At 35.0% G+C, this 57,671-nt stretch carries 54 protein-coding genes, 2 pseudogenes and 1 riboswitch (2 of these 57 running past the window's edge); of the genes and pseudogenes, 22 read left to right on the top strand and 34 right to left on the bottom strand.

Annotated elements, in window-relative coordinates; all coding sequences use genetic code 11:
• Window positions 1–1,651, bottom strand: the beginning of a protein-coding gene (locus QF028_RS29755) for an Ig-like domain-containing protein (protein WP_429471130.1). The gene continues 6,161 nt to the left of window position 1, outside the view; the window shows 1,651 of its 7,812 coding nt (coding positions 1–1,651); it begins with the start codon at window positions 1,649–1,651; the stop codon falls past the left edge of the window.
• Between the two features lie 817 nt (window positions 1,652–2,468).
• Here QF028_RS29755 and QF028_RS29750 point away from each other — a divergent pair.
• The 4 genes from QF028_RS29750 (at window position 2,469) to QF028_RS29735 (ending at window position 5,246) form a co-directional block, all read left to right on the top strand.
• A complete protein-coding gene (locus tag QF028_RS29750; protein ID WP_429471128.1) occupies window positions 2,469–3,296 on the top strand; it encodes a hypothetical protein in 828 nt (275 codons plus the stop codon).
• 228 nt (window positions 3,297–3,524) lie between these two features.
• Window positions 3,525–3,761, top strand: a complete 237-nt coding sequence (locus QF028_RS29745; RefSeq protein WP_429471126.1) for a helix-turn-helix domain-containing protein — start codon at window positions 3,525–3,527, stop codon at window positions 3,759–3,761.
• 533 nt (window positions 3,762–4,294) lie between these two features.
• Window positions 4,295–4,798: a competence protein ComK gene (locus QF028_RS29740; protein ID WP_429471124.1), complete on the top strand. Its 504-nt coding sequence runs from the start codon at window positions 4,295–4,297 to the stop codon at window positions 4,796–4,798.
• 208 nt (window positions 4,799–5,006) lie between these two features.
• Window positions 5,007–5,246, top strand: a complete 240-nt coding sequence (locus QF028_RS29735) for a hypothetical protein (RefSeq protein ID WP_429471123.1) — start codon at window positions 5,007–5,009, stop codon at window positions 5,244–5,246.
• Between the two features lie 78 nt (window positions 5,247–5,324).
• Here QF028_RS29735 and QF028_RS29730 read toward each other — a convergent pair whose 3' ends face one another.
• The 3 genes and pseudogenes from QF028_RS29730 to QF028_RS29720 form a co-directional block, all read right to left on the bottom strand.
• The gene (locus QF028_RS29730; RefSeq protein WP_429471121.1) at window positions 5,325–5,867 is read right to left on the bottom strand and encodes a transposase; all 543 of its coding nucleotides are present in this window, start codon (window positions 5,865–5,867) and stop codon (window positions 5,325–5,327) included.
• Window positions 5,868–5,978, bottom strand: a complete 111-nt coding sequence (locus QF028_RS29725) for a hypothetical protein (protein WP_429472605.1) — start codon at window positions 5,976–5,978, stop codon at window positions 5,868–5,870.
• A 214-nt stretch (window positions 5,979–6,192) separates the two neighbouring features.
• Window positions 6,193–6,348 (bottom strand): annotated as a pseudogene (locus QF028_RS29720) (magnesium chelatase domain-containing protein); the annotation flags it as partial.
• A 66-nt stretch (window positions 6,349–6,414) separates the two neighbouring features.
• Here QF028_RS29720 and QF028_RS29715 point away from each other — a divergent pair.
• Window positions 6,415–7,110 (top strand): right-handed parallel beta-helix repeat-containing protein, encoded by a 696-nt coding sequence (locus tag QF028_RS29715; RefSeq protein WP_429471119.1) that lies wholly within the window; start codon window positions 6,415–6,417, stop codon window positions 7,108–7,110.
• Window positions 7,111–7,144: 34 nt separating this feature from the next.
• Window positions 7,145–7,447, top strand: coding sequence for a hypothetical protein (locus tag QF028_RS29710; protein ID WP_429471117.1), 303 nt, complete (start codon window positions 7,145–7,147; stop codon window positions 7,445–7,447).
• A 35-nt stretch (window positions 7,448–7,482) separates the two neighbouring features.
• On the opposite strand, the gene QF028_RS29705 is transcribed toward QF028_RS29710, so the two are convergent.
• The 3 genes from QF028_RS29705 to istA all read right to left on the bottom strand — a co-directional run bounded on the left by QF028_RS29705 (window position 7,483) and on the right by istA (window position 12,755).
• Window positions 7,483–8,802, bottom strand: coding sequence for a hypothetical protein (locus tag QF028_RS29705; protein ID WP_429471115.1), 1,320 nt, complete (start codon window positions 8,800–8,802; stop codon window positions 7,483–7,485).
• 1,656 nt (window positions 8,803–10,458) lie between these two features.
• A complete protein-coding gene (gene istB / locus QF028_RS29700) occupies window positions 10,459–11,208 on the bottom strand; it encodes an IS21-like element helper ATPase IstB (protein WP_429471113.1) in 750 nt (249 codons plus the stop codon).
• Window positions 11,205–12,755 (bottom strand): IS21 family transposase, encoded by a 1,551-nt coding sequence (istA, locus tag QF028_RS29695; protein WP_429471112.1) that lies wholly within the window; start codon window positions 12,753–12,755, stop codon window positions 11,205–11,207. The genes istB and istA overlap by 4 nt, the downstream gene beginning before the upstream one ends.
• Window positions 12,756–13,955: 1,200 nt before the next feature.
• Here istA and QF028_RS29690 point away from each other — a divergent pair.
• Entirely contained in the window at window positions 13,956–15,515 is a 1,560-nt protein-coding gene (locus tag QF028_RS29690) for a right-handed parallel beta-helix repeat-containing protein (protein WP_429471110.1), read from the top strand.
• A 162-nt stretch (window positions 15,516–15,677) separates the two neighbouring features.
• Here QF028_RS29690 and QF028_RS29685 read toward each other — a convergent pair whose 3' ends face one another.
• Window positions 15,678–16,148, bottom strand: coding sequence for an IS3 family transposase (locus tag QF028_RS29685; protein ID WP_429471108.1), 471 nt, complete (start codon window positions 16,146–16,148; stop codon window positions 15,678–15,680).
• A 2-nt stretch (window positions 16,149–16,150) separates the two neighbouring features.
• A complete protein-coding gene (locus QF028_RS29680; protein ID WP_429472660.1) occupies window positions 16,151–16,300 on the bottom strand; it encodes a hypothetical protein in 150 nt (49 codons plus the stop codon).
• A 70-nt stretch (window positions 16,301–16,370) separates the two neighbouring features.
• On the opposite strand from QF028_RS29680, the pseudogene QF028_RS29675 reads away from it, so the two are divergent.
• Window positions 16,371–16,754: pseudogene (locus QF028_RS29675) on the top strand (ATP-binding protein); the annotation flags it as partial.
• Between the two features lie 296 nt (window positions 16,755–17,050).
• On the opposite strand, the gene QF028_RS29670 reads toward QF028_RS29675, so the two are convergent.
• From QF028_RS29670 to QF028_RS29595, 16 genes are all read right to left on the bottom strand, one after another.
• Window positions 17,051–18,373 carry a UDP-glucose dehydrogenase family protein gene (locus QF028_RS29670; protein WP_429472603.1) on the bottom strand — a complete coding sequence of 441 codons (1,323 nt, stop codon included), beginning with the start codon at window positions 18,371–18,373 and terminating at the stop codon, window positions 17,051–17,053.
• Between the two features lie 388 nt (window positions 18,374–18,761).
• Window positions 18,762–19,787 (bottom strand): dTDP-glucose 4,6-dehydratase, encoded by a 1,026-nt coding sequence (rfbB, locus tag QF028_RS29665; protein WP_429471106.1) that lies wholly within the window; start codon window positions 19,785–19,787, stop codon window positions 18,762–18,764.
• Window positions 19,787–20,641: a dTDP-4-dehydrorhamnose reductase gene (rfbD, locus tag QF028_RS29660; protein ID WP_429472602.1), complete on the bottom strand. Its 855-nt coding sequence runs from the start codon at window positions 20,639–20,641 to the stop codon at window positions 19,787–19,789. Before rfbD ends, rfbB begins: the two co-directional genes overlap by 1 nt.
• A 3-nt stretch (window positions 20,642–20,644) precedes the next feature.
• Window positions 20,645–21,205 carry a dTDP-4-dehydrorhamnose 3,5-epimerase gene (gene rfbC, locus QF028_RS29655; protein ID WP_429471104.1) on the bottom strand — a complete coding sequence of 187 codons (561 nt, stop codon included), beginning with the start codon at window positions 21,203–21,205 and terminating at the stop codon, window positions 20,645–20,647.
• A gap of 18 nt (window positions 21,206–21,223) precedes the next feature.
• Entirely contained in the window at window positions 21,224–22,102 is an 879-nt protein-coding gene (gene rfbA, locus QF028_RS29650; protein ID WP_429471102.1) for a glucose-1-phosphate thymidylyltransferase RfbA, read from the bottom strand.
• 173 nt (window positions 22,103–22,275) lie between these two features.
• Window positions 22,276–23,433: a beta 1-4 rhamnosyltransferase Cps2T gene (gene cps2T, locus QF028_RS29645; RefSeq protein WP_429471100.1), complete on the bottom strand. Its 1,158-nt coding sequence runs from the start codon at window positions 23,431–23,433 to the stop codon at window positions 22,276–22,278.
• A 41-nt stretch (window positions 23,434–23,474) separates the two neighbouring features.
• Window positions 23,475–24,968 (bottom strand): oligosaccharide flippase family protein, encoded by a 1,494-nt coding sequence (locus QF028_RS29640; protein WP_429471098.1) that lies wholly within the window; start codon window positions 24,966–24,968, stop codon window positions 23,475–23,477.
• 10 nt (window positions 24,969–24,978) lie between these two features.
• Window positions 24,979–25,986 carry a glycosyltransferase gene (locus QF028_RS29635; RefSeq protein ID WP_429471096.1) on the bottom strand — a complete coding sequence of 336 codons (1,008 nt, stop codon included), beginning with the start codon at window positions 25,984–25,986 and terminating at the stop codon, window positions 24,979–24,981.
• A 17-nt stretch (window positions 25,987–26,003) separates the two neighbouring features.
• Window positions 26,004–26,996 (bottom strand): glycosyltransferase family 2 protein, encoded by a 993-nt coding sequence (locus QF028_RS29630; RefSeq protein ID WP_429471094.1) that lies wholly within the window; start codon window positions 26,994–26,996, stop codon window positions 26,004–26,006.
• Window positions 26,997–26,998: 2 nt separating this feature from the next.
• Window positions 26,999–28,153: a hypothetical protein gene (locus QF028_RS29625; RefSeq protein ID WP_429471092.1), complete on the bottom strand. Its 1,155-nt coding sequence runs from the start codon at window positions 28,151–28,153 to the stop codon at window positions 26,999–27,001.
• Window positions 28,143–29,573 (bottom strand): O-antigen polymerase, encoded by a 1,431-nt coding sequence (locus QF028_RS29620; protein WP_429471090.1) that lies wholly within the window; start codon window positions 29,571–29,573, stop codon window positions 28,143–28,145. Before QF028_RS29620 ends, QF028_RS29625 begins: the two co-directional genes overlap by 11 nt.
• A 450-nt stretch (window positions 29,574–30,023) precedes the next feature.
• Window positions 30,024–30,695 (bottom strand): sugar transferase, encoded by a 672-nt coding sequence (locus QF028_RS29615; RefSeq protein WP_429471088.1) that lies wholly within the window; start codon window positions 30,693–30,695, stop codon window positions 30,024–30,026.
• Window positions 30,696–30,715: 20 nt separating this feature from the next.
• A complete protein-coding gene (gene galU, locus QF028_RS29610; protein WP_429471086.1) occupies window positions 30,716–31,609 on the bottom strand; it encodes a UTP--glucose-1-phosphate uridylyltransferase GalU in 894 nt (297 codons plus the stop codon).
• Between the two features lie 326 nt (window positions 31,610–31,935).
• Window positions 31,936–32,700, bottom strand: coding sequence for a tyrosine-protein phosphatase (locus QF028_RS29605; RefSeq protein ID WP_429471084.1), 765 nt, complete (start codon window positions 32,698–32,700; stop codon window positions 31,936–31,938).
• A gap of 88 nt (window positions 32,701–32,788) precedes the next feature.
• Window positions 32,789–33,490 carry a CpsD/CapB family tyrosine-protein kinase gene (locus QF028_RS29600; protein ID WP_429471082.1) on the bottom strand — a complete coding sequence of 234 codons (702 nt, stop codon included), beginning with the start codon at window positions 33,488–33,490 and terminating at the stop codon, window positions 32,789–32,791.
• Entirely contained in the window at window positions 33,480–34,229 is a 750-nt protein-coding gene (locus QF028_RS29595) for a YveK family protein (protein ID WP_429471080.1), read from the bottom strand. Before QF028_RS29595 ends, QF028_RS29600 begins: the two co-directional genes overlap by 11 nt.
• 285 nt (window positions 34,230–34,514) lie before the next feature.
• Here QF028_RS29595 and QF028_RS29590 point away from each other — a divergent pair, with 285 nt between their 5' ends.
• The gene (locus QF028_RS29590; RefSeq protein ID WP_429471078.1) at window positions 34,515–35,312 is read left to right on the top strand and encodes an SGNH/GDSL hydrolase family protein; all 798 of its coding nucleotides are present in this window, start codon (window positions 34,515–34,517) and stop codon (window positions 35,310–35,312) included.
• A gap of 213 nt (window positions 35,313–35,525) precedes the next feature.
• Here the strand turns inward: QF028_RS29590 and QF028_RS29585 are convergent, their stop codons facing one another.
• Entirely contained in the window at window positions 35,526–35,681 is a 156-nt protein-coding gene (locus tag QF028_RS29585) for a hypothetical protein (RefSeq protein WP_429471076.1), read from the bottom strand.
• A gap of 364 nt (window positions 35,682–36,045) precedes the next feature.
• Here QF028_RS29585 and QF028_RS29580 point away from each other — a divergent pair, with 364 nt between their 5' ends.
• The 3 genes from QF028_RS29580 (at window position 36,046) to QF028_RS29570 (ending at window position 38,994) form a co-directional block, all read left to right on the top strand.
• On the top strand, window positions 36,046–37,347 hold the full coding sequence (locus QF028_RS29580) for a LysM peptidoglycan-binding domain-containing protein (RefSeq protein ID WP_429471074.1): 1,302 nt from the start codon (window positions 36,046–36,048) through the stop codon (window positions 37,345–37,347).
• 123 nt (window positions 37,348–37,470) lie between these two features.
• Complete coding sequence (locus QF028_RS29575; protein ID WP_088090077.1) at window positions 37,471–37,821, top strand: DUF805 domain-containing protein; 351 nt, start codon at window positions 37,471–37,473, stop codon at window positions 37,819–37,821.
• A gap of 168 nt (window positions 37,822–37,989) precedes the next feature.
• Window positions 37,990–38,994 carry a DUF3231 family protein gene (locus tag QF028_RS29570; protein ID WP_429471071.1) on the top strand — a complete coding sequence of 335 codons (1,005 nt, stop codon included), beginning with the start codon at window positions 37,990–37,992 and terminating at the stop codon, window positions 38,992–38,994.
• Between the two features lie 543 nt (window positions 38,995–39,537).
• Here the strand turns inward: QF028_RS29570 and QF028_RS29565 are convergent.
• Together QF028_RS29565 and QF028_RS29560 are read right to left on the bottom strand one after the other, a co-directional pair.
• Window positions 39,538–39,666 carry a hypothetical protein gene (locus QF028_RS29565; protein ID WP_256942508.1) on the bottom strand — a complete coding sequence of 43 codons (129 nt, stop codon included), beginning with the start codon at window positions 39,664–39,666 and terminating at the stop codon, window positions 39,538–39,540.
• Between the two features lie 303 nt (window positions 39,667–39,969).
• A complete protein-coding gene (locus tag QF028_RS29560; RefSeq protein WP_429472600.1) occupies window positions 39,970–40,491 on the bottom strand; it encodes a GNAT family N-acetyltransferase in 522 nt (173 codons plus the stop codon).
• Between the two features lie 177 nt (window positions 40,492–40,668).
• On the opposite strand from QF028_RS29560, the gene QF028_RS29555 reads away from it, so the two are divergent.
• The 4 genes from QF028_RS29555 (at window position 40,669) to QF028_RS29540 (ending at window position 43,947) form a co-directional block, all read left to right on the top strand.
• A complete protein-coding gene (locus QF028_RS29555) occupies window positions 40,669–41,181 on the top strand; it encodes a GNAT family N-acetyltransferase (RefSeq protein ID WP_429471069.1) in 513 nt (170 codons plus the stop codon).
• Between the two features lie 231 nt (window positions 41,182–41,412).
• Window positions 41,413–41,496: riboswitch (cyclic di-GMP riboswitch) on the top strand.
• Window positions 41,497–41,524: 28 nt separating this feature from the next.
• Window positions 41,525–41,638: an anti-repressor SinI family protein gene (locus tag QF028_RS29550; protein ID WP_429471068.1), complete on the top strand. Its 114-nt coding sequence runs from the start codon at window positions 41,525–41,527 to the stop codon at window positions 41,636–41,638.
• A 118-nt stretch (window positions 41,639–41,756) separates the two neighbouring features.
• Complete coding sequence (locus QF028_RS29545) at window positions 41,757–42,917, top strand: GGDEF domain-containing protein (protein ID WP_429471066.1); 1,161 nt, start codon at window positions 41,757–41,759, stop codon at window positions 42,915–42,917.
• 577 nt (window positions 42,918–43,494) lie between these two features.
• Window positions 43,495–43,947: a C40 family peptidase gene (locus QF028_RS29540; RefSeq protein ID WP_429471064.1), complete on the top strand. Its 453-nt coding sequence runs from the start codon at window positions 43,495–43,497 to the stop codon at window positions 43,945–43,947.
• A 246-nt stretch (window positions 43,948–44,193) separates the two neighbouring features.
• On the opposite strand, the gene QF028_RS29535 is transcribed toward QF028_RS29540, so the two are convergent.
• Window positions 44,194–44,748 carry a DUF3231 family protein gene (locus QF028_RS29535; protein WP_429471062.1) on the bottom strand — a complete coding sequence of 185 codons (555 nt, stop codon included), beginning with the start codon at window positions 44,746–44,748 and terminating at the stop codon, window positions 44,194–44,196.
• Window positions 44,749–45,144: 396 nt separating this feature from the next.
• On the opposite strand from QF028_RS29535, the gene QF028_RS29530 reads away from it, so the two are divergent.
• On the top strand, window positions 45,145–46,413 hold the full coding sequence (locus tag QF028_RS29530) for an ATP-binding protein (RefSeq protein ID WP_429471060.1): 1,269 nt from the start codon (window positions 45,145–45,147) through the stop codon (window positions 46,411–46,413).
• Window positions 46,414–47,306: 893 nt separating this feature from the next.
• Here the strand turns inward: QF028_RS29530 and QF028_RS29525 are convergent.
• Window positions 47,307–48,533: a phospholipase D-like domain-containing protein gene (locus QF028_RS29525; RefSeq protein WP_429471058.1), complete on the bottom strand. Its 1,227-nt coding sequence runs from the start codon at window positions 48,531–48,533 to the stop codon at window positions 47,307–47,309.
• Between the two features lie 43 nt (window positions 48,534–48,576).
• On the opposite strand from QF028_RS29525, the gene QF028_RS29520 reads away from it, so the two are divergent.
• The 4 genes from QF028_RS29520 (at window position 48,577) to QF028_RS29505 (ending at window position 51,312) form a co-directional block, all read left to right on the top strand.
• Window positions 48,577–48,699 carry a YjcZ family sporulation protein gene (locus tag QF028_RS29520; RefSeq protein ID WP_420490980.1) on the top strand — a complete coding sequence of 41 codons (123 nt, stop codon included), beginning with the start codon at window positions 48,577–48,579 and terminating at the stop codon, window positions 48,697–48,699.
• Between the two features lie 23 nt (window positions 48,700–48,722).
• The gene (locus QF028_RS29515; RefSeq protein ID WP_429471055.1) at window positions 48,723–48,854 is read left to right on the top strand and encodes a YjcZ family sporulation protein; all 132 of its coding nucleotides are present in this window, start codon (window positions 48,723–48,725) and stop codon (window positions 48,852–48,854) included.
• 567 nt (window positions 48,855–49,421) lie between these two features.
• Complete coding sequence (locus tag QF028_RS29510) at window positions 49,422–50,219, top strand: HAD family hydrolase (RefSeq protein WP_215006637.1); 798 nt, start codon at window positions 49,422–49,424, stop codon at window positions 50,217–50,219.
• A gap of 460 nt (window positions 50,220–50,679) precedes the next feature.
• Complete coding sequence (locus QF028_RS29505; protein ID WP_215006638.1) at window positions 50,680–51,312, top strand: LysE family translocator; 633 nt, start codon at window positions 50,680–50,682, stop codon at window positions 51,310–51,312.
• Window positions 51,313–51,783: 471 nt separating this feature from the next.
• Here the strand turns inward: QF028_RS29505 and QF028_RS29500 are convergent, their stop codons facing one another.
• Together QF028_RS29500 and ltrA are read right to left on the bottom strand one after the other, a co-directional pair.
• Window positions 51,784–52,221 carry a VOC family protein gene (locus tag QF028_RS29500; RefSeq protein ID WP_410887224.1) on the bottom strand — a complete coding sequence of 146 codons (438 nt, stop codon included), beginning with the start codon at window positions 52,219–52,221 and terminating at the stop codon, window positions 51,784–51,786.
• Between the two features lie 244 nt (window positions 52,222–52,465).
• A complete protein-coding gene (gene ltrA, locus QF028_RS29495) occupies window positions 52,466–54,166 on the bottom strand; it encodes a group II intron reverse transcriptase/maturase (protein ID WP_429472598.1) in 1,701 nt (566 codons plus the stop codon).
• 994 nt (window positions 54,167–55,160) lie between these two features.
• Between ltrA and QF028_RS29490 the strand changes: the two genes are divergently transcribed.
• Window positions 55,161–56,435, top strand: a complete 1,275-nt coding sequence (locus QF028_RS29490; protein WP_429471052.1) for an IS110 family transposase — start codon at window positions 55,161–55,163, stop codon at window positions 56,433–56,435.
• Between the two features lie 584 nt (window positions 56,436–57,019).
• Here QF028_RS29490 and QF028_RS29485 read toward each other — a convergent pair.
• Window positions 57,020–57,493 (bottom strand): hypothetical protein, encoded by a 474-nt coding sequence (locus QF028_RS29485; RefSeq protein WP_429471050.1) that lies wholly within the window; start codon window positions 57,491–57,493, stop codon window positions 57,020–57,022.
• Window positions 57,494–57,609: 116 nt separating this feature from the next.
• Window positions 57,610–57,671: the 3' end of a MerR family transcriptional regulator gene (locus QF028_RS29480; protein ID WP_429471049.1), read on the bottom strand. 361 nt of this gene lie beyond the right edge of the window; the window shows 62 of its 423 coding nt (coding positions 362–423); its start codon lies beyond the right edge, outside the window; it ends in the stop codon at window positions 57,610–57,612.

Genomic DNA, 57,671 nt, shown 5'->3' with positions numbered 1-57,671 from the left:
GACTTAAAATCGCAGTATAGCTATTTCCATCAGGTTTCAAGTAAGTAACCTTAACCTCCGCTACTCCTGAAGCATCCTCCACTTCGGCAGCTACTCGTAAACTGTCTCCGTTTGTAATTTCTTTCTTATCAACCGAAATCCATTTTACTTCAGGTGCATTTGCCTCTGGAATAACAGTAAAGTCCCCTTCACCTAAGTCTCCGGTACGATACCAGCTATAATCATAGATGGATGTGTAATTATTTTTATTATCAGCGAGGCTGAGGGATACCAGTTCAAACTTGCCGAGCCCGTTACTTCCGGATGTAAAAGAGGAAGGAATCGTATATTGGTATTGATTGTTTCCGATACTTTGAGCCGTAAAAGTAATATAACTATTATTTGGCTGTAAATATTCAAGTGAAACACTATTAATTCCGCTTAAGTCGTCCACTGCATCTACCGTAACAGTAACCGTTCCTCCTGACAGTATTCTTGTTTGGTTTACTGAAAACTTGTTGATTACTGGACCAGTTGTATCGGTATAGGTGATAAAATCTCCTCCATCCAAATCTCCGGTACGATAGTAGCTATAATCATAAATCGTTGTGGAATTATTTTTAGTATCCTGGAGGGTGAGCGAAGCTAGTTCAAACTTGCCGACCCCATAACTACCCGATGTGAAAGAGGAAGGAACCGTATATTGATATTTGTTTTTGCCAGTCAATTGTGCCGTAAAACTTATGTAATTATTATTGGGAAGGAGATATTCGAGCGAAATATTCTTAATATCGTTCAGATCATCTTCCGCATTTACCGTAACAGTAACCGTTCCACCCGGTTCTAACTTGGTTTTATCCACGGATACATTATTCAAAACTGGACCAGTTGTATCCGTAATAGTTGTAAAATCCCCTCCATCTAATGCTCCCGTTCGATTGTAGCTGTAATCATAGATTGATGTGGAGTTATTTTTATAATCTTGGAGGGTGAGGGACACTAGTTCAAACTTCCCAACCCCGTAACTTCCCGATGTTAAGGAGGAAGGAACAGTATATTGGTATTGGTTGAGTCCAATACTATAGGCAGTAAAACTCATATAACTATTATTAGGGAGCATATATTCAAGCGAAATATTCTTAATTCCACTCAGATCATCTTCCGCACCTACAGTCACAGTAACCGTTCCACCTGTTCCTATTTTGGTCTTATCGATGATAACTTTGTTAAAAACAGGACTTTTTGTATCAGAAAAAAATACTTTGAAATTGCCTCCATTCAATTCATAGCTTCCGCCAAAATCATTATCCTCCAACACCTTAAATGACCCGTCCCGATAATTAACCAATAATGAAGTTGCTGTCCAATTTCCTTCGGTAGAAACATAAGGTTCTACATATCCTTCAAACACGCCTTCATTATTCATATACAGGGATTTCTGTGATTGATAACCATCCGGCCTAAGATAATTGACTTGTATATCTTTTACCAGAGCGTTATCTACCAAACTAACAGTAACTGTCTGGAGATTTGGACTTAGGATATTCGCTTTTGCAACCTTGATATAGTTAATCCCACCAGTAGTGTCTGCAGCAGCATGAATCCCCCCTAAGCTAGTAAATAAGACATAAAAAACTACTAAAAATAAACCAAAACCCTTTCTTTTCATCATCTGTCCTCCATAGCGGTTGCAAGTAATAGTTACACCGACTAAATTATGTAAATTATATTATTAGTATAATTCAAGCTACTATTATTTGAAACAACTATTTCCAACTTTCGACCTACTTCTACATTCCTGATAGGTTAAATTCGACTAAATTCCATATAGGCTATACTAATCAAACGTTTGGTTAAAACAGCTATAAGTATCGGTGTATAACAATTCTCCCTGCAAACCTAGAACGAAGATTGTCGAGAACCGCAAGAATATTCACCAGGAAATACCCCACATTTCCACAAAATGCACCAGGTTTCTTATGAACCACCTTCATGTGATAAATTCTCCATCATTTCAACACTACACAAACGATTAGTTAAAACTCGCCTCAATACCCACCATGACTGAACTTTCCGCTTCAAATACCTGAAAAGAATGTCGATAGCTGTCTCCAACAATGCCTTTTTTAAAAAGGATCCCTGGTGGGCAGCTGAATTAGGGTTTCTCCCAATTCAAATATGTGGCTTTTTACTGAGTTTCCTCTAGTAAACCTAGTTAACTGAATAAATATAGAAGGTTATCAAAAGGAGGAACTAACACCCCTTCCGGGGTTAAAGATGCAAAATGATATCAAAACTAGCTGAAATTGCAAAAAACGGCTTCAAAAATCACTTTTGACCCCCTTTTTGTTGCGTTTCGTTACAAAAGCGCCTCCAAAAGTGAATTTTGGTCGTTCGATTTACCTAGCCAAGCCCGATATCGTTGAGGTGCTGGAATCGTTAACTTAACGATTGGAAGCACAAATTAATGCGGTGGAAGGGTGTATGAAATGGTTGGTTTAAAATCTGGCAATATTGAAAGATTCGAGCAGTTTTCACAATTTAGTTCGCTGCAGGAATTGAATACCCATATCGAGATGTGGTTAGCGGTACACAAGCATGATTTTTCAAAAGGAGCACTGGTTGGATTGAAGCGGCTGGTTCGTTTTTCTGCCAAAATACCTGGCGTATGCAATGCGAAAATAGGGACCATTTTAAAAGCGATTCATCAAGAATACAGCGATCATGGAATCTCACGCTCTACCTTTAAACGAATGATTCAAAAAGCAAAGGACTTGGGAATGATAACGGTTTATGAAACTGAAAGAAATAATGGTTCACAGTCTAGTAACTTGTATTCGTTTAATCGCTTTCCTTCAAATGAACTACCTAAAGAGGAAACTATGAACCACCCTAAAGAAACTAATAATCTTTTAAAAACTGAAAAAGATCAAAAGAATAAAGAACGTAAAGAAGAACCGTCCGAATTAGACCATACCTATGTGAGCGACCGAGTTCCACAGCCTTTTGTTCAACTGGTAAAATGCTTCTTTCCTGAGGCAAAGACAATCGAGGAGTATTGGAAAATCGTGAAAATCACTGCCTATCAACACCATTGGGAAAATGATCCCGAACTAATCCTAGATGTCGCCCTCCAATCCTTTAAGCAGCTCATCAGGAAGCTGAAGTTCAACAGCAACATCAAAAATCCCTTCGGCTATTTTTATGGAATCTTAGACCATAAGTTTTTGATACTTTATCATGAAGCACTCGAAGAGAAGTTTGATTTGAATGATGAGGAAATTGTATTTGGTCTGGGTTCCAATCTGAATCATTAACAGTTTAGTAACAACGGTATTGGTGAAGAAATCATGTTTTTTGGTTTCACTATATGCAACCCCAAGTTAGCAATGATTGCTGCAACAATGTACAAAAAGTGACAAAAAACGCATTAATCACCATATTATTCTCAAAAGAATCAAAATGAGACGCTTAAGCGTACCACATTGTTTTTTTTTATATGTTAATTTTTCCTTAGAGTCATTAAGGCAGGTGAACCAGGCGCTATGGGAAAAAAAGTTATCGTGATGTTTCTTAAAATACTAGAAGAAAGAAATATGTCTATCAGACAATTATCCCTCTTGTCAGGTGTTCGCCAAGCAGCTCTCAATCAATTAGTTAATCAACAAAGGCATAATATTAATTTCGGCCATATAGAGAAGATTGCTAAAACATTAGAAATAAACGATATGAATCAAATCATTGCCTTGGTAGATACAGATGATGATGACGACGATGATTAAGTCGCTTTCTCTCTTTTTAAGTTAGGCAGTACATCGTTATGACAATGGCCCTCAGAATTACTCTAATTCACATTCGCCATAGGGTTAAATGTTAGAAAAATAGTTTGGTAATACTTTATAAAGATTTCCTACCTTATGACTACTCAAGTGCCATTTACTTCTGTGATTCATCCCCTCCTTGATACCTCATATGTGTATCTTTTATCATTCGATGATCAGATATTGTGTAACCATTAAAAGACGCATATACATACTTATTTCCACAAATCTCATCCAACATTAAACCATAACCAGAAATGTAAACGTTTTAACGAAATAGCTCTATTATCGATAGAATAGCTGCTTATTTCTTTAAATATCCTCATATCTTTGTAAACCAATTTGGGCAAGATGTGATGTGAAAAGTTATCGAAATAATGACGAAAGGAAGTTTCTAATTAAGTAGAGGTCTGAAGGCAAATTAGGGGGGCACCAATATCACTACATAGATAATAGAAGGTATTGGAGTCAAATCATTTAAGGGAGTTGAAATCTTGTTTATACAAAATAAATATATTATCAATCCGCATTTTATGTATATGGCTGGTCAGTATGATCGAAACGCGAAGCTTTGCACACTAGTAACGGAACTGGATAGAACTTTTATCGTAGACAAATCACCTCTAGAAATTCTAAATGACAGTATCAGATGTATTGGCTTTGATTTAAGGGGTGCCATGGAAACAGCTAGGTGGCTCCTTGGTAATAAAAATATGTGTCCGATCATGGTTAATCCTGTACATAGAATTTGTGTGTTCCCTGATAAATCCTCAAAACATAACGATACAAAATGGTTTAATCCTGTACATATCACAAGAACCATTAGTTCCAATCAACAAGCAAAGGTAGAGTTTACGAATGGACTAACCATTACGGTTCCTATGAAACTTTATTCTTTTAATCATAAACTGCAAACGGCGGAGCAATTTATGAAAATGACCATTGGAATAGAAAAGGAGCCATTTTCTTTTGAGAAAGACCCTAGAAAAGGGGCATGAATTTTACAAATCGATTGAGATTTAGACCTGATCCTTTCGTGACTAGTTGAATCCACTTGGAACGGTAGAAACTTTTCAAAAGTTTCCGATTATTGTCAAATCAATATAGGGAAGAAGGTAGGATTTTAACGTATACTAGTTTATGTACATATAATTAATAGAATTAAATCTATGAATTCAATTGCCTTCAGGAGGAGAGGACTAGTATATGAGGGTTGTAACAAAGAGAAAATGTGACGAACTAGAAATTATCAAAATCTACATAGACAAGAGTTTGACATTTACGGTAGAAACTTTCACAGTGCCTGAAGGCTACAAAAGCTTCGCAAATAATTCCTATCTTCACCACTATGATTTACTAGGAACTGGATTTCATGAAAATAAAGAAGAAAGTGTAAAACTAGCCGTTCAAGATTTACGTGAAATGGTGGCCGCATTCCCGGGATAATACATAGAACAATTAAACCATGCTGGAAAAACAGCATGGTTTTTTATATCCCTATCGGGCGGTGACAGGCAACGGAAGTTATCTCAAACTTTTGCAGTACTTCTCCCGCCTCCGTTCTATTGTTCCTTCGTAATAGTCTAATAGGCAGTCCATATTCATAAACAGAGGTGGTATAGAGCTGGGATACTTAAATAGATAAAAGCTGCTCCAAGGATAGTATTCAGGCTGCCGAACCATTTTTGCATCAATAGGATTTAAATGAATGTAGCGGCTTACCTCTAACATCCCTTCTTTATCTTCAATCACCTTGTCATAATAGCGTTTTTCATAGACATGTCCTGTTAAACGGTACTTGGCATTGTAATAGTTTGCGTACCGTTTGTTGATTAAAGACATAAGTTTTGAAAAGGGGATTTCTGGTGAAAGAATCTGCAGGTGGTAATGATTGGTCATTAAACAATAGGAGGCAATTTCAAAAGGAGTTTTCTCATGAAGCTGATGGAGAATGTGGGGGAAAGCTTGGAAATCAACAGCGTTTCGGAACAACGGATCACGCCGGTTGCCCCTGCAAACAATATGGTAAAAACGATGGGGTATCCAGATTCTTTTCTCACGTGACATTTACTTTTCCCTCGCGATAGATTGTTGTTTATAAAGACCTTGACGTCTTAGCGTCACGGCTTCCCAAATGGCTGTATCAGTTATTTGGTCCTCTCCAGCTAGATTAGAAATCGTTCTTGCTAAACGTATAATTTTGATTTGAGCCCGGTTACTACAATTCTGTTTTTACTGCTACGTTCATAAGCATCTTATGCTGATCACTTGTTAACGGGCTTGTTTGGGAAATGACCTCAAATGGGAAATCCTTAAGTGGTGGGTTAGTAAAGAGTAGCATGGTTCCATTTGAAGGTAGATTCGTGAGGAGAGGTAGCATTTCTTGACCTTCTAAATTCTCTGCTACCCGTTCTCTAGACTCCTTTACCGAGGCATCTGGCATCCCAACAATAACCATCGGTTCCGTACCAGTCCTTATTCTCACCTCTACTTGCACACGATAGCCTTCCAATCCTTTTAAACCAATACTTGATACTTTAACAGTCATACAAAAACCTCCATAATCTAACTTGTTATGTCAATGAAATTAAAAATGGAATAAATAAAATCAGTTTTGAAAAAGTGTATTACCGAAACAAACGCGGAAAAAGTAGTTGTTCGCAATCTGAAAGTTTCAGGAAATGGAACAGGGACACAACCATCAAATACGATTGACGCACCTAACGTTTCAGCGGCTGGCTGCGGAATTGTATTTATCGGAGTGAACAAAGGGTTAATCGAAAATTGTATTGTAGATAATTGCGGTGGTAATGGGTTAAATGGGAACAACGGGATTGCTGGTATCTATTTAACCTATAGTTGTCATGAGTGTATTGTTACTAAAAATCGTGTGACGAATTGTAGAAATGGGATTAATGAAGACAACTTCTTTTGTCCAGCTAATAAAGATGCTCAACACAATATCGTTTCTCAAAACTATGTTGATGGTTGCAGATTCGGGATTGCTACCGACTGCTATTTAAACGCTAAAGGATTCCAAATCATTAATAACGTCATTAAAAACTGTATGTACTCAGCAATCGACGTAAACAAAACATCCCAAGTCTTGATTAAAGGTAATTGGATTGAAGGAAACGGAAATACAGGATCAGTAGGTGTTTATAGTTCATCCATTAATATTTATGGTAATTCGGACGGTTCAGTTAATCCTCAAAACGTTACCGTTGAGGGGAACATGCTTATTAACAATTATTATCACGGTGTCAAAGTGGCGAATAATTCTTACTACATTAGTATCTTAAACAACTAGATTCTAGGTGGTTCTAACAGTCAAACAGGTGGGAATGGTGTTTTACTCCATCTTAACAAGCGGAAGTGTGAATAATGCTATTAATGGAAATGTTGTTACAGGTTCCAATCATAAATATGGAATAGGATTACTCGATAGCAACTCTATTTTAAATACCATTGGGGCTAACGTCCTTTTAGGAAATGCACAAGATCTAGCTATGGCGAATGAAAAACAGTACCTGCAAGGGAATCAAATGAATGGTGCGAATAGGATTACTTTACGTTCATCGGGTGGTCATTACTTCAAAGTCATTATTTCTGACACAGGAACATTGTCAGGAACTGAAAAATTTTAATAATTAAAAAGCCCTTCTTTTATGAAGGGCTAACTTTAAGAAGCGATTGAAAGTTCGGTTACTATAGAGTTAGTTTTGAACTTATTGTTATAAACCTTTGATTTAACAGCTAAGAAAAGCGAAAAATATATTAGAGTATAGGTTAAGAATATATAATGATCACGAAACACTTCTGTTGCATAAGAAGAAACTAAAAAAGAAGCAAAAACAATAAAGTAAATTTTAGCTTTGTTAAAATTGTTCATTCCGGAGAATAACCTTAAGACTAACACGCTATAGAAGTTAATTACTGCGAGAAGGTATATGATTCCACCTTGCATAATCGTTAATGAAGAACTGTTAATAGTTAAGTGCTCATGAATGTTTTGATGTGCAATATCAATATTAGCCAAACCAATTCCAGTACCTTTACCATTAAATAAGTTTAATGCTTCGTAATTAAGATAAGCTCTTTCATTGTAAACACTCGGAATAGATGATCCGTGTTGAAAAAATTCTGCTACTAAATCAGAGGATTTTTCATACTCGTTCGCCATATCGGATGTTAAGTAAACACAAATAGCAATTACGGGTAAAGTATATAAGGCAATAAAAAACCTCAGTATTGTTTTTTTCTTGTATCTGGGTTTTAAAATCTTTACTCCATCCATCGAAATGATTAAGAAGATTAAAAGAAATAAAACCACAGTCATAAAAAACATTTTCATATCGTTGTATTGCTGTATGGTGGCCATAGTCACGAATTGTATCATTAACAACAAAAGCGTCGAAAACCTCTTTCTTTCAATATAGAAATAAAGATTAAACAAGAGAGTTGTAATCCAGATGAAATTCAAGACACTAACGCCGTTAAGACCAACTAAACCAGAATAATGATCAAAGGCATTTGGGTTAAAAGACAAAAAGTTGCTCATCATAAAGTTCCCTGTGTAAATTTGGATAATGACTATAATAGTATTTACAACAAAATACACATTCAAAAAATTTCTTAATTTAAACGCAACATCTTTCAATGAATCATAACTATATTGCTTCCTTAAGAAGAGCAGAAATAATAAATAAGTTGCTGGTGAGAAAGTAGTTAATAAACTATTGATAAAGGTCCGATTAAATCCATGTTGAGAAGCATTCATTCCTAGAACAATAACAAGGAATACAGAAGATAAAAAAACAGCATAGGACGAATTTTTAGAAACGTTTTTCTTTGCGCTGAGTAATCTTAAGCCCATATATAATAAAATAAATAAATCAAACATGTAGAATGGAGTGTACAGCACTTCGAAATACCGAAAGAAAAAGACATTCGCTAAAATAATATAGAGGAGTGTGATATCAATTCTCTTAATACTTATCATTTAAAAACCTGCCCTTTATTACAACTTTAATTTTATTGTTACAAAAACGTAATAAGTATAACATGGTTTCGTGAGACTTTTCTATCATAAAAATGAAAAAATTTACATTCTTTTGGTAACTTTGCAACACGTTGTGTGGATGATTTATAAAGCTACTGTTTCAGATAAAGGAACCTTATCGCAGACAGTTCTATACTGTCATTAGAGGCAACGATTATTCTTTAGTAGGGGGATTAAATGAAATTATTTATATTAAAAAGAACTGACAATGCTGATTATGATTAATTTGATTCTTTTATTGTAAGGGCTGAAAATGAAAATGAAGCCCTTGAAATATGTGAAAAAGAAATTAAACGTTCCCTTTATTCAGATCAGAAAAATTATATCAACAAATTCACAGTTGAAGAATTATCCTCAGAAGGAGAAAAGGGTGTCTTGACTGCTAGTTATAACGCTGGTTAATTAATTCACTATTGGCCCAAAGAGTGTTGTACCGAGAAGTCTCACTAACGGGCAATAATGCTCAAGTTTTCTCAAACTTTTCGCTAGTGTTAAGATCAATGCAGTGGATCCTACCTGTTTCTCTTATTCTACAAATCTCGACATATATCGGGTGGTGACACAGGAATTCAACTGGTATGTTTCTCAAGGTATAGATTGGGTTGCCTTTCCCTGCTATACGATTTTAATACCACCAATAAACCTTCTGTTTTCCTTTTAATCGTTCACTTTCCAAACAAAATTATTTACTTTGCTATATGGGAGACTATATTCCTTAGTTATGAGCTGATTACTTTGTTACCTAGACCCAGGGGGATTTCTTTATTACGGTTGGTGGAAAATATGGTATTCTGCTTTAATTAATCCTATACTTTTACTAATTTTATTAGATTTTTATAAGTTGCATCCAGGCTAGAAAATAGGGTGAGGGTGAAAGAACATAAAATGTGATCAATCCAAAAGGTCGTTATTGTACGACAATTGATCAGATCCAGCGTAAATTTGCATTATTCCTAATGGTATAACCAAATAAAATTCCTCCAGTTAACGGTGTACATAGTCCAATAAGATTATGAAGATACCAAAAGTGACAAAAAATGTAATTATTTCAATGCCCCTCGCAACGAAACCAAAATGAGACGTATAAGCGTTCCACTTTGGTTTTTTTATATGTTAATTTTTCCTTAGAGTCCATTTTAGGCAGGTGAGTCAGGAGCTATGGGGAAAAAATTAAAATGATGATTTTTGAATTAATTGATGAATGAAATATCTCCATGAGAGGATTATTGATTACGGCCAAGAGAATTTACCATCCTCGCCATGTTTTTTACCACTGTTTGCCAAGGAATTTACCAGGCTACGCCAAAGTATTTACCAATCTATAAAAAGCCCTACAGATTAACATTTAATCTTATAGGGCTTTTATTCTTACATAATTACTTAGGCATATTATTGAAGTAATCGAAGATTAATTTTCTAGACCCTTCATAAATATCTTGTTTAGTCCAGTTATGAGGAAAAGGTTCCTCTCCATAAACACTCAAAAGCTTTTCTATTAGTTCCTTGGGAAAAGGTACCCAATTTTTGTAACCTACCCAATAATAGTATTCTTCGATTTTCTGAATTTCCTTCCTTGTCATTGTGGTCATTTTATAATTACCTGCCTAACCCATGACGCTCACGCATAGAAACTTCTCCGTCTAGTAGAATCTGATAGGAGTCATGGATAATGCGGTCTAAAATAGCTTCGGCTATAGTATCATTCCCTAGTTTTAAATGCCACCCACTCGGATCAATCTGTGAACAAAAAATAGTTGAAGCAACTTTATGGCGTGCCTCTGTGATTTCTAATAGAATAGCAGCTTCATCAGTTGATAAATCTGTTAATAGCCATTCATCAAGTATGAGTAGATCCACTTTCGTATATTTTTTGATGCTCTTCCGAAAACTTCCGTCGGCGGCCAATTTTGCGAGTGTTAGTTCATCCAATAATTCCGGTAAGCGAATGTATTTTACGTTATAAAATTGTCGGCAAGCAGATATACCGAAAGCGGTAGCTAAGAATGATTTCCCTGAACCAGTGGGTCCCTTTAAAATAATATTGTGGCTATCGTGAATATAAGTACCGCTAGCCAGTTTCAGTATCAATGCTTTATCTAATCTCCGATCCTCATGGTATTCCAGGTCTTCGATGCATGCCTTGGAGTTTAAAAATGTTGCTGTTTTGATTAAACGTTCAAGCTTATTACTCTTCCGACGAGAATGCTCTAAATCTACGAGTAGACTAAAACGGTCTTCAAAACTCATCTTTTGAAAATCCTTATTCAATGCTTGCTCTTTATATGCTTCTGCCATTCCGCCCAATTTCATTTCGATTAATTTACTTAATGTTTGTTCATTCATCATTTGTCCGTTCCCCCATAATAAGAAGCTCCACGAGTAAAGCCATAATTATTTTTGCTGATTTCTGTTTTCCTTTTCAGTTCTTGCTCGGCATCATTCTTTTTATTGTTCTTTAGTATTGTTTGAATGCTTTTGACCGTCGGTCTTTGAGTCATGGAAATCACCATTTTACACGCACGTTCAATTTCATACTTTGTGTAGCGACGTTCAAACTTTTTCAAAGAAAATATGGATTGTAAGGCCAGTTTTTCAGTCTGTGAATTATCAAGAAAATATCGAATCACGCTTAAGGTAGATGCCCCGATATTTTCTGCCCATTCAATCGCAGCTTCTGGGGTTTGATCAACAAACAATTTATGGTTATCAGGCATATGGTCGCGAATAGTGGCAGACTGACCAAATTTCCCATATAATCGTTTATGAGATGCCACTCTCATATGATTGAAAAAGATTTCAATAAGGTCGTCTGATACTTTCACATCAACTTCTCGATTAATGTATTCGTACGGAACAGAATAAAACATACTATCGACAGATAGGTGATAGTTAGGACCCACTGTTGCCTTTTTCCATTCAGACATTTTATAAGGTGCGGTGGGAAGGGGAGAAAGCGCAAATTTCTCCTCTTCTTCAAAGGCAGACAAACGCGACCCTTTTTTCCGAGTAAAGGGTCGCTTATTGAATTCATCTAACTTTTTCCGAACTTCTTCGTTCAATTCCTCGATACTGAAACAATGTTTATTTCTTAATGCAGCGATTATCCATGTAGAGATTACTCCAACTGAACCTTCCACACTAGCCTTATCTTTCGGTGTACGAACCCTTGCTGGCATTACAACAGTGTTATAGTAGTCCGCCATCTCTTTGTAAGTAGGATTTAAAATCAATTCACGGGTTGTATGCTTCGTCACGCTCGTTTTTAAGTTGTCTGGAACTATAATTTGAGTAGTACCACCGAAATACTTGTACGCATTATTGTGAACTGTAATCCACGAATGCGAATCCATAGATAAACTTGCTTCCGCATATGAAAATTGACTGCACGGTAAAGTTGCAACGAATACATAGGCTTTTACCTTTTCACCAGTATCCCTATCGATAATGAAGGCAGTGGATCCCGCCCAATCAACTTCCATAATTTCTCCGGGTTTTCTGCGAATGCGCAATGTCGCTTTGTACTTGTCTGCGTACCTACTATAATGACGCAAGAAACTACGATATGAGTACGGAATTTTATTAGCAGCTCGACATTCGGCCTCATATTCATGATGAAGAAGTGAAAGTGTCACATTGGGCTTTGCCAACTCTTCATGAATATAATCAAAGTTCAAGGGGTGTCGCCCAGAAGCCTCCAAAGTCCTCTCAGGAAAGAGAAATTCCTCAATCCATTTATCCGTCATTTCCTCCTCTAACGGACAAACTAACCCCTTCTTTTCGGCAAGGCCAATGATCTCAGTAACTTTTTGACGAGAGTTACCGGTACTTGCGACAATACCTCTAAGGCTAATTCCCTCATCGTGTAATTCCAAAATCTTGCGATAATGAATCATACAAAAAACCTCCTGCATAATAATGGCACACCCGAAGGCGTGCTCACTAATTATACAGAAGGCAAAGTGGTAAACAGACTGTCACTTACTGGTACATTTATTGTCATTCAGTGGTAAGAATAATGTCATCGGTGGTACATTTCATTGGCTGTAATCAGATTATCCCGCCTGACAAGTGTTCGCCCTGCAGCTCTCAATCAATTAGCTAATCAATAGCGGAAAAATATTAACTTTGGCCATATTGAGAAGATTGCTGAAGCGCTTAATTTAGATGATATTAGTAAAATAATAACCTTGGTAGATACTGATGAGGAAAGGGATGATTAAAGAGTACTGTTTAAAGTTCCTGAAGGCTACAAAAGCTTTGCAAGTAACTCCTTTGTTCACCACTATGATTTAGAAGGATATGGATTTTATAAAACTAAAAAAGAGAGCGTAACACTAGCCGTCAAAGACTTACATGAATTGATGGAAGCGTTTCGGGATAATAAATGCTAAAAAAGGCTCAGTCCCATGGAGATCAAACCTAGATATTAACTCAGAACCATATTTTCGAAACTATGCTGGAAAAATAGCATGGTTTTTTATGTTATCAGGCGGTGTGGGTTACGTATTCATATGACAAAAGGTTTCCTTCTAGACTCGCTGTAAATTGTAGCAGCATGGTTCTGGCCACAAGGTAGCACTTTAATTCTCATTCTTTTATTCTACAAATCTCGACATATATCGGGTGGTGACAGGCACCGGGATTTAAACGAATTAAATTAATTAATTAATCAAAGATGGAGTGTACCCGGACCTCCTGAAAAGTTAAGAAATATTAGGAATCATTTAGAACACTTTGAACAGAGATTAGATCAATGGGTAACAAATTCAAAAGGTCTTAATTTTTCGGATTTTAATTATGGAGATAATGATTATGGTATTAACAATCAAGATAAATTTAGAAAACTAAATAATTATGATTTTTATTTTAGAAATCAATCTGTAAATTTAAAAGAAATATTTAATTGGTCAAAAGAAGTATCGATCTGCTTTGAAAAATAAAATGACCTTTTCACAACCAAAACGCAGATTTATTGAAATACGCATTTTGAACATAACGTAAAAGAAAATAACTATTAAAAGAGACCCCTCAAGCATGGAAATTATTGCGAATTATTAATAAATCGTTGTATAGTGTTGTAAGAGGTGGATATCTTGGAAAGACGAAATTTTTTAATGAACCTCGTTTTCGGGGTTCTTTCTTTCTTTTTAGGCTTTATATCTAGTAAAGGTGCAATCACGTCCTTTTATAAAATGGATTGGTTTAAAGTTATAGAAAAGGATCAAGATTCAAAAGTTGATAAAATTAAGGATTTATATACACATCATTCAGGTGTTAGTCTTGAAAGCTATAGGCACTTAGTTTTAAACATAGGTACATCTAAAGAAGATTGGGAACCTGCTCTAAAAATGGCTATAAAAGATATAAAACTACTTGGTGGAGGAGATGTTTTTTTCCCTTTTGGACGAAAAAGAATTACTAAAGAAGTTTATATATCTTCTAATGTTCGTTTTATGGGGGTAGGTGAAGGTTCGGAAATTTGGACTGACGTTCCCATGATTAATTTAATTGTCAGTGAAGTCAATGCTGTAGGTTGTGAAGTTATTGGTTTAAAGTTAACTGGGAGTGGTTTTGGAAATCAACCAGTAAATTCATCCGTAAATCAAAATGTAACCAATACAGGAAGTGGAATAATATTCAGAGGTGTAAGTAAAGGGGTAATAAAAAACTGTTTTATCAGTAACCACGGTGGAGATAGAAGTACTTCTAACAAAAATGGGGTAGCCGGAATATGGCTTACTTATGGTTGTGAAGATTGTTTTATTGTTGAAAATCATGTGACAAATTGCAGAAATGGAATTAATGAAGATAATTACTTTTATCGTGATGCCAAAAATAATACAATTCAATCAAATTATGTTTCTAATTGTATTTTCGGAATAGCTACCGAAAATGACAATGGGAAAGGTTGTAAAATTCTAAACAATACGGTTAAATTTTGCACTTATGGAGCAGTAGATGTAAATCGTTCAAGTTATGTATTAATTCAAGGTAATGTCTTTGAAGGAAATGGATTAACTGGAGAAACAGGCATATTTGCAGCAACTATCACATGTTACGGTAGTTCTTCCATCAGACAAAAGCATGTTTCTATTGAAGGTAATCTTTTTATTGATAGTCATGGTTTTGGTGTTAAGATTGCTCAAAATAATTATAATTCGACAGTAAACCAAAATAAGATCTGTGGGGGACTAAATAGAGGTGGGGTTTTAGTTCAAGGAGCAAGATTTTATTCCATTTGTAATAATCAAATCGTAGGGTGTAATGGTTCTGGTATTTATGCAAATGAAATATCAGTAAATGGAAAATCCTTACCTGTAGATGGATGTGATATTTCGAACAACTTAATAACAAGTTGTACAGAAAATGGTATATATTTAAACAAATCAGGAAAAATGACTGTTTCAAAAAATCGTATAACAGACTGTGGGACAAAAGCGGATAACACCTATAATGGAATAGTATTTACTAACGGAACGTCTAACGGAGTTATAGATGGAAATATTGTTGATGGTGCTAAACTTAGATATGGAATAGTAGGGTTAGATAGTAGAAGTGTAAATAACACCGTTTCTAACAATATAGTTATAACAATACCAATGATAGCGAAATATGGTTTTGACGGGAAACAGTATGAGAGTAATAACAATTAGAAAAAAACAGGTTTTAAAATAAACAATAGGACAAGAGGACGACGTAACTCAATAACCTCTCACCTACATGGGTGATGGATTGGAATTTTCAGTTACATCGTCTTTGGCACAAAATCGTCGGGCTTTAATTAACCAACTGGCAGTAATACTCTTTAGGAAGAATCAGGTGAACACTAGAATTTGGCTCAAGTTGCTTAGAAATTTGGCACTCTTCTTTGGCTTCTTCATTAACACACCTACCATGCCATTCAAAGGGTCTCTTAAATCCTTCAGTTGCTTCTCAGCTATAAGAATTTCTTGCCCACGCGGATCATCAGTCGTAGAGGCAGCTTTGGATTTCATAATGCTCTTCTTCGATTGGGTTCCAAGTTCCTCCATTAATCGACCTATGCGCCGTCTGGATACCATGTGACCTGTTTTAAAAAGGGCATTTTTAATTTTACGAGTTCCATATACTTGACGGTTTTTGTTGAAAATCATTTGGATTTCTTCTTTTAATTTTTGTTCTTCTGCAGCTTTTTCTTGTTCTTTTTGAGCTGCTATTTCTGTTTCATAGTAAAAAGTACTTCGAGCAATTTGTAGGACTTCGCACATTGCTGATACCGAATATTTGTTACGATTTCTTTCAATCACTTCTATTTTCGTCCCATTATCAGCGCGGCTTGCTTTAAAATATCGACTTCCATTTCTAGCTGTTTGTTTCTTTTTCTTAACTCCATCAATTCTTGTTCTTCAGGACTTCGATTGTCTTTCTCTTTAAAAGAAAAAGACTGTTGGAATTGCATAATCCACCTGTCTAAAGCAGATGCAGTTAATTCATATTCACTGACTATATCTTGGCGACTTTTCCCATTTGGTTTCAGGGTCTCCCTTATTTCAATGGGAGACTTGGTTCAAACCTTGAAAACTATGGAAATAACCAGGAAGTCTCAAACAAGGATTAAGAGAATAAAAGAATCACAATTAGTTATTATTGATGATTTGATGTACGCAGCAATGGATCCAAGGGAAACTAATTTATTTTTCCCATTGCTTAATGACTTGTATAACAACTCATCGATTATTTTAACATCCAATCGTTCGCCAAAAGAGTGGACCGAGCTACTAGGAGACGTAGGTGTGGCGGCAGCTATTTTAGATCGTCTTATTCATCGAGCAGAAATTGTCCATTTTAATGATTCAAGTTATAGGATGAAACATCGAGAAACAATTTTTAATGAAGAAAGTGTTCAAAATTAATAAGCAAATTTGTTCAAAGAACTTGACGCTTACAGTAGAGCAATTCTGGTTCGTTAACTTAACTTCAATCCCTTTGAAATGGTTTGACACTTCTATGGATTTCGTATTGAGAATAAAATGAGTTTGAGGTTCTTATACCTTAAGGTGCAGGAACTCCAAATCTAATAGCTAATACCGAATATAAAAAGCAAAAAGAAGGGAAGGACAGTTGTCCCTCCCTAGTTATAATAAAACTACAGTTGCTTTTTCTTTTGGACACTGATATCAATGATGTCTTCTAGTACAAAAAATAATTACTACACTAGTGAAACTTCTAAGGTGTTAATAGTTTCTCTACCGATAGAATCATAAACAATCTTTGCATTTTTAACACTATTAATGTCATAGCAATTTCTACCATCAAGGATGATTGGATTTCTCATTAGTTTGCTATAATTGGATAAGTCAAAATCTTTGACTTCATCCCATTCGGTAAAAATAAAACATACGTCTGCATCTTTAAGCGTATCTTCAATAGATGTGGAGTAAGTAATATTCTCAGGGAATAATTTCTCGAAGTTTTCAATCCCAACTGGATCCCATGCTTTTACATTAGCCCCATCCTCAAGTAATATTGGAATATTTACTAATGAAGGAGCTTCCCTTAAATCGTCCGTACCAGGTTTAAAAGTTAACCCTAGCACTGCAACATTCAGACCTTTTAAACTATCAAAATACTTCCTAGATTTCTTGATTAATTTTAGCTTTTGGTTTTCGTTTACATCGATTGCCGCTTTAATAGTCTTTAATTCATGGTCATGGAAATTGGCTAACCAATGTAAAGCTTTTGTATCTTTAGGGAAACATGAACCGCCGTATCCTATCCCTGAATTCAAGAATTTATTACCGATACGACTGTCATAGCCCATACCAAGTGCCACATCTTCTATGTCTGCTCCAATAATTTCACAAAGATTAGCGATTTCATTAATAAAAGAAATTTTTAGTGCTAAAAAGTCATTTGATGCATATTTAATCATTTCTGCACTTTTTCTATTTGTAACTAGTATTGGTGCCCCAAAATCCTTATATACATCACTCAATATCTCACCTGCATGGGGTTCTTCCACTCCAATTACAATCCTAGAGGCATTTAAAGTATCTCTAACAGCTGTTCCTTGAGACAAGAATTCTGGATTGGATGCAATACTTACTTTTACATTATGAACAAGGTTTGTTTTAATCAAGTCCTCAATCTTATCATTGGTTCCAACCGGAACAGTGGACTTAATAACGATGACACAATCTTTTTCAATACTTTCAGCAATTTGAATAGCTACTGCATTGACATAGGATAAATTTGCCGAGCCATCTGGCTTTTCTGGAGTTCCAACGCCAATAAAGATTACATCAGCATCTTTATATGCTTCCTTGTAGTTCGTTGTAAAGTTCAGTCTATCCATGTTTTTTACCATTAATTCTTCTAAACCAGGTTCATAAATAGGAGAGATTCCTGAACTCATTAAGGCTACTTTTCTATCATCTATATCAACACAAAAAACTGAATGTCCATTTTCTGCTAAACATACACCGGTTACTAAGCCAACATATCCAGTTCCTGCAACAGCAATTTTCACTATATATTCCACCTTTGAGAATCTTTTTATAAAAATGTTAAATTCTATACAAAAACAGATTATCTAACATCTGTAAGTAAATTATCATTTTCTTCTAGATGCATTATGCTAATTTGAATTAACAAACAAACCTATTTTATACCAAGTTTCCATGATTGTATATATGAGTATCCATACATTAAAACCATTTTCAGGAATTTCAACAATTTGGACTATACTGTAATTAGTCTGAAAAACTTCTAACAGTAGCAAAACCTTCACTTATAGGTAAATGTTCAGTTTAAAAGAAATAAGTCCTTTCCACTCTTTAAATCTTTTTCTCATTTTAACAAAAAACATATAAGGAACCCGTATCCACACTGTGAATACGGGTTCCTAAATTTAAAGAGAATCAATTACCTAATGTATACTGCTTCTTAAAATAATTTTGATATTCTCCACTAAGGATTTGCTCCCACCACCATTTGTTATCCAGATACCATTCAATGGTTTGAGCAATTCCTGTCTCAAATGTGTAAGTTGGTTTCCATCCTAACTTCTCTAATTTAGATGGATCAATGGCATATCGCTTATCATGTCCTAGACGATCGGTAACAAACTCAATTAACTCTTCTGATTTTCCTAATGTATTAATGATAGTTTTAACAACTTCTAAATTTGTCCGTTCATTATGTCCACCAACATTATAGACTTCACCTGTTATACCTTCATGTAAAACAAGGTCAATAGCTGCACAGTGATCTAAAACATGCAACCAGTCACGAATGTTTTTACCATCTCCATAAACAGGTACTTTTTCATCATTTAAAACACGAGAAATGGTTAATGGAATCAGTTTCTCTGGAAAATGAAACGGTCCATAGTTATTTGAACAACGAGTGATATTAACAGGTAATCCAAATGTTTCATGATAAGCACGTACCAAGAAATCAGATGATGCCTTACTTGCACTATATGGACTATTTGGTTGCAATGGAGTTTCTTCTGTAAAAAATGTATTTGGATCAAAATCTAATTCACCATATACTTCGTCAGTAGATACATGAACAAATTTTGTCACCCCGATTTGTTTAGCTGCATCGAGTAATACTTGTGTTCCTAATACATTCGTATGAACAAATATTTCTGGTTCTGTAATGGAACGATCCACATGGCTTTCTGCGGCAAAGTGAGCAACATAATCAAATTTCTCTTTAACAAAAAGTGGCATAATTGTATCACGGTCAGCAATATCAGCTTTAACAAAATGATAATTATCTTTCTCTTCAATATCTCGGTGTTTAGCTAAATCACCAGCATATGTTAGCAAATCTAAATTGTAAATATCATAATAGGGGTATTTGTTGACCATATATTGTACAAAGTTCCCACCAATGAAACCGGCACCGCCGGTTACAAGTATCTTTTTCTTATCCATTATTTCACCTCATGTTTTAGTGCATTTAAGTATTGTGCTAGAGATTCCTTCCAGTAAGGCAATGGTTTAAAACCGTTATCGACTAATTTCTGTTTAGATAATCGTGAATTTTCCGGACGAACTGCCCTTGTAGGGTATTCTTCTGTTGAAATAAAATTTACTTTTACTGGTTTCCCTGATAGTCGAAAGATTTCCTGAGCAAATTCTGCCCAGCTGCAAAACCCTTCGTTTGTCGCATGATAGATTCCATAGTTATCCGTTTGAATCATATCAAGTAATAAACTAGATAAATCAAGTGTATTCGTTGGAGAACCAACTTGATCACCTACTACACTTAATACATCACGAGATTCAGCTAAGCGCAGCATCGTTTTAACAAAATTGTTTCCATTTAGCCCAAAAACCCAAGATATACGTACTATAAACGACTGTGATATATGGGATTCCACTAATTTCTCTGCTTCAAATTTGGTCCTCCCGTAATATCCCACAGGATTGGGTTCATCCGTTTCAACAAAAGGAATTTCTCCAGTCCCATCAAAAACATAATCTGTACTAATATACATAAATTTAGCATTTACTTCCTTTGCCGCACTAGCCAAGTACTTTGTCCCATTTACATTAACATTCCAACAGTTTTCCTGATCATCTTCTGCCTTATCAACTGCAGTGTAAGCAGCACAATGGATAATCGCATCAGGATTGAATTCTTTTACATATTGGTTAACGATTTGCTCATTGGTTATGTCTAAATCTTTAGATCCAACACCAACCATTTCAAAGCCGCGTTCCACCCCTTCCTGAACAACATCAAACCCTAGTTGCCCAGTAAAACCCGTCACAAGAATTTTCATCATTTACTCTCCAAAATTAAAGTTATTTTCAGACTCTTTTAGTACTGGAGCTCTTTCATCTTTGGCTGATAAAACAGGGGTAATATCCATAGGCCATTCAATACTAATTGACGGGTCATTCCAGATGATTCCACGGTCACATTCTGGTGCATACAACTCGTCCACTTTATATTGAACTTCTACGTCATCTGTCAATGTCATAAAGCCATGAGCAAATCCTTTTGGTATTAATAGTTGTTTTTTATTTTCAGCACTTAACTCAATCCCGAACCACTTCCCGAAGGTTGGGCTTTCTTTTCTAATATCCACTGCAACGTCATAAATGGCCCCCTTTGTACAACGAACAAGCTTCGTTTGAGCTTTTGGATTTAATTGATAATGCAATCCTCTTAAGGTTCCCTTTGTTGCAGAAAATGATTGATTATCTTGAACAAATTTAATTGCAATTCCTTCTTTTTCAAACATTGCATCACTATATGTTTCCATAAACCACCCACGATGATCCCCGAATACTTTGGGCTCAATAATCTTTACTCCAGGCAATGAAGTTTCAATCACTTTCATTTTATGCACACCCCTTTGTTAGTACTTTATGCTGCCGTTTGCAACTTTTAATAGATATTGACCATAACCAGTTTTAGAAAATTTTTCTCCTGATTCATATAATTCCTCTTTACCAATCCACCCATTAATGTATGCAATTTCCTCAGGTGCAGCAATTTTAATACCTTGATGCTCCTCAACAGTCTTAACAAAATTAGTAGCCTCTACTAAGGTTTGGTGTGTTCCTGTATCCAACCATGTAAAACCACGTCCAAGTAATTCTACATCGAGCTGTCCCATACGTAAATAAGCTTCATTAACCGAGGTAATCTCCAGTTCGCCACGTACAGATGGTTTAACACCTTTGGCAATTTCAACAATACGATTATCATAAAAGTATAGCCCAGTAATAGCATAATTAGATTTTGGTATTTCTGGTTTCTCTTCTACGCTTAATACTTTACCATTTTCATCAAATTCAACAACACCAAATCGTTCTGGATCTTGAACATGGTATCCAAATACTGTAGCTCCACTTTCTTTTTGGGCGGCCCTTTGGAGAATCTTTCGCATACCACTTCCATAATAAATATTATCTCCTAAAATCATGGCAACAGAATCTTCACCAATAAACTTTTCACCAATTAAAAAAGCCTGGGCTAATCCATCCGGGCTAGCTTGGATTTTGTATTCAAGATTTATTCCAAACTGAGAACCGTTTCCTAATAATTCTTCAAAACGAGGGGTATCTTCAGGAGTTGAAATGATTAAAATATCGCGAATTCCCGCAAGCATTAATGTTGAAAGTGGATAGTAAATCATGGGTTTATCAAATATTGGTAATAACTGTTTGCTTGTAACCATGGTTAGTGGGTATAATCGTGTCCCACTTCCCCCTGCTAAAATTATACCTTTCATCAAATTATTCCTCCTATATATACTTGTAGTAAATTAAAGTAACATTATTAGTAAATAATTTATTATTTACATTCTCAAAAGCAATTTAAACCAAACTTTTATTCTAATCAAATTCTTGCTACATAAACAACAATTTAATATTAAGGAGAAATAAGAGTCTGAATTAATTAATTTTATACACTTATAAATAAACTTTCATAGGATTGTACTATTTTTTCCCACGAATATTCATTGTTTATTCGCTCTTTTGCTTTTTCTCCCAATTGGTCTATATAATTATTAGAAAAAAGCTCAACTTCATTTACTAAATGAGATAACGATCCTTCTTTTTTAGAAAAATAGACAGCTGCATCTTCTCCTACCTCATTATTAAAAACCACATCTAACAATAAGTTAAGTTTTGTTGATGCTAGAGCTTCTAGTAACGATGGATTTGTCCCACCTACTTCATGACCATGGAAATAAGCAAATGCATTCTCTCTTATTTTTTTTAATAGCTCTTGATTATAAACTGTACCGACAAACTTAATACGAGGGTCGATATTAAAATTAGTCCTTGTTAATAAATCTTGATAGAACTGGTTCTGTTCAACATTTGAAATAATAACTAAATCTTTTTTAGTTTTAGTTTTCATAAACTCTCGAATCATTAATTCATAGTTATTTTCTGATACAAAACGCCCTACTATTAGGTAGTATTCATTTGATAATACATTATTTTTTGTATACCACTCCGTTAATAGATTTTCATCATTAGAAATGATTGATGGTGTTACATCCGCACCATACGCTATGAATGTTGTTTTCGGGGAAAACTTATTATAGTCTGTTTGGATATAGGATTCAATGCCCTTAGAATCACATACTAGAATATCTGAATGTTTAACCATAAGACTCTCAGATAATTTCCAATACCGTCTAATCATTGGACTCCATTTGCTTCTTTTCCACTCATGACCATCTGGATTAACAAGTACTGTAACACCTAATTTTATTAATTCTTTTTTATAATAAGACATAAATGGTCCAATTCGGCATGCTAAAATATAAATTATAGCATCTGTTAATTTATGTTTCTTTATATATTTAATACTCTCTCTCAAACTTAATAAATCATAAAGAACTGCTTTGGCACTGCCTATATTAGGAACATTAATATTGAAGCATCTAGCCCCATTGTGTTCAAATTCTTTATCATTATCTCCTAAACAGGAAACATGGTACTTAATATTATTGTTCTTTTTCTTTGCGGTTAGTTGTTCTACAAATGTTTCAAAACCACCATAATTAGCTGGAATACCTTTAGAACCTATTAGAAATACATTTAACAATAATGACACTTCCCTTTATATTATCCTTGAAATTTAAAAATTTAACATTTATCTTTTCTTTTAAAAAAGTTGATACATTTATAATATATAAAGCCACCCAATAATGCAGAAATTATTAATTTTATGATTATAGGAATTAATATTATAAAATTAAAAATATAAATTAATATTCCAGTAAGAAATGATGCTAATACAGAGGAAAATGTTATCTTAAACAAATTGTCCCAAGGGATGATCCACTTAATAGTCCGGGATGAGGAATAGTATATTAATATTGGATAACTTGCATTTGCAAGTAACGTTGCTATTGCAGCCCCAACATATCCAAACTTAGGTACTAGTAAAAAGTTTAATATAATATTGATAAATACTGATAAAAAAACAAAAAACATCATCATTTTAGTTTTACCCGTAATCTCATGGCCCTTGTGTCCATACATAGCAAAATTCCATAGTATTATACCAATTATAGTAATAGGAACAATTACAGAACCTTCTCTAAACTTACTTCCCAGAAGGATTTCAACTATAGATGAACTATTTAATGAAATATAAAAAGATAAAGGAATCGTTATTACTAAAAAAAGTTTTGAAAAATTCGTAATTGTTTTCTGAACATCCTGTTTATTACTGTTATTGGTATAATTCATTATCACCGGGTGAGCTGCAGTTAAAAGTGGCCCACAAATCAACCCTAATCCCATAGTAACAAGAGAATAATTTGCAGAATATATACCAACTTCTTGTGCTCCTCTAAAAAATTTAATAATATATCTATCAGATAAACCTAATAAAGAGTTCCCTAAGAACCAACCTATCATGGGAAATCCGTATGAAAACATTTTGTTAAAAAAAGTAAGGAAATTATTTCTTTGGAATTTAATATATTTTATTTTTATTAATCCAATATCCTTATAAATAGGAATAATTAAAACTAACATTGAAAAAGCTGTAGCCCATACAATAGAAATTACATTTTTATTTAAAAGAAATATTATAAGGATACTTAGCAAAAACTTAGACACACCGTTAATTAGTTGATAAATCCTATAATTTCTTGCTTTCATATCTGATTGATAAATGACTAAACCAATATTAAATAAAACCTGTGAAAATACTAATAAGACCGAGGACCAATAAATAGTTCTGTCAATGTCTAAAATATTAGAAAAGAATACATATATTAATGTCGATAACCCGTATAATAGAACTGAAATAAATAAAATTAAGATTCTTAAATTATTATTAAACTCATCTAATCTATTTTCACTTAAATATGCTGGCCTAAATCGTTGAATAGACTGCATGATCCATTGCGAAAAAATGGAGGAAATTACCAAAGATGTTGTTATTACTAATGTATATACACCGTAATCCTTTGGATTAAAAATTCTGGTAAACAGCATAACTGCAACAACATTCAGTAAAGCAGGTATTATTATAGCAGGAGCATATTGTAGGGTATCTTTTTTCAGTTTATACATTAGATTAAGTTTATTACCCTCTACCTTATCCTTTTTAATTCCCTGTTCCATTTCACTGCTCCTAACCTATATTTGGTTCTTTTCCTAATATTCCTTTATTTCCATTCTTTATTGCTTTCATTATCATCATAAATCTATCATTCTTATTCATCAAAACTGATAATAAAAATATTATCATTATGAAAGATATCTTATTTAGATAATATTTAAATCTATTATTTACTAAATTTCTCGTTTCAAAATAAACCCTATTTCTAATACCATAAAATATCCTAAAACTGGAGTTACTTGTCATAAAAGACATAATGAATCCGTGTTTTTCTTTAACAAACCAAGTTTTATCAATATCAATTATTTTACTTGAAGGTATTAAATAGATACCATTTGCAAATTTATTAATTCTGAAAGTAAAATCATAATCATCACAGTAGAGGAAATAATGTTCATTTGGAAATCCAATTATTTTTAATAAACTTTTATGAAAAAAAAGACCACCATAAGGTGCAATTGGAACCTTTGTATAATCAACAAAATTGTTTTCTTTAAGCTGGTTATCATTATTTCTAGCAAATAATTTATTATATATCTTAAATGGAATTTTACCCAGATCCCATCCTAAAAAACTATCATTTAAAGAAAAAGCATTATTAATTTCACTTCCTTCTGCCATTTTTTTGAAGTCTAACCTATCTTCTCTGTATGCAAGAAGGGCAATTTTATTACCAGTCACTTTACTAATTTCCATGTAATAATTCAATAAATTTTTAATACAACCTTTTTCTGGTAAGTTATCGTCATCAATTGTCATAATATAATCACATTCGGAAATAATTGCTTCTTTTAACCCTAAATTAAACGCATTAGCAGAACCTGTATTCTCTTTTAAATCAATTATCTGAATCTCAGGTCGGATATTCATCTTATTAATTTCATCTATTTTTGAACCATTATTAACAATAATAATTTTGTGTACTGACATCTCCTTATTAATAGAAGCCAAAACTTCCTTTAATAGATGTATCCTGTTGCCATATGTTACTGTAACAATACAAACCTTTCCATTATTCATAAAATACACCTCAGACCTTACTTAAGATTAACGGATTCAATTCTGCCAAACCATTTAATAATATCTTTACCGTCAATAACACTAGATTGAATTATATGCTTTCTTATTCTTAAGATTGATTTTAGGTTTTTTAAGACATATATAAAACCCTTGACAGAAGTTCTCTCTTTAAATAAGGTATATAAAAATATTAATAAATCATATATCAAGAAATACCAACCATCTATTAAAAAACCATATTTTGTTTCATTTTGTAATAGTAATAAAATCCTATTTTTCACAGAGTGCATATTAACCAAATTAGACATTTGCTCCCTCTTAAGAGGTGTATTATTCCTCACATGGTAAGCAATAGCATTAGGGTAATAGATACAATTCCAGCCCCTATGTTGTGCCCTCCATGCTAAATCAACATCTTCTCTATAAGCAAAGAAATATTCCATAAAATATTGATTGTCAATCTTAATATCTTCTAACATTTCTTTATTATACAAAGGCGCTGCTCCAGACGCTCCAAAAACATATTCTGGATTGTTAAATTGGCCGTTGTCTATTTCTTCTGATCCTCTGTCTAAACTTCTTCTATTTTTTTTAAAGTAAACTCCAGTTGAATCAATTATATTAGTTTTTTTGTTTTTTAATGGATCATATCTAAGTAATTTTCCAGATACTGACCCACATTTTCTATCTGCTAATTCTATTGCTATCACCATATTCTTTAAAAAATCGGGTTCTGCTACAATATCTGGATTAAAGGGCATATAATAATCTCCTTTTGATAAGGAGATTCCTAGATTATGTCCACCGCAAAATCCTAAGTTTTTTTTATTTTTTACTATCCGTGCAAAAGGAGTTAGTTCTTTTATAATTTCTAGAGTAGTATCTTCTGAGTTATTATCAATAATTAACAGCTCAAAATCTTTATAACTTTGTTTAGTGATACTATTAAGGCAGTTCCTTAAATACTTAGCGCTATTCCATGTAACAATACATACTGTAACTTTTGACATTATTACACCTCTTGAAGTAAGGAAAATATATATTTCGCTTTACTTTCCCAATTATTTTGTTTCATATAGTTTATTCTATTCTTAACTAATCTAGTGTCCTTCTCATTAAGAGCAAGTTTTAATTGACTGATAAACTCCTCTGGACTATTTGCAATATATATAAGATCCGATAATTTATCTGTAGGTGGTATACTTGTTGATACAATTGGTTTTCCGAAAGTAAGAAAGTCATAAATTTTCATTGAATCCTGAGACAAAGTATACTTACTAACAATATGTGGAACTATACATGCATCAAAATTAACTATATATTTCGGCAGCATTGAATAAGGAACTGGTCCAGAAAGCTTAATGTTTTTGTATTTACTAATTAAAATATTAATTTCATCTGAACTGTAATCATTCTTACCAATAAACTCAAAGTTAGTTTTTGGGAAAGAAGTTAAAAGGTTTTCTAAAATGTTTAAATCTATTCTTTCATGAATATTCCCAATATAACCTACTGTTTGTGTTCCATTGTTTTTTTGAATTACCTTTTGGGGTATTTCAATATCCTGGCATTCTAGTGAAGATGTGTTGTTTATTACGAACACAGCACCGTTAGTTCTGTCAAATTTTTCTTTCATATAGTCTGTATTAGTAGTAATAATATCTGCAATATCCTTAGCCAAATCATAACCTTTATTTATATATTTTATATGCCTTTTTTTACTTTGAAATAGTGGTGATAGACTCCAATCATCATATGCATCGAAAATTTTAGTGGCATGTATTTTATTAAATAAATATACAGACTTAGGATCGAATACCCAAAGGACAATGTTATTTAGATTTAATTTTTCAATTATTTGTTTAAATATAGGAGGTAATGCCCAACTTTCAAGTTTTCCAAATGGCAAACAATGCTCAAGGTAATATACTTCTCCCTTATTATCAAAAAACAAATTAAATAATAATCCTCGTTTTATTAATTGTCTTTCATTTTCCTTTATATTGATTATTCTATTAGGATGTATTCTATTAACAATAATTACATTCTTAAACAACTTTTTATTATAATATTGCTCTACGATTTTTAATGGTCTATTTATCTTATTTGTTTTTACATGGTCATACCAATTATGAGGCGAGACTATTATTAGAGATTTATGATTCATGTGTAAATACCTTCCTACTATGTTTATTTATGCCAATATACTTTCCGTAACATATATAGACTATTAGTGTTATAAAAGGCATAATGCTTGAAGAGGCTAATCCAGATAGTAAACTATTACTAAAATGATTTAACAAAAATGCGTATATTAAAATTAAAAACATATTTTTATGATTATTAGTAAATTTAAAATAAACAATTCTTAAAAGCAACATACTAAAAAATGGAATAAAAAACCACCCAAAATAACCAAAATTTGCAAATGCTTCGCCCATTACGGAAGGTACAGTACCGCCTCCGAAATAGCCCTGATTTAATGACATCTTTATCTGCATATCTAGAGTATATTGAGTTCCTGGAAGCACTGTTAGTAATGGTTCAATATAGGATTTCCCAAGCTTATAATCAAGGATGTTTGGAACTACTTCTAATACTCTCATAAAATTCTCAAATCCAATGCTAAGGTAATGTGTAAACACATATAACGAAAGCCCAATATAATCCCCGTTGCTTAAAAATATCTTGAATTCAGGATAGGAACTAAAGGACTCAGTATTTACAACTCGGTAAGCACCTATTCCCCCAACAAATGAAATAACAGCTAATATTCCAATTACTGAAACTGGTATCAATTTAGAAAGTTTAAATTTACCCTGGTATTTACACATAATAAAAATCAAGAAGGATGTGAATAGAATATTATATACTGGAGACCGATTACCTAATAACAATAAGAAAATGATAGATAGTATATACCTTAACCTACTAGAATTTAATGCTTTATTATTATGGACTTTATATAAGCTAATATTCAAGAAACCAATAGTAGCTGAAAGTATCAAAAAGCTAGCAAGTATTCTTAAATTTGCACCACCCTTTACAGAAGCATCTACCCTTGCTTGCTCCAAATCATTCATAAAAACAGGAATATTCCCTATTCTTAAAATATAAAAAATGTAACCTACCATACCAACAAAAAAAAGAATTTTCTCAAACTGCACTGATCTAAAAAGCATTGTTGTTCTTTTTGCAATATTCTCATCATATGATACCTTTTCTTGAAAAATACTTGAGAAAAAGTAACCTACCATATATCCAATAATCCCTATTATTGTGGCTATACCACCAATTTCAACATTATCTTGATAATCCCCTTTATAGATAATTCCTCCAAATCCAAAAAATATACAATAAAACAAACTGTACAAGAAAAGGGGGTTGGAAAGATCGATAATACCCTTATTTTTTAAAAATGAAAAGATAATAAGTGCCAAAGGGGGAAATATTGATAAAGTAAAAGATAGTGGAATAATATTAACAGAATTACTCCCGATAATTGTTGATAGTATTCCTATCGCACAGCCTGCTAGTAAACAACCGAAAATAACGCTGCTTTTTATATACCAATTTGTTATTTTCATATATTTTAGAAACAGATCCTCTCAATAAGATGTGATATTCAATCTTTATTTAAAATATTAACATTTTAATACTACTTGTATTTTCTGCAATTATATATAGTTGGAATGTACCCCATTGAAGAATATTCAATATAATGGTCTGAATTCAATAGATTTCCAATAATAATTTCAACTTTAAGTTTCATATATTCTTCTAATTGGTGGGGTTCTAATTCTTATTATTACCTACTCTATAATAATTAATAAAAAACTCTAATTAATTTATAATGTATTCAACTTATTTATGATTGATATTCTTTACATAAACTATTAATACTAGACATATGAAACCATTTCTAATAGCTTTATTCGTAATATCTAAAAAACATTTACTCCAGAAAAAATCAATATATTTTATATTCGATATTATAAATTAAATAGATTATTTAAATATTAGGTTGTTTTAACATCTTAAAATGCATCTTTCGATCCGAATAATACTAAGACCGTTTTAAGAATTATCCTTATATCAAATAGAAAGGATCGCTTTTGAATATATTGAAGATCCAATTCCACCATTTCTTCAAACCCAAGACTATTTCGCCCACTAACCTGCCACAATCCTGTACAACCTGGTGTGACCAATAAACGTTGCATGTCAAACTTAGAGTAAACAGCAACTTCTCTAGGAAGCGGTGGACGGGGACCAACCAAACTCATATCCCCTTTTAAAACATTAAATAGCTGGGGCAATTCATCAATACTCGTTTTCCTGATAAACTTCCCAATTTTTGTGATCCTTGGGTCATCCTTCATTTTAAACATCGCACCAGATACTTCATTATGCTTTAACAGTTCTTGTAACTTTTCCTCCGCATTGGATATCATTGAACGGAATTTATACATTTTAAATTCTTTACCATTTACCCCCACTCTTTTTTGTGAAAACAGAATGGTTCCCTTTGGATCTTCAAATTTGATTAAAATGGCAATAATAATAAAAAGAAAACCTAAAAGAATAATTCCGAATGAGGCACCGATAATATCAATTAATCTTTTGGTTAATAAATATGTTTTTCCATCATTAACAATTAATTTCTGGTTTTCTAAATAAGATACTTCTTGATTTGCGAGATTTGACACCCTTGACCCCTACCTTCTCTCTATAACGTTGCTTTTTCTTTATCTAATGAAGAAACTAGACTTTTCAAATAATCTAGCATGTCATCATGGAGGTCTTCATGTTGCAAGGCAAATTCAATCGTAGTCTTGACAAATCCAAACTTTTCTCCTACGTCATACCGTTTCCCTTCAAAGTCATAAGCAAATACTCTTTGGATTTCATTTAAGCGTTGAATAGCATCCGTCAATTGAATCTCTCCACCTGCACCCTTTTCCTGACGGTCAAGGAACATGAAGATTTCTGGTGTTAAGATATAACGACCCATTATCGCTAAATTTGAAGGAGCTGTTCCTGGTTTTGGTTTCTCAACGAAATTACTCACTTGGTAACGACGTCCTTCTTGGGATGAAGGGTCGATAATCCCATAACGATGTGTTTCATTTTCAGCTACTTGCTGCACGCCGATGACCGAAGAAAAAGTATCCTCATATTGATTAATTAGCTGTTTCAAACAAGGTGTTTCACTCTGTACAATGTCATCTCCTAGAAGGACAGCGAATGGTTCATTACCAATAAAGTTTCGTGCAGACCAAACCGCATGTCCAAGTCCCTTCGGTTCTTTTTGGCGGATGTAATGAATATCTGCTAGATTCGTAGCATACTGAACTCTCTCTAATAGATCATATTTTTCCTTTTCTATTAAATTCTGTTCAAGCTCGATTGCATTATCAAAATGGTCTTCAATTGCACGCTTCCCTTTACCAGTTACAATGATAATATCCTCAATACCAGCTGCCACCGCCTCTTCCACTATGTATTGAATAGTAGGCTTATCAACAATTGGAAGCATTTCTTTAGGCATTGCTTTTGTTGCTGGTAAAAATCTTGTCCCCAGCCCTGCAGCTGGAATGATTGCTTTTCTTACTCTTTTCATCTTTTATACCCCCAAATAATATTTCGCTTATCTAATAAACACTTTCACTAACTAAAGCGCTATGGGCAAAAAATAAATACCTAATGGAATTGCAAGTGCTTTCACACTTAAACTTTCATTAGATATCTATTGTTTTATTTAAAATCGGGCATCTAACCCGGCCTCACATCATGCTTTTGACGACATGCGTCTAAGGTCCTCTGATGGACCCACAGCACAATCGAGTGCCCCCATCGATAACGGGCAGGGAGCCTCGCCGATCAGGCATTTAAACCTGATAAAGATGTAAAATGATAATCTGTTAACTCTCTTCGGCTAATATTTTGTTAAAATATTTTAAAGAATTTCTTCTTTTTTATGCGCTCTGGTACTTCTTTATAGACATGACTACCTTCAATCATAAGTTCACCATTTTCTTCAAGCAAATAAACCATGTCATTTCCATACTTTGCTTGAATAATACTGAACGCTTCTCTCATCTTAAACGTACGATTGCTAGTATTATGAGCATCCGACGCAATAAAGTGGATGAGATTTGCTTCGATTAATTGCAGAGAAAATGTCTTAATCTTTTTCCCGAAATCTCCACAAACACTAGCTGCTGTAACCTGCGTTAATGCTCCCTTTTTCACAAGTTTATAAAGAAGTTCTGGTCGTTCGATGATTTCCTGATTTCGTTCCGGATGAACAATCACCGGAATAAGTCCCTTCATCTGCAGATCATAAAACAACTTCTCCGTGTATCTCGGAACATGGCTAGACGAAAACTCTACCAATACATATTGTGTATTATCGATTGGAAGAATTTCACCAGTTTCATAGCCTTCAACCATTTCGCCGTATATCCGTGTTTCCTGTCCAGGAAGAACGTTTAAATCTATCTTTTCATCTAGTAATATCTTGTTTAATTCTCTGACTCTATCAATAATTGTTTGTTTAGGATTTTCGTAACGGTTGTTCAAATGATGAGGTGTAGCAATAATCGTATGAATTCCCTGTTCGACAGCCTTCTTGGCCATTTCAATACTTTCCGACAAATCCCTTGCCCCGTCATCAACACCGGGTAATATATGACAATGTAAATCAATCATTGTTCACACACACTTTCCAATAAATTGTTATTTTCCAGCAACTTTTTACATAGTAGCACTAATAAAGGGAGGAATTTGTCGAAACTTGTCACTTTGACCCATAATAATAATAATAATCACTATTTTGAACTTCTTTATGATTTAAAACCACGCCAAGCAGCTTGCTTTGGGCATTTTCAAGCAATTCTTTTCCCTTTTTTGCTTGATCGATTTCTGTTTTCTCACTATACACAACTAGAATCGAACCGTCACACTGATTCGCTAGAATTTGCGGATCAGCAACCGCTAATAATGGCGGGGTATCAAAAATTATATATTCGAATTCAGCCTTTGCGTCTTCAATAAATTGTTCCATTGATTTCGAACTTAACAACTCAGCAGGATTGGGTGGAATCGGTCCACTCGTCAGGATATACAAATCCTGCTCCCCTGTTTCAAGAACGGTCTTTTCAAGTGTCCTTTGCTTTGTTAATACAGTCGAAAAGCCAAATAAGTTATTCATCCCAAATGTATGGTGAACCGTTGGTTTACGAAGGTCCGCATCGACTAGTAATACTTTTTTACCCAACTGTGCAAATGTAACCGCAAGATTAGCAGCTGTTGTTGACTTCCCTTCCCCAGGTCCTGATGAGGTAACCATAATGGCTCTTATTTCTTGATCAATCGAGGAATATTGGATATTTGTGCGAATCGTCCGGTATTGCTCCGAAATCGGTGACTTTGGATCGATCGCAGTGACAAGCTTACGTCTTGCATCTTTACTGTTCAATTTCTTCTTTTTAAGAGCCAAGTGTCTCACCTCTAACCGTTGATTTTCTATCCGCACGTCGCGCTGCCGATTCTTCCATCTTTTGGTCATCAATCGTTGCAATAACACCCAGGATTGGAAGACCCAAGATTTTTTCAACATCTTGTTCGTTTTTAATCGTGTTATTAAAGTACTCCAATAAGAATGAAAGTCCAACACCTGCCATTAAACCAACAACGATTGCAATTGCGACATTTAATAATGGTCTTGGTTTAATTGGTGCAGGATTTTCTGTCACATCTGCTTTTGCCAAAATGCTGACATTATCTACATTCATGATATTTGCAATCTCTTTTTTAAACACTTCCGCTGTTTTGTTTGCGATTTGTGCAGCAACCTCTGCATTAGGGTCCTGAACCGACAAGTTGACAACTTGGGAATCCTTTTCGCTGCCCACTGTAATCTTTTCTTTTAATTGTGCAGCTGTCATGTTTAAATCAAGCTCTTCCGAAACTTTATCTAGTATCGCCGGACTTGTAATAATTACATTATAGGTGTTAATTAACTGAAGGTTTGTTTGTACTTCATTCGCGCTATACAAAGATTGATCACTTTTCTTCTGGTTAACGAGAATCTGTGTAGAAGCTTGGTAAATCGGGGTTAAGAAAAAGTAACTAACCACTCCACTGATGATCGCAGCAACTAAGGTTATCGACACGATTAATAGCAATCGTTTTTTTAATGTCTCGAGCAGTTCTTTTAAACTAATTGTCTCTTCCATTTCGGCCTCCTAATAATTTCGATACAAAACATTGTATATTATAGCATATATTGACATGTTTTTTGTTTTTTGTCTAAATAAATATTACTCTATCTATTAAACACCCTTTTTACAGAAATTTGAAGAGGAAGTTGTCATTTGGAATTTATTACACATATGATAACCAACTATAATCAATTAAATGTCCTTTGTAAATATTTGTAGATATAAATCGAAATTGAGCAAATTTTCGATCCTCGTCTGCTATAATTATTATGCAATCTATTTTTGGGGGTATATATCGTTATGCTGAAATTTTTAACGGCATTATTAGCCGTCGGATTCCTTATTACGCTCTATTTAGGTCAATCGCATTGGAACCAAGAACGGCAAGCATCCGCAAAAAGTAAACCAGTTCATCAATCATCCACATCCAACATAGATGATCAAAACACTGAAGAACAAGAATTACTTAAGCTCACAAGTAATTGGCCTGCCAGTGCTGTTGATCAATTTAAGCAATCCTTAAAAAAGGACAAGCCATTTACGATTCTTTTTGCTGGTTCTCCAGCGATTGGCTCTGAGACGGATGGTTCTTTTCCGTTAATTAAAGAGAAGTTAGTAAAAGCATTTGGCGAGCGGCATATCAATGTAGAGCTCAAAACCTTTAACTTAACTTCCACTCAATTGCTTTATCAAAGGAAACAAGCGGAAATTGCAGAAGTGAATGCAGATTTAATTATATTTGAGCCGTTTATTCAAAAGAATAATGGGGAAGTACTAATTAAAGATACCTTACAAAATACATCTGAGATTATTGATGACATTCAAGCAGACAAACCTGAAACAGCCTTTATCCTGCAGCCATCCTTCCCGCTTTATCAAGCAGAAATCTACCCACGTCAGGTAGCTGAGCTAAAAAAGTATGCACAGGAAAAGCATCTTACCTATCTCAACCACTGGACAGCATGGCCTGATCCAAATACTAGCGCGATGAAAGACTATCTTCAACCAGATATGAGTGCCCCAGGTGAAAAAGGTTACCAAGTGTGGAGTGAGTACATACTGGAATTTTTAACGAACAGAAAGAGCGAATCCCAATAATGATTCGCTTTTTTTTAATTCAGGTGACCGCAAGGTCCAATTTAATTAATAACAAGCAAGCCCAATAAAAGTGAAATTTAGTTTATTAATTGAAAACGATACTCATATTAAAAACACTATTATAATAGAAGAAACTAGGATTTTTATCCTTTCCACCCATTAAAAAAGACTATCGAATTTTGTTTCGACAGCCCATTATTTATATATATATGATTAGCCGACCATCAAGTTTTTCAAGTCCGCTTTTAAGTCTGCGATTAGTTTTTCTAGGGTGATGCCATTCTCGTTTTTGCCCGTTTCGTATGCCCTTCTCACGATCTCTGAGAAATTATCAACATTGGCTCTATTAGTCTCCTTCTTCAACTCCACCTCTCGTCCTCCTTATGTTTATTATAATCCCTTATTTTACTAGAATCATTGCAAGATGTATATGTCCTTTTAGTAGGATTATGTTGAAATTAAGTGAAATTTGTAAAAGATTGTTGTTAGGTCGTTGGAATGATGTCAGCTGAAAAAGGGGGTTTAGGTTAGGAGTATATTACTGGGAGGTTTCTTCCATTCTGGCTCTATTATCGCGGTGATTCTCGATTAAACTCGCTAAATCAACTGATAATTCCGTCAATATTCCCATTTTCGCTATCAAATCAGGAAAGATTTACAATTTTTTAACCGAAATACTAGCAAACTATGGTAAAATTAATAGAAATATGCAGAAAAAGAGGTGATTTGCTAGATGAAGAAAACCATTGTTCGCGCCTTATCGACAGCTGCCCTGCTTTCGACCGTTTTTGCAGGAACTGCCCTGGCCGATACATACAAGGTCCAAAAAGGCGATAGCTTATCGAAAATCGCTCAAAAATACCATACCAGTGTCAAAGATATAAAATCAGCAAACGGATTGAAGTCGGATTTTATCTCCGTCAATCAAATGCTCAAGATTACGGTCGCTAGCAAAACGACTCAAGGTTCACATCCAGCCACTTACACCGTTGTAAATGGTGATGCCTTAATTAAGATTGCCAACCGTTTTCATGTGACTGTTGGTGAATTAAAGCTGTGGAACAAACTTGATACCACAATTATTTATGTTGGGCAAAGGCTCACGGTGGTAGCTCCTAAACAGACAGCGACCACAGCAAAGCCAGCTACGAAGCCGACGACGACAGTAGCAAAGCCAACAGTTGCAACCAAACCGCAGACATCTACAGCAGATACCAGTGTCTATACGGTAAAAAGCGGCGACTATCTTGGCAAGATTGCTGGGAACCATAAAACAACGGTGAGTAATTTGAAGTCACTTAACAAACTAAAATCCGACATGATTTATGTCGGCCAAAAGCTGAAGGTTCCAGCGCAGAAGGCTCCAGTAGCTCCTGTGAAACCTGTGACACCTGTGACACCTGTAAAACCTGCAACACCGAAGCCGCCAGTGACAACCACACCGCCGAAAACACCGGCTACACAACCACCTGTTGTACAGACGGCAGTGACGGATTATATCGTGAAAAGCGGGGATACGCTAGGGGGAATCGCTGGGGACTATCAGCTTACCGTCAAGGAATTAAAGGCGCTCAACAAACTAAGCTCAGATCGACTTTATGTCGGCCAAAAGCTGAAGGTTCCTGCGACTGCGACTGTGACCGGGCCGAAGACTGAACCAACGGTTGACTCTGATTTCGCGCCAAAGATGATCGCAAGTGCCAAGAAACTAATTGGTGTTCCATATGTCTGGGGCGGCAGTACTCCGGCTGGCTTTGACTGCAGCGGGTTTGTTTATTATGCTGCCAAGCAAGCAGGGATGGAAATGGGCCGTTATTCTGCTTCAGGCTTCTATGACCGCACTTATTATGTCGATACGCCAAAAGCGGGTGACATTGTCTTTTTTGAAAATACATATAAAAAAGGGATTTCCCATCTGGGAATTTACATCGGCAACAACCAATTCATCCATGCCACTGATTCAGGTGTGATGATTTCCAATTTGCAAAGCCCGTATTACCAGGCACACTTTGCGAGTTTTAAGCGTTTCTACTAAAAAAATAGTAGTAAAACCTAGTATGAATGATTATTGGAATGTTTTTATGATAATTGCATAATAATTAAGCGATAGTCAATTATTCTAGTTTTTATCATTATTTTTTAGGGGGGCACACGTTTAATGGAATGGTATTTAAAAGTTTTAAAGAATTATGTAGGCTTTTCAGGCAGAGCAAGACGGAAGGAATATTGGATGTTTGTTCTCTTCAATATGATTGCCATGATTATCCTAGCCGTTATAGATAACGTCTTAGGTATCTACCCATTATTATATGGACTCTATTCATTGGCCGTCCTGTTACCATCTCTTGCTGTTACGATTCGCAGACTGCACGATGCCGGCAAAAGCGGCGCATGGATTTTAATTAGCTTGGTTCCTTTGGTTGGTGCGATTGTCCTACTTATCTTTACCTGTTCGGATAGCCAAGCTGATGATAACCAATATGGGCCAAACCCTAAAGCCACGTTCTAGATTTTTCAACCGCCTTTTTATGAAGGGCGGTTTTTGTTTTGGAGGCATGAAATTTATGCCGTAAAATATAAAATAAAGAAGGCCCTAAGTTTCAAAAAGGATAAGTAAAAATCCAATAATATTTCATACTTTTGCCGAATTGGTAAATAATATCCAAGAGGTGACAGCATGGAAAAAGAAAAATTAAAACTCACATCTTCCGAAATAGGGACTTTATGGGGAGAGTATGTCAATGGAACAGCCGTTGATACGATCAATAGATATATGGTGACTATTATTGAGGACGCTGCAATCAAGGCCATTTTTGAGGATGCGATCGAGACTTACGCAAAGCAAAAAAATCAAATGGTTACCTTTTTAGAAAACGAGGGATTTCCCGTTCCGATTGGATTTACTGAATCTGATCTCTATAAAGGGAAACAGCGGTTGTTCACAGATATATTTTGCCTCAATTATTTACATATCATGACATTACATGGTTTGCTCGGACATTCCACTTCATTAGGCGTCTCTGTAAGAAAGGATTTACGGTATTTTTACGACGCGTGTGATAATGACGGGAAAAGAATGTATCATCAAACGATTGAGTTATTGCTAGAGAAAGGCAGTTTTCAGCGAGACCCTTTATTTTATCCAGCTAAAAACCCTGAATATGTGTCCAGCAACGATTTCTTGGATGGATTTTTCGGAAAGGGTCGAATGTTAGCAGCGACAGAAATCATCAGTATTTCCTTCAATCTTAAAAAAAGTATTATGTCAAAAACGCTTTCCATCGCATTCAGTCAAGTCGCACAATCAAAAGAAGTAAGGAAATTTCTAGAGGAGGCCGAAAAAGTTTCGGACCAACAAATAAAAACCCTTACAAAAATTATGCAAACGGATAATTTACCTGCTCCGAAGTCATGGGAAACAGAAGTAACGGCTTCAACCGATTCTCCTTTTTCCGATAAGTTAATGTTGTATCATATCGGTTTCTTGTTTCAAGCAGCCCAAAACTATCACGGAACAGGTTTAGCCTCTGCCATGCGAACAGACCTTGTCGCTGCATATGAGACGACAATTCTAAAAAATCTTATGGTAACGAAGAAATGGTTTAATATTATGGTCCAAAATAAATGGCTAGAACAACCGCCTCTTGCTCCAAATAGAAAAGAGATTGCACAAAAAGAATAAGTTGTGCCTGTCACGCCCCGAAAAATCTTGATTCACAAGTTGTTCCACAAGCTAACCTACAAAGACAACCGGGTGCAACTGGTGACGAAGGGTGTTAAGCTAATTGATAATTTTTGTCATCCACACATATAAGACCTGTTTTTTAACCGCCTTTTACGAAAGGCGGTTTTTGTTTTGGAGGAAATCGTGAGATTTCCTTAGCAGTATCCAGGATTGATACACGCGAACAATTCAATTGCAGTATCGAGGTTTTCTGAGTCTGGAATTCATCTCGAAGCCAAGGATTGGTCGCAACCGTGCGTGAGGTATAAGGAGCGAAAATTGAGTTCATTTTCAAAAAACCCCCTGTCCGTACTGGCCGTCCTGTACGCCCTGACCGATGTGGACTCTCTGTCGATGATTCACGCGGAGGCTTCGATCGGGATCGGTGTTCATGCCTATTCTCCATTAGCCGGGGGATGTCGATAACGCAGGAAGTAAAAGCATCAAGACAGAGTAAAATGGATAACCATTCCTTAGACGAAGGTTATCCATTACACTTAACTATTTTTTACTATCTCTTGCGGCTTGTTTCCTAGCTTTTTTACTTTGTGTCAGCTCGCCTCCAAATTCTGTATCTGCTTTATTACCGCCAGTATGGGGCTGATTTCGATTGTTATTACGGTTTGTCATCGTATTCCCTCCTCCGTGATCATATGTAGATTTTCCTTGATGTTTCAAATAAGCCACCATTTGAAGTAACGTAAGTAGGATCGTCTGCTTCCTAAAACGTAAATTTTAGCGGCTAATTTTATAGTGCTTTTTTACCATTAGATTTATTCCCTAAATAATAGGATTTTCAAAGAATAAATAGCTGACAAAAACGTTTGGAAATCCCAAGTGTTTTTAGTCAGCTATTTATTGTTAAATATAAAAGCAAATTTATATGCTATTTTAGATATATTTGTTGGAAATCTACCTACATCTACTTCAATATCATAGATACTTCTCCATTCGAATATCCGTCCACATTTTACCTTGCCAATAGGTAAATTTTTCGATCCGGCCAATTTCTTTGTAGCCCAGCTTCTGATAGAGTTTCTGTGCTTGTTCGTTAAATTCAAACACGCCTAATTCAATCCGCTTCAGCCCTTGCTTCTTAATCTGTTCCTCCATATATTGAATCGCATCATAACCAATCCCTTTGCCTCGTCCTTCGGATTCACCAAGAGTGATCCCAATCCAGGCGGTCCCAGGCTCTTTTTTGTAAAGATAGTTCGGATCGACTACATAGTTCATTTCACCGATTAACTGGTCATTCAGATAGATAAGATAGATGTGATGGTCTTCCAGGCGTTTTGTTAAGTCCACCAGGGACATTTCTTCACGACGTTCCATTTCCGATTGGTTTTGGTTCGGGCGAGTCAACGGAATTAATGCTGGGTCGTTTTCCCAACGATTAAACACCTCAACGATGTTTGAGGTAGGTTCAGTTAATTTTATAAAATTAGTCGTCATTGTGCTCTCCTCTCTAATCTGCTCCATGATTAATCATCCTTTAAGATGGTGCTAGGATATTTTAGTTGATCTAGTGAAAAAACCATTGCTCTACCATCTTCCTTTTCAGGATACATGATATAGTTTGACTTAGTTATGAATTTTTCACAAATAACAATCAAATGAGGTGTATTTTAGTTGAAAGTGATTGAAACAGAACGATTGGTCCTTCGCTGGTTAACGCAAGATGATGCCGCGTTTATTCTCGAGCTTTTGAATGGTCCTTCTTGGATACGGTTCATCGGTGATCGAGGGGTGCGGACGTTAGAGGATGCTAGGAACTACATTGTAACGGGACCGATGGAGATGTACTCCCGGCTGGGCTTTGGTCTTTATATGACGGAGCTAAAAGATGAAGGAAGGACCCCGATTGGGATTTGCGGATTGATTAAACGCGATTCTTTAGACGATGTCGATCTTGGTTTTGCTTTTTTATCAAGGTTTCAAACTAAAGGTTATGGTTTTGAGGCAGCTTCAGCCACGCTTGTCTATGGAAGGGAACAACTGGGTCTGAAGCGGATTGTGGCGATTACCTCTGAGGACAATGATGGGTCATCGAGACTGCTTGAAAAGGTCGGAATGAAGTTTGAAGAGATGGTTACCCTCCCTCATGATTCGGAGGAACTTAAGTTGTTTGGGGTTGATTTTTAAGTAGGTTTTCAATAGAAAATACCTACAGTTCATATTAAGCCGTTCTCATTTGGAGTACCCGCAACAATAAAGACATTTATAAAAGCAATGCTTTAGGTAGCGCATCGCTTTTTTTATTGTTAAATCAACGTTTCTGTCAATTAATGTCGAACTTTTTAGAATTATATTTATTTGTTTATTAGAAAACATATAGTACCATTGTACTATGAGCCTTAATATTTTAATTCTTTAATTAGTTAAAAGCAAACCTTTCGAAAGACTGGGACGCAAAGCTACAGGTCTAAGGTTTTAAACTATGATCGCTGGGTTGCCTAAAATTGTACATATTTTAGGAGGTTGTATTATGATCGTACCAACATGTGAAAAAGAACTAGATAATGAATGGGTGGAGCTTATTAAGCAAGCTCTAGCGCTGGAAATATCCGTTGATGAAATTAGAGATTTTCTTAATAAATAATGGAGTCCATCATACTATGGAAAAACGTCAGAAAGTTACTAAAATGTAAGTCGTTTTTTGCCCTATCCATAAAAAAATGTAAAAGATAAAAGAGTTGATTACAGGATAAGTGATGAAAATGAAATATAAAGGAAGCATAACTGCGTTTATTCTTGTTCTAATTACTAATTGTTTGTATATAACCTATTATTTTTCTAGAGATGGATACGTTGATACTATTGAATTTATAGGTTTGCCAATAATGCTAACACTCGCTTGGTGGTGTGGTAAACAGTTTGACAAAGTGAAATTATTTATGGAAAAAGATAGGAATCAAAGTAAGGAATTACAAAGAATTAATGAACAGTTTCAAGTTATATATGAGAAATCGCCTATTGGTATTACTCTCATGGATAAAAACAGCAGACCTGTTATGGCTAATCCAAAGTTACAAGATATGCTTGGGTATAGTGAGAAAGAATTACAAAATATTACTTTTGGTGATATTAGTCATCCCGATGATACTACTATAATTATGGGACTCTTGAATGAATTATTGGAAGGAAAAATCGACCATTATCAATTAGAAAAGCGTTATTATCGTAAGGACGGACAATTGGTTTGGGGTAAAGTAACTTCATCTCTATTTCCTGGAAAAAATGATGAATTATCCTATGTCATCGGAATGGTAACTGATATTACTGAACGAAAGGTAGCTGAACAACACCTTATAGAAGCTTATCAAGAGATGGAAGATCTTTCGAATAGAGATGGATTAACAGGCATTGCTAATCGTCGTTATTTTGATGAATATTTGATTCGAGAATGGAGACAGGCTGTACGCTACAGTAAACCACTATCGCTAATTATGCTTGATATTGATTCTTTTAAGGAGTTTAACGATACATATGGTCATATGGGCGGTGACGAATGCTTAAAACAAGTAGCAAGTATTTTAGAGGAGACCGTTAAGCGACGAACAGATTCAGTTGCTCGCTATGGCGGTGAAGAGTTTGCAATCATTTTGCCGGAAACAGTTATAAATGATGCTTGTATTGTGGCAGAAAAAATACGCTCTACCGTTGAAGAGTTACATATTCCTCATGTAGGGTCTAATGTTAGTAAATTCCTTACAGTCAGTGTTGGCGCTGCTACAATAATTCCAGATTTTAATTCTAATCCAGAGGATTTAATCCGTGAAGCAGATAGGGCACTATATCAAGCAAAACAAAAAGGTCGCAATCGAGTTGAATCATATAGTAAATATAGTGAAAGAAAGCTACTCCCTAATATTGTTTAAGTGGATTAGCTTTATTTATTTGACATGATCCACTAACCGGGACCCAGTCCTCATCCTTTTCTTCTATTGCCTGTAGAATGCATGATTTAAATCTTGGAACCATTCCATTAAATACGGCAATGCTTCTTTTAGTTATATTGCGGTCCCCTTCTAATAAAAAAACAGATGGAGCTATGCCAACTGTCTTAAAGAAACCTAATTTTCTTTCTGCGACTTTTCCAAATTTTCACGAAAATTTGCCTGTTTTCACTTTTAAAGAATTTAATATTAATGAATTTCAACGGTGTCCAAACTTCCTTCATCTGATACAACGGCACACTATTCACCCACTTAAATTTTTTTATACTACCATTATAGTACAAAAATTCCAAAAATTAAATTATTTATACCTGAATAAATAATTAAAACATCTGTGACATTAGAGCACCGTTAGTTAGATTTTCTTATTAAACAAAAGGAGACAAGCATACAAATTATATCAATATAATTTGTAATGAAATTGTAATTCTGCTGAGATGTCACTGTTACACCTTCCTAGTATATTTAAACTATCAAATCACACTAGGAGGTAACAATCATGCTAAAGAAATTCATCGTAGCATTTGTCATTATCGTTTCTTGCGGCTCTTTGTTCGCTAACATGGGTGATAAAGCGGAAGCAGCATATTATAATTCAAAAGCAGTTTCGGTTGCAAAGTCTAATTTAGGAGTACCTTATCGTTGGGGCGGAATGTCACAATATGGCTTTGATTGTTCAGGACTTGTTAAATATTCCTATGCAAAAGCTGGAAGAACGCTAAACCGTACAGCGGCTCAAATGTTCTATGGAAACGGATATCGTATCTATAATTATATACAACCAGGAGATTTAATGTTCTTTGCTCCAACCAAGGCAAGTCGCCCGACACATGTTGCCATGTATATCGGGAATGGTAAAATGATTATGTCTTCTTCTTCAAAAGGAGTCATGATTACAAGCACAAATAACCCATATTGGCATCCAAGATATATTGGAACAAAACGCGTTTAATGACCATCTAGGAAGTTATCTATAGATAAGTATCAAAAAGTATTAAATTTAAAAGCCTGTATTGATGATAACTAAGTTATCATCGATACAGGCTTTTTCTTTTTTAAACTAAAGCCCCCGTTAGCCTTAACAAATAGATTAATTTTTTTGCAAAAACTTAATATTTTTTATTAGTATTTTTCAGGTTCTTCTAGCCTTGGAAGAGCTTAGTGTGTTCTTGGCCACATGTTACTTTCTACGCTACCCCTAACTTAATGGCTTTTGGGAACCTTGTGGAACGTAAAACGGTGGCACCTTAATCCATCCGCGTTTGCGCATTAAATGTTTTAATCTAGTTGCGAAAGCAAATTTTTCTGCTTGAAACTGAATAAACAATAAACCGACATCTGTACGAATTGATTCGGAAGCAGCACCAGCAGCACGCATAATTAAACTAATGATTTTTAAAGATAATTCGTTTGCAATCACATCATCCGTTAATTTAACACCAAGTGGAATACTGTTAGGGTCTGATTTTGGCATATCTTCAGGGGCAGGAGGTAATGTAATTCCTTCCTTAATCATGAAATCATGGAGCCGTTCCCTTTGACTGGCCCCTAGCTTCATATCTTCTTCAAGTATTGCTTTTAGTTCATCATCCGTCGTGGTATTAATACCTGCTTGAACAGATACTTTGGCTAATTCAAGTCCAGATAAGTAAATCCAGCATGCCATCACTTCTCCGACATGAAGAGGTTGGTCTTCGTCTTGAACTGTCAGTGATTTCATGGCATCCATGATTGTTTCCATTATATTTACCATGCGATTCCCTCCTGATCTATACATATTTTTTGTTAGGAAAGATTTTTTATTCAGGGAGTACTCACCAACATTTTGGAAATTTTGTCAAAAATACAAATTTCAACCTAAAAAAGTCGATTTCCTATATTGAAAAGGAAGTAACAAATTTATTAAAAGTTCAGTTCACTATGCTGGTTTAATGGTCATTGTCTAATTAATTTTAATTCCTCCGTGAAGGGAGCAGTAAAAATCCTACTTATCAGTTTTACTAACAATGTGTTAAGTTTTATTAATTTTTCATTAGATGTAAATTCAAATATAATTAACGTAATGATAGTATTAAAATCACTCTTTAATTTATATTTAAAAATCAAAATCTTTAAAGAAATATATTGTCGAAAGAGAGAGACATCTAGAATGGAAAACACCACTCATGTTTTGATTAATATACTCGCTATATTGTTCAATATCCTATTTCTGCAATACACCTTATATAAAAGGAATATTGAGCAGCTTCAAATCGAAAGAACGGTTTTCGTGATGATTAGTGTGATGATCGCCACGAACATCCTATTTCCCATCGAATTGGGAAACGGATTCATCTTTAACCTGAGTTTGATCCCTCTGGCTTTTGGGAGTTTCTATGCCATGAGATTTATCAGAGTTTGGTTTTTCCTCCTATTCCTGTTCCTTGTCCTGCGGTTTCTGGAGGGCAACGATTATTTATGGCTCACTATTTCAACGGTGCTGCTTTTTTGTCTACTGTTCACCCTGTTTCGCAACCGCTTTCAAATCCTTGCGATGAAAGAGAGACTGCTCTTTCTTGCCGCGTTCATGCTGTTTATCAGCATCTGGTGGTTGGCATGCGTGTATTATTTTTACCATATTTCCTATACCGTCCTTTTCTGTCTCGCTTATATTTTCAGCCAAACCGGCGGACTTTATGTCTTTGGCTATATTCTTGAAACCGTCCGGCAGCAGCATGCTTTAATGAGCAGGGTTGTAAAAATGGAAAAAATGGAAGTGGTCAGCCACTTGGCAGCGAGCATCTCCCACGAAGTGAGGAATCCCCTCACGACGGCAAGAGGATTCATGCAGCTTCTTTGCGAGATGAAAGATGCCGATGAGCGACAAAAGGAATACATCAGTATCGCTCTGCAAGAGTTGGACAGGGCGGACAGCATCATCCGCGATTATTTGACGTTTGCCAAGCCTGCACCGGAAAATATGGAGGAATTGGAGATAAAGGAAGAAATCGAAAAATCTTTGCAACTTATCGAGCCGCTCGCCAGCATGAACGGTGTGCAATTGAAAAAGGAAATCATCGCTTGCAGCTTGAAGGGAAATAGAGGACTGTTCCAGCAGGTGTTGATTAACATCCTTAAAAACGGTATTGAAGCAATGCCAAACGGTGGAGAGCTGACGATTACTTGTTTTCAAAAAGATTCCACCATTAAAATCACCATTAAAGATGAAGGCATCGGCATGAACGAAGAACAGAAAAATCGGCTCGGGGAGCCGTACTTTTCGTCGAAAGATACCAAAGGAACTGGTCTTGGTATGATGGTTGTTTACCGAATTGTTGAGACGATGAAGGGAAAAGTCAGTGTAACAAGCCAACAGGGAAAAAGGACAAGCATCACGTTACTATTTCCAACAAATATTGAGAAAGCAATAAACAAATAAAGCCGGATTTCCAGCTTTATTTATTTGCAGGAATATTTGATCTCTTTCGAAAAAGAAAGATAAATTGGTAACACTTGCGCTTGCCAGTGGTTCCAGCATTCTCGATATTCAGATTTATGGTTACGAATTACCTTTTTCTTTTTTATCATATAAAAAAACAGAACATACCTTTTATTTTATTATTAACTTATTAAAGTATCTGTTTAGTTTATTAACCATCTTCGATAACTATGTTAAGTAATGTAGAACAATCACTACAATCAGTTAATATGTTAAATCAGATATCTCAACAAATTAACCAATCACAACAACAATTACAACAGCAACAACAAAACCAAGGGCAAACCGGTCAAATGAATATGATTAATCAAACATACCAGCAATAAATGTGTTAAAACGTAGCTGATATCCTTTTGTTATCAGCTGCGTTTTTTTATTATTTGTACCTTCACTTTTTTTAGAAAAAAACTTTGAATGGCAATACTTTTCCCCACCATCCATTATTAATGCATCATTCGAGATGGATAATATAGGTAATTTTACATTTAAAACTTTTGTAGTCCTCCTGAAGAGGATCTCGACTGTTCCCTTTTAAATTTATTCCTAACTATACTTGTTTAACTGTCGCCTGCATTTTATGGAGACGATTGCTACGTTAGATACGAAAAAGAGCTTGTTCTTATCACATAACGACCCTGAAACTGTGAAAGCACTCAGTACCTTTAAATTTCGTTCTTAAATGGTAGTAAAAATGAGTACCCCTTTACATAGCCTAAATAAAAAAGAGAAGGAAACAATGTTCCCTCTCCATAGCATTCTATTTTAGTATCAGTAATTTAATTTATTCTAATAAAATGCAGTCTACTACTCCTTAAAATAAAAATACTTAGTTTTTACAAATAATACTCAATCATTTTTGCAAACTTTTCTTTCAGTTTTTCTTTTATAGATAATTGATTGACGTCAGAGGATGTTACTCGCTTTGAATTTTGGATGTCTTCATTGATGACTGGCTTTATTTTAGAAATAAAGACAGGGTCATGGATATAGCAGTTCATTTCTTCATTTAAATGAAACGAGCGCGAATCAAAATTTACGGTCCCTACCATCAATATGTTTTTATCAATCAAGAATACTTTACCGTGTATCACTCCCTTTTTATAACCGTATACTTCTATTCCCTGTTTTAATGCTTTTCGAATATATGGATACGCTGCCTCTTTAACTAACAGTGCATCCGAATGAGGTGAGAACAGAATTTTAACACGAACTCCTCTTTTTCTTGCATCCACTAATGAGTTCCAAATAGTTCTGTCATTTAGTATAAAATAAGGTGTTACTATAATGATGGACTCTTTTGCTTGATGAAACAGCATTGCATAATCTTGCCCAAGTTTCTCTCCGCTATAATATGCAGTAAATCGATGCGAGGTTGCTCCCTCTTCCTTTGTCGCGCTGTGTATAGGAATCTGTTGCTCTGTGTTTTTCTTCCAGTCTAACACAAATTGATGTTCTAGATCTTGAACTCCTTCTCCTCGTATTTGAAGGTGATAATCTCTCCAGTGACCGAGTTTTACTTTTTCTCCTAAATACTTCTTGCCGATGTTAAATCCGCCAATGTACCCAATCCTTCCATCAATAATTGAAATACGGCGATGATTCCGACGATCCAAAGAAGCAAAAAGATAAGGTAAAGCAGGCTTATTGTAATACGTAAAATGCACTCCTGCTTTAACCAATAATTCTCTTTCCCTCTTCTTTAGTAAAATTCCACCCAGCCTGTCCACTGCATAATATACTTCTATACCTTCCTGGCTTTTTTGTCTCAATAAATCTAGAAATTGATGACTTACTTTATCATCAGCAATAGAGAAAAAGTTGATATACACGTAATGTTTTGCTTTCCTTATATCTGAGAATAATTGATTGTCTAACTGTTTCCCGTCCGTATACATAGTAATATTACTTTGACGAATCGGGTATTGGATGGGCTGCTGGTCAAATACCATCCTTTTTTCGGCTGCTGTTCTGTCAATATTACTCCAAGGAAGCAAAACAAAACATGCGCCGAAAAATACAAATAGGAGTACTTGAAGGATTTTCCGTATCTTTTTCAGCATATTTAATCTCCTTTATATATTATCGTTTTCATTCTGTTAGTTTTTGTTATCGGGACAAAACTATCCCGTTTGCCCTCCATGGAGCGGAAGTTTCGCAATAATTGTTGTACTGTTTATTCCACTTATTATCGTAGGTTCTGCCTTTGTTGGTCGAAGATATTATTAATTTATAAAAAAGGGGGATTTTACATGCTTGGTTACTGCGGATATGATTATGGTGGTAACGGCTATGGAGGATATGGTTACGGCGACCGTTCAACATTCGTTCTCATTGTCGTATTGTTCATGTTATTAATTATAGTAGGTGCTTCCTGGTTTTAACCTAATATCCTTTTATTACCATTAGTCTTTATAAGACTAAGCATTATGGAGGAAGTTCCACTATTTTGGGAGTTCCTTTTATATTTACTACCAAAAAGGATTATTTCTTTTCGATTTCCAATTGGAGAATAAAATATTTTCGGAAATTTTCATTACTATTGTTTAATTCAAACAATAACCTTTAACATCCTTGTCTAACTAAACTAAACTGCCACGTTACTTGAATAAGAAAAATGCCTTGCTCCCTTATAGAAACAAAGCACTCCGTTAGCTAAATAAGAGGATTTTATTTTTTACTCCTTTTTAGATGGCATTTGTCAGCCACCTTCTATGCAAGTTGAGTTGGAGCTTCCTACTACTTTATTTAATTCAGTTATCAATACTTGAAGAATGTTGTCGTTTACTAATACTTGTAATGTCTTCTCTGTAATTGGAACATTGTATTTTTGAAAAACCTTTAATGTTTTTTCCCATACTGAAACTTTATTTAATCTATACACTGAGTTTACAAGGCTTTAATATTCAGATGATAGGATTGGTTTATCAACGAATGAGGAGGCAGTATAAATGAATGTTCGTGCAATATTTATTGATATGGATGGTACACTACTAAAAGCCTCAAACAACATTTCCCGCCGAAATATGGAAGCCATTTATAAGCTCATTAATCAGGGAGTCAAGGTTTTTCTAGCTACTGGTCGACACTATGAAGTAACCGCTCCTTACCATAAAGAAATTGGATTACGAACTCCTATGATCTGTTTGAATGGTGCGGCTATTCACGATGCAGAGACAGGAAGAGCTATGCAAATGAAAACCGTCCGACTGAACGAAGAACGATTCCACCGTCTGACCGCTGAAAATCCTTGTAATGTTATTATCCATACAGCAAATGGGCTTTATTGTAAGGAAACAAATGAAGAAATCGATTATTGGACAACAGTTGGGCAAATTCCGCCACGGTATATTGGAGATTTAAGACTGGCAAATTATCAAGATGTTCTTAAATATAGTGTTCGAACAGGTGGACCAAGTTCTGAATTATCCGCTTTGTTTAAAAAGGAAGCAGAAGTCATCAATTGGAATGACGGGTTTGAAATGGTTGCTCCTAATGTTTCCAAATGGTCTGCTATAAAAAGCTTACTTCGCGCATTTCGAATTAGTCCAAATGAAGTCGTAGCCATTGGAGACGGACCCAATGATATAGAGATGCTTCGTCATGTCGGTACTGGAGTGGCAATGGGGAACGCTAGCGAAGAGGTTAAAGCAGCAGCTGATTTTGTTACAGGACACCACGAAAATGATGGATTAGCTGAGTTTATAGAACGTTATCTTCATAAATCATATGAATCATATGTGATTTAAGGTTATTTAAAATAACTTTTTGTAATAAAAAATGACAGGTGTAATCTATTTCGTTAGATTCATACCTGTCATTTTTTGTCATCAATATTTTATAATTAGATAGTGTATCTTCATTTGAACAATTTCATTCATGTATTGGTTTCTAACTCAGAATTACCAATTACTCCTAATTATCAATATTCACACCCTTTAATGCAATAAAAAAATAGCTTCTAGGTGAAAATGGAAGGGTCTAATCATCTGTAAGAAATTATACAAACTACAAAACGGGGACAAAGGTTACTGTACTAAACGGGGTTAAATCAACTTGTTTAGGCTGATTCTTCAACTCAAGCACCCATTAGTTCAACAAGGAAATCAATCAATAAGGTTTATGTTCAATTAATAACACGATTTATATATAATACAATGTAAGAATCACATGATCAGTACTCATCATAATCAGAAAGGTGATATTAAAATGGAAAATTTTTATCTGTTTGTCCTAATGTGTATTTTACTAATTATTTTACCCGGTCCTGATACTGCAATTGCTACAAAAAATACTGTCACCGTTGGGAGAATCGGAGGTCTTAAAACAGCTCTAGGTACTTGTTGTGCCCTTCTTATCCATACTTCTGCTGCTGTATTAGGACTTTCAGCCATCATTGTGAAATCAGCAATATTATTTTCTGTCTTCAAATACGTTGGCGCTGTTTATTTAATTTATCTGGGTGTTAAGACCTTATGGTCAATGAAGAAAAAGGAAGAAACAGCAAGCGTTGAGATGAACACAAAAAGCCAGTTTGTAAACACATCTTGTTTTAAACAAGGGTTTATTACAAATATCCTAAATCCCAAAGTTGCTGTCTTTTTCTTAACCTTTTTGCCTCAATTCGTGGACTCTGGAAGCAATACCTTTATACCGTTTCTTATAATGGGTATAACTTATACTGTATTGACTGCCGTATGGTTTTTACTTTATGTCTATTTAATTAATCAGATTAGTTCTTTTATGAAAAAACCTAAAACACAAGATATTATTGAAGGTATCACAGGTACTATACTGATAGGTTTTGGTATAAAACTAGCTCTTGAAAAGACTCATAATTAGCTTATTTTTATTTATAAGGTACGACCCTTGATTTCCCTAAATCAAAGGGTCTTATTTTTTGCCGAAATAAAGTATCTTAATCAATCTTGCTAAACTAGTCGAGTAGAAGGGAGCCTTTCTACCTTGCGGTAAATTGTACTCCACCCTCCGGGTAGAAAGGTCGCCCAATTGGCGACTCAAACCCCCACAGAACCCGGCGTGCGGATTTCCCGCACCGGGCTCTTCAGAAATTACTTCACAGTTTCGCGTACATCTTTAATTCCGAAAATGGAATTGAAAGTTTAGGACGCTCTAGAGGAAAAATCGACTTAATCTTATTGAACTTTTCCCACGTTATATAGCTCCCTGCCATCTTCCTGTCTACGCAGCTCAACAAGATGCAAAACTACAATTTACATGCAACGCACCCGATGGTTTCAGATGAAATCTTTAAAGTTGGAAATCTAAATCATTTAAAGTCCCATTCAATATTTATCTGATTTTCTCCGCCAACTCTAAAATAATTCCCTCTGGACCACGAACGTAGCATAACTTATAACTTTCTTCATATTGCTGTATCTCACTAAAGATTTCCGTGCCCCTCTTTTTCAATTTTGCAACAATAGCTTCAATATCTTCAACAGCAAAGCAAATATGTCGGATACCCAGCGTATTTGCAAAAGGTTGCTGAATATCTTTTTCATCTGATGGCGTGTAAAATTTGACTAGCTCTATCCATGCCTGACCATCTGGCATCCCCAATCCTACACATGCCGTTTTAACATCACTAAGCCCAACTATTCTGTCCAACTGTTCTCCATCCAATTCCCATTCCGCTTGCACTACAAGTCCTAAATCAAGAAAAAACGCTTTAGCCTCTGAAAGATCATTTACGTTTATACTCACATGATCTATTCTATTGATCTTCATATCTCATACCTCCTATGTTCCTGCTATTTTCAATACCTGTATTCGTGTAAGGTTTGTTTAAATTCTAATTCGCTTAAAACAGGAAATATCCTTCTTCATACAGATAGGTAAGGCTTTGAAGTTATCGCCACCTTTTCCCCCTGTTCACACCGTACGTGCGACTTTCACCGCATACGGCGTTCCAACTAATCCAATTCATTCAATTCTATGTATTTGTTTAGGTTGATGATGCTTTCTTCCGAAATCATATAGTTTCATTTTTACATTGTAATCGAAATTCGTTTATCTTTTCTTTTTGCTTTTTGGTAAGTTTTAAGGTTTTGATTAATATCTTTATCTTTTCACTGTCCTTAAGATGGATTAAGCGATGAACTGATTCATGGAGTATCACAAGGTTTGAAAATGTATCATCTTTTGATAGGTGATACGGATTCTTGTGATGGCAGTGCCAATCACTGACTCCAAGCTCCACTCCTGTTACCGCACATTTCCCATATTGAGCAATAAACTTACTTATTCGATTGTCATTGTATTCAATTGAACGATTTGGAATATAGTTTTTCATAATTGAAAATAAAACCCTTTTGTTTACAGCTTTTAGACTTTTGTGGATTTTATCTCTACCTTCGGTAGTATAATTACATGTTTCCTGTGAAAAGCATAAGTTTGTTTTATGCTTCTGAGCATATATGGGCACAAACACCATACTTTGTATTTTGTATAGTTTCGATTTGTAACCTTTGTACCTTTTTTGTAGAGTTGTTGTCATCTCATGAAAATTCGCATCTGTTCTAAAAATCATTAAACGATTATACAGTGTTTTTCTCAGATAGAAGTTTAACTCATTCAGATTTGTAGTAATTTGGGTTGCTGCGGAATAGTAGTTTTGGATTCCCATTACAACTGTGTTGAAATGCCAGACTGTCTCTACACAAGGGTTCTTCTGGATTGCTTTAATTGCTTCTTTAATTTTATTAGAGGCATTAGTCTTTGCTTTTCTAGACATATTTGACAGGACTACATGACCAAACCTAGTTTTTCCCTTCCTTACTACTTTAAAAGTAAAGCCGAGAAACTCGGAAGAGTTTTTCTTTAGGTTTATTACCTTTGATTTTTCATCGCTGGTTTCAAGGTGTAATCTTGTTTTCAAAAAGTCTTTTATGGCATAGTTCATTCTGATTGCTTGAGAACGAGTTCTGCACAAAACTTTAAAATCGTCCGCATAGCGGACGATAAAGCATTCTTTTAACCCAGATTTTTTAAGTCCTTGATACTTGATTCCACTAGTCTTATATTTAAAGTTGCTTTCGAATGTTTCCCACTGATTACTTATCCACCAATCAAGTTCATTAAGAGCGACATTTGATAATAGGGGTGATAAAATTCCACCTTGCGGTGTTCCTTTGGCTGGTATTCCTTCTCCATCAATCTCCGCTTTTAATAATCTTGAGATAATTGAGAGTAATACCTTATCCCTGATCCCCAATGACCAAAGCTGTTTCAAAAGTTTTCCGTGATTCACATTATCAAAGAAGCCCTTTATATCGACACCCACACAATGATGAAGCCCAGCTTGATTGACAAGAAATTCGAACCTTGCTTTGGCATGATGGGTGCTTCTATTTGGTCGAAATCCATAGCTATGTTTATGGAATTTGGCTTCACAAATGGGTTCCAATACTTGTAGAATACACTGTTGGAAAATTCTATCCCAGATGGTTGGAATCCCTAAGGGTCTAAATTTTCCGTTTCCTTTTTCAATAAACACTCGTCTAACCATTTTAGGTTTGTAGTTTTTAAACATGATTTGAACAGTGTTTATTACATCTTCCACAGATAAATGACAAATATCTTTAATCGTAAGATTATCAGTTCCTGCCGTTTTACTACCTGTATTTCTTTTGATATTACGGTAGGCAAGACGAATATTTTCATTAGAACTCATCAATTCTATTAATCCATAAAACTTTTTACCACTGACACTTTGAGCGTACAAAGAGTCAAAGCACTCCTGTAAATTATAATACTCATTGTGCCTCAGCTTTTTCCGTTTCAATAAGTCGGCAACTCCTTTCGGAGTTAAACCTCTTTTAGTCTCACAAGAACCTTATTAATCGATAAAAATCTGCCTTACATGGTTGAATGATTCTTCATTAGTATAGTGGCTATCCCTCCATGTTGATTAAACATTTCATTGGTACTGTGCCACCACTTTCACTGATATAAAGGCAAGTTATACGGTAACTAATATCATTATTGCTTTCCTTGCCAACGATTCTCAGGGAGTAAGCCCTCCACGTTATCAGTTTACAACGTTGAATTATATCTATTATGGAATGAACTTAGGTGCTTCCTGTAAGCCTGTTAGCATTCAAACGCCTATAACGTATCATGGATTTTCATATTTGTTATTCTTACTCACCCACAGCTAACCTCACAATTTGGTGATAATACACATTTCTATGTATTGCAGGTTTAGACCCGTACATTCAGAAGTTCGTCAGCTTAACCTTTTTCTTTTAGATGTATTCGCATCCTCACCATATTCATTCAACTCAAGCATCATGAATTACACCACTCCATCGAGTAGGCTTTCGGCAGCCGAACTGCTACGGTAATTTCTCACGCCTTTTTGCCGAGCTTATAACACTCTCATTCTTACTAAATCAAATGCTATTCGACTAAGAGAGAACCCTTCAGGGCGTTACCCCATCATTTGATTCTTCGATATAACCCTTCAGTTCCGAGAGGAGCTGTCCGACCTTTACCTGAGTATTGTGACCAATCTCAATTTAAGCCAGAAACATTTCGCACAACAAACCTGCCCCGTTAGCATTCCTGTAGAGAGTTAATTATTGACTTTGATAAAAAAAGAGCTCCTCAGTAAGATATGAGTATAGACACCACTCTAACTCAAAACCCTAGGAGGAACCCCTACTATGAAGTTTAAAATGCAAGACAAACAAAATCAACTAATAGAAAGAATTTCCGATAAACATCTCGTTGTTGGTGTGGACATTGCTCAACAATTTCACGTCGCTCGAGCGGTGAATTTCCGTGGAATTGTAGTCGGCGATCCTCTCACATTTGAAAATAACGAAGATGGATTTACTATTTTATTGCACTGGGTTAACAAATTAAAAAGGACAAATAACTTAGTTACCACTATAGTCGGCATGGAACCTACGGGACATTACTGGATTAATCTATCAAAATGGCTTTTCGAACAGAATATTGATGTAGTAACAGTAAATCCATACCATGTAAAAAGGAATAAAGAGAATAGAGATAATACCCAGTCGAAAAGCGATAAAAAAGATGCACTAGTTATCGCTGATATGGTGAAAAACGGTTACTATTCCATTGTTCGTCCCACTTCTGAATCATTTGAAGAACTTCGAGTTCTTATGTCTAACCGTGATGTGATTGTTAAGCGTCTTGTTAGTTCGATCAAGCAATTAAATCGTTGGGTAGATGTTGTCTTTCCAGAGCTCCGACAAGTTTTTAAAGACGTGAAAGGTAAAGGGGCAATCGCAACTCTTCGTTTATTTCCTACCCCTATGGAATTGCGTTCAATGCAACCTCAAAATGTTGTTATCGGGTGGAAGTCACTGATGAAGAGACAGCCTGGATTAAAAAAGGCCCAATTACTTATTCATTTAGCTAATCGTTCGATTGGCACTAAGCAAGCACTTGATGCTTATAAATTTCATCTACAACAATTACTAGAGGAATTTGACCTCGCAACAACACAACTCGAAAGAGTTGAAAAACAAGTGGCAGAAGTACTTAAACAAATTCCTTATGCTAATCAATTGCTTAGCATTAAAGGAATTAGTGAGATTTCATTGGCAGGTATATTAGGGGAAGCTGGAGATTTAAGTGGCTTTGCCCACGGCAATTCTTTACTACGTCATGCAGGATTACACCTAGCTGAAGCAAGTTCGGGAAAGTGGAAAGGACAAATTGTCATTTCTAAACGGGGAAGATCTAGACTTCGGCGTTTTCTCTACTTAGCGACGATGAGCCTTGTCATGAACAACCCTGAGTTTAAAGCTTTACACACCTCAAATGTTAAGGTGAAAAAAATTAAGAAGATGAAATCAATTATGAAATTGGTTGGTAAACTGGCTAGGATATTTGTTGGAATGGCCAAACGAAATGAATCCTATTATCCAGAAAAATTACAACCTTTATCTTCCCTAGCAGCATAAGAACTAATAGATTATTAGAAACACTTACTAGTTTTTCCAAAAGGATAAACTTTCTTAAATCATAACAATAAAGAGGTTGTCTTGCACTTATCGAATGTTGGCTTATTCGTAGGATTTCAAACATGTACGGAGTACCAGGTTTGTTCCACAAAAGGGCTTTGACCCATCCCGTTAGCATAACTGGCCTCCACCCCTTGGATAGGCATGACGAAGGAATGATAGGGCATTTGACCCGTTGAGACATGGGAGGGAAAGCCTCCAAGGGTGGCGTGGAGCATGTACATCATATGGTAAAATATGGAGTTATAAATCTCTCCTCTATTTCCCTATGCCTTCACGAAGCCTAATAATCTGAACTCATTTCATTTAATCGTTAAAGCTATACCAAAGGTTATGAAATCCTGCGAATTAGCGAGCATTCGGGAGAAAATCGTATTTAACTGAGGGAGTGGAACAAGAAAAAGAGTCGCAGCTACGACTCTTTGTTAAACTCAAGCACCCCGATAGTTTAAGTGCAAAATTTCACAATTTTTCTTGTGGAATAAAAAAGGCAACCTTCATCTTGAAGAGTCGCACCCGCTGCTTTAAAAATCATTAGTTTTCTTGTATTTTTCAAAAAGATATTGAAATCCATATAATAAAAAAGCCTTGTAAAAGAAATATAGAAAGAATTGAAATTCGTTAAATTGAACTAATTTATAGAGTTTTAATTTTGTGAATAACCTTGTAATTGGAGATACAAAAATTGCTTGGCCAATAACATTTAACATAATAAACTTTTTAAAATTTCCGTATCCCCATTTTAAAGTCCATAAAGACATCGCCAACATTGGGCCTATGAGAAAAGGAAATTCATTTTGAATAAAGGACTGTGGTTTATTATAAAAAGACCACCATCTGCGTTTTTTTCCAATTTGAGCATCCAAACTACATAGTAGAACAGCAAGGATTGAGGCTGGTAAAAATCTCTTTATAGTCCGCCATCCTAACAAAGGTATTGTAAGCCACGAGAGTAATATCATTACAATATTAAGTAACCAATGTTTTTTCATTGACATATTAATACCCCCCTTATCCAAAAGGAATTATTTAACTTAGTATATCTCCTTCTTTATTTAGCTATTCTGCCCGTTGCTTGAATAAGAAAAATGCTTTCCCCGTTAGCGTAAGTACATTAATTCACAATCTTATTTTCCAGACCATGACATTTAAAGTTATAATTAGGATTTTTCCTAA

The sequence above is a fragment of the Neobacillus sp. B4I6 genome (assembly GCF_050434045.1).
GTDB lineage: Bacteria > Bacillota > Bacilli > Bacillales > Cytobacillaceae > Neobacillus.
The sequence above is the reverse complement of the archived record's forward strand: the minus strand, read 5'-3'. Positions and strand labels throughout refer to the sequence as shown.

Excerpts from the sequence above, each read along its gene's own strand:
- QF028_RS29750 (WP_429471128.1), top strand. The coding sequence starts at position 2,469 with ATGGTTGGTTTAAAATCTGGCAATATTGAAAGATTCGAGCAGTTTTCA.
- QF028_RS29745 (WP_429471126.1), top strand. The coding sequence starts at position 3,525 with ATGGGAAAAAAAGTTATCGTGATGTTTCTTAAAATACTAGAAGAAAGA.
- QF028_RS29735 (WP_429471123.1), top strand. The coding sequence starts at position 5,007 with ATGAGGGTTGTAACAAAGAGAAAATGTGACGAACTAGAAATTATCAAA.
- QF028_RS29730 (WP_429471121.1), bottom strand. The coding sequence starts at position 5,867 with ATGTCACGTGAGAAAAGAATCTGGATACCCCATCGTTTTTACCATATT.
- QF028_RS29710 (WP_429471117.1), top strand. The coding sequence starts at position 7,145 with ATGGTGTTTTACTCCATCTTAACAAGCGGAAGTGTGAATAATGCTATT.
- QF028_RS29705 (WP_429471115.1), bottom strand. The coding sequence starts at position 8,802 with ATGATAAGTATTAAGAGAATTGATATCACACTCCTCTATATTATTTTA.
- istB (WP_429471113.1), bottom strand. The coding sequence starts at position 11,208 with ATGATGAATGAACAAACATTAAGTAAATTAATCGAAATGAAATTGGGC.
- istA (WP_429471112.1), bottom strand. The coding sequence starts at position 12,755 with ATGATTCATTATCGCAAGATTTTGGAATTACACGATGAGGGAATTAGC.
- QF028_RS29680 (WP_429472660.1), bottom strand. The coding sequence starts at position 16,300 with ATGCAATTCCAACAGTCTTTTTCTTTTAAAGAGAAAGACAATCGAAGT.
- rfbB (WP_429471106.1), bottom strand. The coding sequence starts at position 19,787 with ATGGATAAGAAAAAGATACTTGTAACCGGCGGTGCCGGTTTCATTGGT.
- rfbD (WP_429472602.1), bottom strand. The coding sequence starts at position 20,641 with ATGAAAATTCTTGTGACGGGTTTTACTGGGCAACTAGGGTTTGATGTT.
- rfbC (WP_429471104.1), bottom strand. The coding sequence starts at position 21,205 with ATGAAAGTGATTGAAACTTCATTGCCTGGAGTAAAGATTATTGAGCCC.
- rfbA (WP_429471102.1), bottom strand. The coding sequence starts at position 22,102 with ATGAAAGGTATAATTTTAGCAGGGGGAAGTGGGACACGATTATACCCA.
- QF028_RS29640 (WP_429471098.1), bottom strand. The coding sequence starts at position 24,968 with ATGGAACAGGGAATTAAAAAGGATAAGGTAGAGGGTAATAAACTTAAT.
- QF028_RS29635 (WP_429471096.1), bottom strand. The coding sequence starts at position 25,986 with ATGAATAATGGAAAGGTTTGTATTGTTACAGTAACATATGGCAACAGG.
- QF028_RS29630 (WP_429471094.1), bottom strand. The coding sequence starts at position 26,996 with ATGTCAAAAGTTACAGTATGTATTGTTACATGGAATAGCGCTAAGTAT.
- QF028_RS29625 (WP_429471092.1), bottom strand. The coding sequence starts at position 28,153 with ATGAATCATAAATCTCTAATAATAGTCTCGCCTCATAATTGGTATGAC.
- QF028_RS29620 (WP_429471090.1), bottom strand. The coding sequence starts at position 29,573 with ATGAAAATAACAAATTGGTATATAAAAAGCAGCGTTATTTTCGGTTGT.
- galU (WP_429471086.1), bottom strand. The coding sequence starts at position 31,609 with ATGAAAAGAGTAAGAAAAGCAATCATTCCAGCTGCAGGGCTGGGGACA.
- QF028_RS29605 (WP_429471084.1), bottom strand. The coding sequence starts at position 32,700 with ATGATTGATTTACATTGTCATATATTACCCGGTGTTGATGACGGGGCA.
- QF028_RS29595 (WP_429471080.1), bottom strand. The coding sequence starts at position 34,229 with ATGGAAGAGACAATTAGTTTAAAAGAACTGCTCGAGACATTAAAAAAA.
- QF028_RS29590 (WP_429471078.1), top strand. The coding sequence starts at position 34,515 with ATGCTGAAATTTTTAACGGCATTATTAGCCGTCGGATTCCTTATTACG.
- QF028_RS29580 (WP_429471074.1), top strand. The coding sequence starts at position 36,046 with ATGAAGAAAACCATTGTTCGCGCCTTATCGACAGCTGCCCTGCTTTCG.
- QF028_RS29575 (WP_088090077.1), top strand. The coding sequence starts at position 37,471 with ATGGAATGGTATTTAAAAGTTTTAAAGAATTATGTAGGCTTTTCAGGC.
- QF028_RS29570 (WP_429471071.1), top strand. The coding sequence starts at position 37,990 with ATGGAAAAAGAAAAATTAAAACTCACATCTTCCGAAATAGGGACTTTA.
- QF028_RS29565 (WP_256942508.1), bottom strand. The coding sequence starts at position 39,666 with ATGACAAACCGTAATAACAATCGAAATCAGCCCCATACTGGCGGTAAT.
- QF028_RS29560 (WP_429472600.1), bottom strand. The coding sequence starts at position 40,491 with ATGACGACTAATTTTATAAAATTAACTGAACCTACCTCAAACATCGTT.
- QF028_RS29550 (WP_429471068.1), top strand. The coding sequence starts at position 41,525 with ATGATCGTACCAACATGTGAAAAAGAACTAGATAATGAATGGGTGGAG.
- QF028_RS29545 (WP_429471066.1), top strand. The coding sequence starts at position 41,757 with ATGAAATATAAAGGAAGCATAACTGCGTTTATTCTTGTTCTAATTACT.
- QF028_RS29540 (WP_429471064.1), top strand. The coding sequence starts at position 43,495 with ATGCTAAAGAAATTCATCGTAGCATTTGTCATTATCGTTTCTTGCGGC.
- QF028_RS29535 (WP_429471062.1), bottom strand. The coding sequence starts at position 44,748 with ATGGTAAATATAATGGAAACAATCATGGATGCCATGAAATCACTGACA.
- QF028_RS29530 (WP_429471060.1), top strand. The coding sequence starts at position 45,145 with ATGGAAAACACCACTCATGTTTTGATTAATATACTCGCTATATTGTTC.
- QF028_RS29525 (WP_429471058.1), bottom strand. The coding sequence starts at position 48,533 with ATGCTGAAAAAGATACGGAAAATCCTTCAAGTACTCCTATTTGTATTT.
- QF028_RS29515 (WP_429471055.1), top strand. The coding sequence starts at position 48,723 with ATGCTTGGTTACTGCGGATATGATTATGGTGGTAACGGCTATGGAGGA.
- QF028_RS29510 (WP_215006637.1), top strand. The coding sequence starts at position 49,422 with ATGAATGTTCGTGCAATATTTATTGATATGGATGGTACACTACTAAAA.
- QF028_RS29505 (WP_215006638.1), top strand. The coding sequence starts at position 50,680 with ATGGAAAATTTTTATCTGTTTGTCCTAATGTGTATTTTACTAATTATT.
- QF028_RS29500 (WP_410887224.1), bottom strand. The coding sequence starts at position 52,221 with ATGAAGATCAATAGAATAGATCATGTGAGTATAAACGTAAATGATCTT.
- ltrA (WP_429472598.1), bottom strand. The coding sequence starts at position 54,166 with ATGAGTTCTAATGAAAATATTCGTCTTGCCTACCGTAATATCAAAAGA.
- QF028_RS29490 (WP_429471052.1), top strand. The coding sequence starts at position 55,161 with ATGAAGTTTAAAATGCAAGACAAACAAAATCAACTAATAGAAAGAATT.
- QF028_RS29485 (WP_429471050.1), bottom strand. The coding sequence starts at position 57,493 with ATGTCAATGAAAAAACATTGGTTACTTAATATTGTAATGATATTACTC.